The sequence below is a fragment of the Streptomyces sp. NPDC002446 genome, from assembly GCF_053595675.1.
The window spans coordinates 1-52,357 of sequence record NZ_JBSFYC010000055.1 but is presented as its reverse complement, the minus strand read 5'-3'; the positions used below and the strand labels follow the sequence as shown (position 1 = coordinate 52,357).

Annotated in this window: 48 protein-coding genes, 1 tRNA gene and 1 pseudogene; 19 read left to right on the top strand and 31 right to left on the bottom strand. The window is 71.2% G+C overall.

The features are described from left to right. Window positions 1-472, top strand: a pseudogene (locus ACWD6P_RS26760) (ABC transporter permease); the annotation flags it as partial. Window positions 473-490: 18 nt separating this feature from the next. Here ACWD6P_RS26760 and mltG read toward each other — a convergent pair. From mltG to ACWD6P_RS26735, 5 genes are all read right to left on the bottom strand, one after another. Beyond that, window positions 491-1,327, bottom strand: a complete 837-nt coding sequence (gene mltG, locus ACWD6P_RS26755) for an endolytic transglycosylase MltG (protein ID WP_451446706.1) — start codon at window positions 1,325-1,327, stop codon at window positions 491-493. Between the two features lie 245 nt (window positions 1,328-1,572). Continuing rightward, window positions 1,573-2,991: a CynX/NimT family MFS transporter gene (locus ACWD6P_RS26750; RefSeq protein WP_451446705.1), complete on the bottom strand. Its 1,419-nt coding sequence runs from the start codon at window positions 2,989-2,991 to the stop codon at window positions 1,573-1,575. 90 nt (window positions 2,992-3,081) lie between these two features. Next, complete coding sequence (locus ACWD6P_RS26745) at window positions 3,082-3,801, bottom strand: FadR/GntR family transcriptional regulator (RefSeq protein ID WP_451446704.1); 720 nt, start codon at window positions 3,799-3,801, stop codon at window positions 3,082-3,084. Window positions 3,802-4,045: 244 nt separating this feature from the next. Further along, window positions 4,046-5,572, bottom strand: a complete 1,527-nt coding sequence (gene lysA, locus ACWD6P_RS26740; protein ID WP_451446703.1) for a diaminopimelate decarboxylase — start codon at window positions 5,570-5,572, stop codon at window positions 4,046-4,048. Window positions 5,573-5,586: 14 nt separating this feature from the next. Then, the gene (locus ACWD6P_RS26735; RefSeq protein WP_451446702.1) at window positions 5,587-5,913 is read right to left on the bottom strand and encodes an SAV_915 family protein; all 327 of its coding nucleotides are present in this window, start codon (window positions 5,911-5,913) and stop codon (window positions 5,587-5,589) included. A 428-nt stretch (window positions 5,914-6,341) separates the two neighbouring features. Here ACWD6P_RS26735 and ACWD6P_RS26730 point away from each other — a divergent pair, with 428 nt between their 5' ends. After that, window positions 6,342-7,064, top strand: coding sequence for a rhomboid-like protein (locus tag ACWD6P_RS26730; protein ID WP_451446709.1), 723 nt, complete (start codon window positions 6,342-6,344; stop codon window positions 7,062-7,064). 222 nt (window positions 7,065-7,286) lie between these two features. Here the strand turns inward: ACWD6P_RS26730 and ACWD6P_RS26725 are convergent, their stop codons facing one another. The 9 genes from ACWD6P_RS26725 to ACWD6P_RS26685 all read right to left on the bottom strand — a co-directional run bounded on the left by ACWD6P_RS26725 (window position 7,287) and on the right by ACWD6P_RS26685 (window position 17,555). Next, on the bottom strand, window positions 7,287-8,114 hold the full coding sequence (locus tag ACWD6P_RS26725) for an HAD family hydrolase (RefSeq protein ID WP_451446701.1): 828 nt from the start codon (window positions 8,112-8,114) through the stop codon (window positions 7,287-7,289). Continuing rightward, window positions 8,111-9,400, bottom strand: a complete 1,290-nt coding sequence (serS, locus tag ACWD6P_RS26720) for a serine--tRNA ligase (protein WP_451446700.1) — start codon at window positions 9,398-9,400, stop codon at window positions 8,111-8,113. The genes ACWD6P_RS26725 and serS overlap by 4 nt, the downstream gene beginning before the upstream one ends. Window positions 9,401-10,039: 639 nt before the next feature. Then, window positions 10,040-10,966 (bottom strand): prephenate dehydratase, encoded by a 927-nt coding sequence (gene pheA, locus ACWD6P_RS26715; protein WP_451446699.1) that lies wholly within the window; start codon window positions 10,964-10,966, stop codon window positions 10,040-10,042. A 209-nt stretch (window positions 10,967-11,175) separates the two neighbouring features. Next, a complete protein-coding gene (gene efeB / locus ACWD6P_RS26710; RefSeq protein ID WP_451446698.1) occupies window positions 11,176-12,507 on the bottom strand; it encodes an iron uptake transporter deferrochelatase/peroxidase subunit in 1,332 nt (443 codons plus the stop codon). Then, window positions 12,507-14,573, bottom strand: coding sequence for a copper resistance CopC/CopD family protein (locus ACWD6P_RS26705; RefSeq protein ID WP_451446697.1), 2,067 nt, complete (start codon window positions 14,571-14,573; stop codon window positions 12,507-12,509). The genes efeB and ACWD6P_RS26705 overlap by 1 nt, the downstream gene beginning before the upstream one ends. A 60-nt stretch (window positions 14,574-14,633) precedes the next feature. Then, a complete protein-coding gene (locus ACWD6P_RS26700; protein ID WP_451446696.1) occupies window positions 14,634-15,080 on the bottom strand; it encodes a copper chaperone PCu(A)C in 447 nt (148 codons plus the stop codon). Beyond that, window positions 15,077-15,724: an SCO family protein gene (locus ACWD6P_RS26695; protein ID WP_451446695.1), complete on the bottom strand. Its 648-nt coding sequence runs from the start codon at window positions 15,722-15,724 to the stop codon at window positions 15,077-15,079. Before ACWD6P_RS26695 ends, ACWD6P_RS26700 begins: the two co-directional genes overlap by 4 nt. 70 nt (window positions 15,725-15,794) lie before the next feature. Further along, window positions 15,795-16,541, bottom strand: coding sequence for a YcnI family copper-binding membrane protein (locus ACWD6P_RS26690; protein WP_451446694.1), 747 nt, complete (start codon window positions 16,539-16,541; stop codon window positions 15,795-15,797). Between the two features lie 132 nt (window positions 16,542-16,673). Beyond that, on the bottom strand, window positions 16,674-17,555 hold the full coding sequence (locus tag ACWD6P_RS26685; protein ID WP_451446693.1) for a hypothetical protein: 882 nt from the start codon (window positions 17,553-17,555) through the stop codon (window positions 16,674-16,676). Between the two features lie 247 nt (window positions 17,556-17,802). On the opposite strand from ACWD6P_RS26685, the gene ACWD6P_RS26680 reads away from it, so the two are divergent. Then, window positions 17,803-18,300 (top strand): ATP-binding protein, encoded by a 498-nt coding sequence (locus tag ACWD6P_RS26680; protein ID WP_451446692.1) that lies wholly within the window; start codon window positions 17,803-17,805, stop codon window positions 18,298-18,300. 103 nt (window positions 18,301-18,403) lie between these two features. On the opposite strand, the gene ACWD6P_RS26675 is transcribed toward ACWD6P_RS26680, so the two are convergent. The 6 genes from ACWD6P_RS26675 to ACWD6P_RS26650 form a co-directional block, all read right to left on the bottom strand. Then, window positions 18,404-18,622: a ferredoxin gene (locus ACWD6P_RS26675; RefSeq protein ID WP_451446691.1), complete on the bottom strand. Its 219-nt coding sequence runs from the start codon at window positions 18,620-18,622 to the stop codon at window positions 18,404-18,406. Window positions 18,623-18,626: 4 nt separating this feature from the next. Then, window positions 18,627-19,868 (bottom strand): cytochrome P450, encoded by a 1,242-nt coding sequence (locus ACWD6P_RS26670; RefSeq protein ID WP_451446690.1) that lies wholly within the window; start codon window positions 19,866-19,868, stop codon window positions 18,627-18,629. Between the two features lie 94 nt (window positions 19,869-19,962). Continuing rightward, window positions 19,963-20,754, bottom strand: a complete 792-nt coding sequence (locus ACWD6P_RS26665) for an ABC transporter permease (RefSeq protein WP_451446689.1) — start codon at window positions 20,752-20,754, stop codon at window positions 19,963-19,965. Further along, entirely contained in the window at window positions 20,751-21,740 is a 990-nt protein-coding gene (locus tag ACWD6P_RS26660) for an ATP-binding cassette domain-containing protein (RefSeq protein ID WP_451446688.1), read from the bottom strand. Before ACWD6P_RS26660 ends, ACWD6P_RS26665 begins: the two co-directional genes overlap by 4 nt. A gap of 165 nt (window positions 21,741-21,905) precedes the next feature. Continuing rightward, window positions 21,906-22,742, bottom strand: coding sequence for a DUF4097 family beta strand repeat-containing protein (locus tag ACWD6P_RS26655; RefSeq protein ID WP_451446687.1), 837 nt, complete (start codon window positions 22,740-22,742; stop codon window positions 21,906-21,908). 173 nt (window positions 22,743-22,915) lie between these two features. After that, the gene (locus ACWD6P_RS26650; protein ID WP_451446686.1) at window positions 22,916-23,440 is read right to left on the bottom strand and encodes a hypothetical protein; all 525 of its coding nucleotides are present in this window, start codon (window positions 23,438-23,440) and stop codon (window positions 22,916-22,918) included. A gap of 547 nt (window positions 23,441-23,987) precedes the next feature. Between ACWD6P_RS26650 and ACWD6P_RS26645 the strand changes: the two genes are divergently transcribed. Next, entirely contained in the window at window positions 23,988-24,641 is a 654-nt protein-coding gene (locus ACWD6P_RS26645; RefSeq protein WP_451446685.1) for a TetR/AcrR family transcriptional regulator C-terminal ligand-binding domain-containing protein, read from the top strand. Between the two features lie 28 nt (window positions 24,642-24,669). On the opposite strand, the gene ACWD6P_RS26640 is transcribed toward ACWD6P_RS26645, so the two are convergent. Together ACWD6P_RS26640 and ACWD6P_RS26635 are read right to left on the bottom strand one after the other, a co-directional pair. Next, window positions 24,670-26,136: an aminopeptidase P family protein gene (locus tag ACWD6P_RS26640; protein WP_451446684.1), complete on the bottom strand. Its 1,467-nt coding sequence runs from the start codon at window positions 26,134-26,136 to the stop codon at window positions 24,670-24,672. 157 nt (window positions 26,137-26,293) lie between these two features. Beyond that, window positions 26,294-27,838 (bottom strand): PP2C family protein-serine/threonine phosphatase, encoded by a 1,545-nt coding sequence (locus ACWD6P_RS26635; protein ID WP_451446683.1) that lies wholly within the window; start codon window positions 27,836-27,838, stop codon window positions 26,294-26,296. 732 nt (window positions 27,839-28,570) lie between these two features. Here ACWD6P_RS26635 and ACWD6P_RS26630 point away from each other — a divergent pair. Further along, a complete protein-coding gene (locus ACWD6P_RS26630; RefSeq protein ID WP_451446682.1) occupies window positions 28,571-29,284 on the top strand; it encodes a bifunctional DNA primase/polymerase in 714 nt (237 codons plus the stop codon). Between the two features lie 162 nt (window positions 29,285-29,446). Beyond that, complete coding sequence (locus ACWD6P_RS26625; RefSeq protein WP_451446681.1) at window positions 29,447-30,082, top strand: hypothetical protein; 636 nt, start codon at window positions 29,447-29,449, stop codon at window positions 30,080-30,082. A gap of 243 nt (window positions 30,083-30,325) precedes the next feature. Here ACWD6P_RS26625 and ACWD6P_RS26620 read toward each other — a convergent pair whose 3' ends face one another. From ACWD6P_RS26620 to ACWD6P_RS26610, 3 genes are all read right to left on the bottom strand, one after another. Continuing rightward, entirely contained in the window at window positions 30,326-31,324 is a 999-nt protein-coding gene (locus ACWD6P_RS26620) for a DUF5926 family protein (RefSeq protein ID WP_451446680.1), read from the bottom strand. Between the two features lie 152 nt (window positions 31,325-31,476). Beyond that, window positions 31,477-32,184, bottom strand: coding sequence for an ATP-binding protein (locus ACWD6P_RS26615; protein ID WP_451446679.1), 708 nt, complete (start codon window positions 32,182-32,184; stop codon window positions 31,477-31,479). A 53-nt stretch (window positions 32,185-32,237) separates the two neighbouring features. Continuing rightward, on the bottom strand, window positions 32,238-33,083 hold the full coding sequence (locus tag ACWD6P_RS26610) for a glycerophosphodiester phosphodiesterase (RefSeq protein WP_451446678.1): 846 nt from the start codon (window positions 33,081-33,083) through the stop codon (window positions 32,238-32,240). 429 nt (window positions 33,084-33,512) lie between these two features. On the opposite strand from ACWD6P_RS26610, the gene ACWD6P_RS26605 reads away from it, so the two are divergent. Both ACWD6P_RS26605 and ACWD6P_RS26600 read left to right on the top strand, forming a co-directional pair. Next, on the top strand, window positions 33,513-35,027 hold the full coding sequence (locus ACWD6P_RS26605; RefSeq protein WP_451446677.1) for a trypsin-like peptidase domain-containing protein: 1,515 nt from the start codon (window positions 33,513-33,515) through the stop codon (window positions 35,025-35,027). Window positions 35,028-35,080: 53 nt separating this feature from the next. Continuing rightward, a tRNA-Ser gene (locus ACWD6P_RS26600) sits at window positions 35,081-35,167 on the top strand. 1,077 nt (window positions 35,168-36,244) lie between these two features. Here ACWD6P_RS26600 and ACWD6P_RS26595 read toward each other — a convergent pair. Then, entirely contained in the window at window positions 36,245-36,616 is a 372-nt protein-coding gene (locus tag ACWD6P_RS26595; protein ID WP_451446676.1) for a hypothetical protein, read from the bottom strand. 1,774 nt (window positions 36,617-38,390) lie between these two features. On the opposite strand from ACWD6P_RS26595, the gene ACWD6P_RS26590 reads away from it, so the two are divergent. The 3 genes from ACWD6P_RS26590 to ACWD6P_RS26580 all read left to right on the top strand — a co-directional run bounded on the left by ACWD6P_RS26590 (window position 38,391) and on the right by ACWD6P_RS26580 (window position 40,380). Then, on the top strand, window positions 38,391-38,882 hold the full coding sequence (locus ACWD6P_RS26590) for a LysM peptidoglycan-binding domain-containing protein (protein ID WP_451446675.1): 492 nt from the start codon (window positions 38,391-38,393) through the stop codon (window positions 38,880-38,882). Between the two features lie 263 nt (window positions 38,883-39,145). Further along, a complete protein-coding gene (locus ACWD6P_RS26585) occupies window positions 39,146-39,616 on the top strand; it encodes a GNAT family N-acetyltransferase (RefSeq protein ID WP_451446674.1) in 471 nt (156 codons plus the stop codon). Continuing rightward, window positions 39,613-40,380, top strand: coding sequence for a class I SAM-dependent methyltransferase (locus ACWD6P_RS26580; protein WP_451446673.1), 768 nt, complete (start codon window positions 39,613-39,615; stop codon window positions 40,378-40,380). Before ACWD6P_RS26585 ends, ACWD6P_RS26580 begins: the two co-directional genes overlap by 4 nt. A 104-nt stretch (window positions 40,381-40,484) precedes the next feature. Here ACWD6P_RS26580 and ACWD6P_RS26575 read toward each other — a convergent pair whose 3' ends face one another. Together ACWD6P_RS26575 and ACWD6P_RS26570 are read right to left on the bottom strand one after the other, a co-directional pair. After that, window positions 40,485-42,086, bottom strand: coding sequence for an ABC-F family ATP-binding cassette domain-containing protein (locus ACWD6P_RS26575; RefSeq protein WP_451446672.1), 1,602 nt, complete (start codon window positions 42,084-42,086; stop codon window positions 40,485-40,487). Window positions 42,087-42,393: 307 nt separating this feature from the next. Further along, window positions 42,394-43,464, bottom strand: a complete 1,071-nt coding sequence (locus tag ACWD6P_RS26570) for a bifunctional DNA primase/polymerase (RefSeq protein ID WP_451446671.1) — start codon at window positions 43,462-43,464, stop codon at window positions 42,394-42,396. A gap of 521 nt (window positions 43,465-43,985) precedes the next feature. On the opposite strand from ACWD6P_RS26570, the gene ACWD6P_RS26565 reads away from it, so the two are divergent. From ACWD6P_RS26565 to ACWD6P_RS26535, 7 genes are all read left to right on the top strand, one after another. Then, window positions 43,986-44,291, top strand: coding sequence for a hypothetical protein (locus ACWD6P_RS26565; RefSeq protein ID WP_451446670.1), 306 nt, complete (start codon window positions 43,986-43,988; stop codon window positions 44,289-44,291). A gap of 217 nt (window positions 44,292-44,508) precedes the next feature. Beyond that, window positions 44,509-45,705 carry an acyl-CoA dehydrogenase family protein gene (locus tag ACWD6P_RS26560; RefSeq protein WP_451446669.1) on the top strand — a complete coding sequence of 399 codons (1,197 nt, stop codon included), beginning with the start codon at window positions 44,509-44,511 and terminating at the stop codon, window positions 45,703-45,705. Window positions 45,706-45,848: 143 nt separating this feature from the next. Next, entirely contained in the window at window positions 45,849-46,817 is a 969-nt protein-coding gene (locus ACWD6P_RS26555) for a bifunctional MaoC family dehydratase N-terminal/OB-fold nucleic acid binding domain-containing protein (protein ID WP_451446708.1), read from the top strand. 1 nt (window position 46,818) lies between these two features. Further along, window positions 46,819-47,997 carry an acyl-CoA dehydrogenase family protein gene (locus ACWD6P_RS26550; RefSeq protein ID WP_451446668.1) on the top strand — a complete coding sequence of 393 codons (1,179 nt, stop codon included), beginning with the start codon at window positions 46,819-46,821 and terminating at the stop codon, window positions 47,995-47,997. Between the two features lie 16 nt (window positions 47,998-48,013). After that, on the top strand, window positions 48,014-48,457 hold the full coding sequence (locus ACWD6P_RS26545; RefSeq protein WP_451446667.1) for a MaoC family dehydratase: 444 nt from the start codon (window positions 48,014-48,016) through the stop codon (window positions 48,455-48,457). Further along, window positions 48,454-49,620: a lipid-transfer protein gene (locus tag ACWD6P_RS26540; protein ID WP_451446666.1), complete on the top strand. Its 1,167-nt coding sequence runs from the start codon at window positions 48,454-48,456 to the stop codon at window positions 49,618-49,620. The genes ACWD6P_RS26545 and ACWD6P_RS26540 overlap by 4 nt, the downstream gene beginning before the upstream one ends. 117 nt (window positions 49,621-49,737) lie before the next feature. After that, entirely contained in the window at window positions 49,738-50,271 is a 534-nt protein-coding gene (locus tag ACWD6P_RS26535; protein ID WP_451446665.1) for a SigE family RNA polymerase sigma factor, read from the top strand. A 19-nt stretch (window positions 50,272-50,290) separates the two neighbouring features. Here ACWD6P_RS26535 and ACWD6P_RS26530 read toward each other — a convergent pair whose 3' ends face one another. From ACWD6P_RS26530 to ACWD6P_RS26520, 3 genes are all read right to left on the bottom strand, one after another. Then, window positions 50,291-50,485 (bottom strand): hypothetical protein, encoded by a 195-nt coding sequence (locus tag ACWD6P_RS26530; protein WP_451446664.1) that lies wholly within the window; start codon window positions 50,483-50,485, stop codon window positions 50,291-50,293. Between the two features lie 132 nt (window positions 50,486-50,617). Continuing rightward, window positions 50,618-50,941 carry a DUF397 domain-containing protein gene (locus ACWD6P_RS26525; protein WP_451446663.1) on the bottom strand — a complete coding sequence of 108 codons (324 nt, stop codon included), beginning with the start codon at window positions 50,939-50,941 and terminating at the stop codon, window positions 50,618-50,620. Then, window positions 50,938-51,786, bottom strand: a complete 849-nt coding sequence (locus ACWD6P_RS26520; protein WP_451446662.1) for a helix-turn-helix domain-containing protein — start codon at window positions 51,784-51,786, stop codon at window positions 50,938-50,940. The genes ACWD6P_RS26525 and ACWD6P_RS26520 overlap by 4 nt, the downstream gene beginning before the upstream one ends. Before the next feature lie 112 nt (window positions 51,787-51,898). Between ACWD6P_RS26520 and ACWD6P_RS26515 the strand changes: the two genes are divergently transcribed. After that, window positions 51,899-52,309, top strand: a complete 411-nt coding sequence (locus ACWD6P_RS26515) for an ATP-binding protein (protein WP_451446707.1) — start codon at window positions 51,899-51,901, stop codon at window positions 52,307-52,309. Window positions 52,310-52,357 lie beyond the last annotated feature (48 nt).

Sequence of the window (52,357 nt, the reverse complement as noted above, 5' to 3'; positions counted from 1 at the left end):
CTACCTCCTGGCCAAGCCGGTGCCCCGGCCGACGATCATCTTCACCAAACTCCTGGTCGCGATAGGCGTCACCGTCGCCTTCTCCGCCCTCCCCGTCCTGCTCGCCGGCTTCCTCCTCAACGGCAACAGCCAGCAGATAGCGGTGGGGTACGCGGTGGCGGCGGCCGTCGCCTCGGTCGCCTACAGCGCCCTCTTCCTGCTCTTCGGCACGGTCACTCGGCACGCCGTGGTCTTCGGCCTGGTCTACGCCCTGGTCTGGGAGGCCCTCGTCGGCACCCTCGTCCCGGGCGCGAAGACCCTCAGCATCCAGCAGTGGGCGCTGGCGGTCGGCCAGAAGACGGCCGCAGCGGGCGCGATCACCTCCGACGTCCAACTGCCCCTCGCCATAGGCCTGTTGGTGGCCCTCACGGTCGCCGCGACCTGGTACGCGAGCCGTCGGCTCAAGGCGCTGACCCTGGCGGGCGAGGAGTAGGGAGGGCCCGACGCCGCCCTACGCGCCACCGCCACTACCGCCATTACCGCCACTACCGCCGTTCTTCTGCAGGGCGTTGAACTCCCGGACGTTCCGCAGATGCTCCTGGTAGTCGGCGGTGAAGCGGGTGTCGCCCGGCTTGACGGTGACGAAGTACAGCCAGTCGCCCGCGGGCGGCGCGCCGGCCGCCTTCAGCGCGTCCGCACCGGGGTTGTCGATCGGGGTGGGCGGCAGGCCCTCGTTCTTGTAGGTGTTGTACGGGCTGTCGGTCTTGGTGTCGGCGTGGCTGGTGTTGAGCGTGCTGCGGCCCAGCGCGTAGTTGATCGTCGAATCCATCTGCAGCGGCATGTGCCGGGCGAGCCGGTTGTCGATGACCCGGGCGACCTTGCCCATATCGGCCGGCCGGTCGGCCTCGGCCTGCACGATGCTGGCGATCACGACCGTACGGTAGGAGGTGATCTTGTCGGCGGCGAGCCGCTGATTGGCGGTCTTGACCATGTACGAGAGCAGCGATGCCGGTGTGGTGTCCGGGCGGATCGGATAGGTCGCCGGGAAGAGATAGCCCTCAGGATTGCCCTTGGCCTCGTCGGGCAGCGGGAGCCGGGCGCTCTTGGCGGCCTTCGCGGTGGAGCCGCTGGCTAGATGCAGCGCCTTGTCGGCGGCGGCGTAGATCTGGGCGGCCCGCTGCCCCTCCGGCACGGTCAGTTTCTCCTCGCCCCCCGGCCCGCGCAGCAACCGCGGCAGGATCAGCACGGCAAGGAGGACCAGGACGGCCAGGACGGCAACGACGATGAGCCAGCCGATGCGGGAGAACCGCGGTCCTGGCCGGCGAACGGTGGGCTGAACATCGCTCATGGGGGCACGGTAGGCCAAGACCGTACGGGCGCGGCGTGGGCACTCCCGGATCGTTGCCGACGGCGGAGATCGTTCACCGCCTCGTCATGCAGTACCCACATCGGTGCCGGTCAGCGGGCCCCGAGGCGGCGGAGCGACCATGCGCGCTGCCACCGGGCCTGTGCCCTGCCGACTGCGCCTACCGGGCCGGCGCCTTGTCGGCTGTGCCCACCGGGCCTGCGCCTCGTCGGCTGTGTCCGTCGGACCTACGCCCTGCCCGCTGTGCCCGCCGTGTCGGCCCCGTGCTCCTCGCCCGTCGTGTCGGCCTCGTGTCCGTCGTCCGCCGTGCCAGCCCCGTGCCCCGCGTAGCCCGTCGTACCGGTCCCGCTCGCATCGCCCGCATCGCCCGCGTCCCCGATGCGTCGGTCGCGCCCCGCGCCCATGCCCAGCAGGGCCAGCCCCGCGCAGACGCCGAGCAACAGCACCAGGGGGACCGTCCAGCCGCCCGTGACCTGGTGGACCGCGCCGAGAGCCAGCGGGCCGGCGGCGGCCAGGAGGTAGCCCCCGGTCTGGGCCATCCCGGAGAGCCGGGCGGCGGTGTGCGCGTCGCCGGAGCGCAGCACCATCATCGTCAGGGCCAGCCCCAGCGCGCCGCCCTGTCCGGTGCCCAGCAGCGCGGCCCACAGCCAGGCGCCCGCCACGGGTGCCAGCAGCAGACCGGTGACCCCACAGGCCATCAGCGCGGACACGGCCACACCCAGCAGCCGCTGCCGCCGCATCCGGCCCGCGAGCATCGGCACCACGAACGAACCGACCATCTGCACCAGCGTGCTGAAGGCGAAGACCAGGCCCGCCTCACCCCTGCCCATGCCGTGGTCGGTGAAGACGGTCGGCATCCAGGCGATGATCACGTACGCGATCAGCGACTGCGAGCCCATGAAGAGCGTGACCTGCCAGGCCAGCGGCGAGCGGCTGAGCCGCGGACCATCCTCGGCCGGGTGCACGGGAGTGGCCGCGGCCGCGCCGTGCCGGGTGCCACGGCGGGTCATGACCGCCTGCGGGAGCCAGACGGCCGCGGCGACGGCGGCCAGCAGCGACCAGGAGACCAGCGAGCCCTGCCAGCCGCCGAACGCGTTCTCCAACGGGACCGCGGAGGCGGCGGAGACCGTCGCGCCCAGGATCATCGCCGTCGAATACAGCGCCGTCATTCCAGCCGCCCGATCCGGGAAGTCCCGCTTGATCAGGCCCGGCATCAGTACGTTCAGCAGGGCTATGGAGGCGCCGACCACCGCACACCCGGCGAACAGCGCCGCCACGGGAGGCGCGATCCGCAGCACGATGCCGCCACACAGCGCCACCAGCGCCGCGCACAGCACCGCTTCGGTGCCCCAGCGTCGCGCCAGCTTCGGCGCGACGATCGAGCCCAGACCCATGAAGATCAGCGGGATGGTGGTCACCAGGCTGCTGGCGGTCGCGGCCAGATGGAAGTGCGCACCGATCTCACCGAGCAGCGGCGAGACCCCGGCCAGCGCCGCCCGCATGTTGAGCGCGGCGAGGACGATTCCGGCCAGGACCAGCGCCGGGTGAACCGTCCGCAGCCGTAGGCGGGCCGTGGCGACGGGCGGTGCCACGACCAGGTCCTGCTCGGCGTCGATCAAGGGTGCCTTGGACCTGGGCCCTGACATGCGTGCGTACCTCGCCAAGAGTCTGTTGCGCAAAGGGAAGGAAGGAGGAAAGGAAGGAGGGAAGGAAGGAGGATCTGCAGAGGAAGATCCTCAGAGGAGCGAGTCGTCGGCCAGCAGGGCCTCCACGGCCCGCTTCGGCCTCTCCAGCAGTTCGCGGGTGGCGCGCTCAGCGGCCTCCGGGTCGCCCGCCGCGATCGCCTCCATGACGGCGCGGTGGTCCCCGTGCGCGATCTTCGGCATCTCCTGGTCGCCGAGCCCGTTGACCAGCGCCTCCCGTACCGAGCTGCTGAACCAGCCGTAGGTGGCGGTCAGCGCGGCGTTGTGCGCGGCCTCGACGACGGCCGTGTGGAAGGCGACGTCATGATCGGCGTAGAGCTCCAGGCTGCCGGATTCGGGCTGGCCGTCCGCGTCCGACAACTCCGCCTGGGCGTCCAGGGCGGCCCGCATCCGCTCCAGGTCGGCCGGCCGGTGCCGCAGCGCGGCCAGCCGGGCGGCCTCCGCCTCCAGCGCGATCCGCAGCTCCAGGACGTCACGGATACCGGCCCGTTGGACGCTGCGCATGAGGTCGCCCGGATCGGTGGTGGAGACGACAAAGGTGCCCTCGCCCTGCCGTGAACGCAGCATTCCGGCGTGTACGAGCACCCGCACGGCCTCGCGGACGGTGTTACGGCCGACCTGGAGCTGCTCGGCGAGCGCGTGCTCGGTGGGGATACGGGCCCCGACCTGCCACTCCCCGGCCGTCAGCTGGGACCGCAGGGCCTCGACAACGGTGTCCACCAGGGATTGCCGCCCCGCTGCCTGCAGTGCCATGTCCGTCTGCCCGTTCCGTTCTGTTCTGTTCCGTTCGGTTGCCTGGGTTGCTTGGCCCGCCCGCGTTGCTCCAGTTGCTCCGGTTGCTCCGGTTGCTTCGCCCCACGGTTGCCCGGTCATCCTACAACTGATGGATTCATCATACATGGAAATGTGGGGTGGGGCTCTGGAGGGCGACCGCACACGGCCACCCCGAGGAGCCCCACCCCTGCCCCTTACAGGTGCACTGCACTTACAGCTGCAACTACAGCCCGATGTCCCGCCCCTGAATGTCCGCCAGGGATTCCCGCCGTACGAGAACGCGGGCGTGGCCGTCGGCGACCGCGATGACCGGTGGACGGCCGACGAGGTTGTAACCGGAGGCCATGGAGAGGTGGTACGCGCCGGCGACGGGCACCGCCAGCAGGTCGCCGGGGCGGATGTCGCCCGGGAGCTGGACGTCCGTGGCGAGCACATCGCCGGCTTCGCAGTGCCGGCCGACGACGGTGACCGGCTCCGGCGCGGCGAGCGAGCCGCGCCCGACCAGCCGGGGCGCATAGCGCACCCCGTACAGCGCGGGCCGCGGGTTGTCGCTCATCCCGCCGTCGACCGCCACGAACGTGTGCGTGCCGGTCCGTTTGACGGACAGCACCCGGTAGAGGACGACGCCGGCGGGACCCGCGATGGCGCGGCCGGGCTCGACGGCGAGCCGGGGCACCGGCAGCCCGGCCGCCGCGCAGCCTCCGGCCAGCTCCGCGCGGAGCTTGGCGCCCAGCGCCGCGGTGTCGAGCGCGGGCTCGCCGGGGCGGTAGGCGACGCCGTGGCCACCGCCGAGGTCCAGTTCGGGGAGGGTGATGTCGTGCTGCTCACGGATCCGCGCGAGCAGGCCGACCAGTCGCCGTACCGCCGACAGATACGGCTTGACGGTGGTGATCTGCGAGCCCAAGTGGCAGTGCAGCCCGACCAGTTGGAGGCGCGGCTGGCTGAGCACCCGGGTGATGGCGTGCAGTGCGGAACCGTCGGCGATCGACAGCCCGAACTTCTGGTCGTCGGTCCCGGTACGGATCTTGGCGTGGCCGCCCGCGGCGATCCCGGGCACGACCCTGATCAGCACCTTCTGCCGGGCGCCCGCCGGGACCGCGGCGGCCAGTCGGGCGATCTCCGACGTGGAGTCGATGACGATCCGCCCGACGCCGAGCCGCAGTGCGGCCTGCAGATCGGCCGGGCTCTTGGCGTTGCCGTGCAGCACGATCCGCTCGGGCGGGAAGCCGGTGGTGACGGCCAGTTCCAGCTCGCCGGCGGAGCAGACGTCCAGGCCGAGGCCCTCCTCGTGCACCCAGTGGACCATGGCGCGGCACAGGAACGCCTTGGCCGCGTAGTAGACGTCGGTGTCAGGGAAGTCCCGTAGGTAGGCGCGGCAGCGGTGGCGTACCTCGTCCTCGTCCAGGACGTAGGCGGGGGTGCCGAAGCGGTCGGCCAGCTCGGTGAGCGGGACGCCGCCCACGGCGAGGTCGTGCTGGCGCAGCGGTGCCGTGGACGCGGGCCAGATGGAGAGCGGCTCGTGGTCGTCCGTCGGCTGGTGGCCGGCCGATGGCTCGTCGTGCGGTGGCGTGCGCAGGGCGTTCGGCAGGGCGTCCGGCAGGGCGACGGCAGGCGGCGCGGGCGTCGCCGCCACGACTCCGGCCGACGACGGCACGGCGGTCGACGACGAGACGGCAGGCGACGACGGAACGGCGGTCGCCGACGGATCGGCGGCTTCGTGCGCGGTCCGGGGCAGTGTGCTGTGACTCATGTGGCGCCCCTCCCTCAGACGGCCCGTAGGTGGTGGTGCGTACGCGGCATACGGGAAACCTCAGGGGCGAGCCTGGGGTCGACGGTCAGCACGGTCGCACCGACGGGCTCGGCCAGCGCACGCAGCGCGGGCTCGGAGAGCCTGACCCAGGGCTGGCCGCCGCCCAGGGCCGCGGTCAGCCGCTGGGCGGAGGTGAAGCCGACGGCGGTACGGCCGCCGAGCGGGGTGCGGAACAGGCGGGCGGTGCAGCCCGCGGGGCCCGACCGGACGGGGACGAACAGAGGCCCGGCCGGGACGCGTTCAGAAGGCTCGGGATCTTCCGCGTACAGAAGGTGGGACACGGCGTTGCTCCTCGAACAGGACATCGGCGGCCCCGGACCAGTGGATGACGCATACGCCGGGGCTCGGCTCTGACGACGCTATGCCCGGGGAACGGACCCCTCCGCCAGTTGCTGACGCCTCATTGACGAGTTGTGGACACTGTTTGACGCGATGCTGCCGTCCAGTGGCCGATTGTGGTGCGTCGGTGACGCTGCGCCGTCACCCGCTGCGACCGCAATCACCGTGATCGGCTCTGCACGACCACCGTGATCGGCTCTGTACGGTCACCGTGATCAGCTCTGCATGACCACCGTGATCAGCTCTGTACGTCACCGTGATGGGCCCGCACGGTCACCGTCATCAGCCCCGCACGGCGCCCGTATAGCCCACCGCGCGCCCCGCCGCCGCGCCCCCGCACGCGCTAGCCTCACATGCGATGAGAGCGTTGATGGAGCCACCGCGGGACGGCCGCTCGTGGCGGTCCGGCCGCGACCCCGTGGCCTGGGTGCGGGCCTGGGTGCGGACGAGTCCCGGCACCCACATCTGGCTGCTGGTCATCGGCGTCACCAGCCTCGTGATCGCCTCCGCCTCCGAGGGGCTGGAGCAGTTCCTCGTCCACCGCACCAGCAGCAATATCCACGAGCTGAACGAGCATCCGCTGCCCTCGCTGCTCATCAGCGGCTTCTGGATCGAGCGGCCCGAGTCGTTCCTGCTCTACGCGGTGATGTTCGAGCTGCTGCACGCCAACGTGGAGCGGTGGGTGGGGACTTGGCGCTGGCTGCTGACCGTCGGCGGCGCGCATATCGCGGCCACCCTGGCCAGCCAGGAGCTCGTACTGCTGGCCATCGAGGGCCACCATCTGCCGCGCTCGATGACCCATGTCGTCGACATCGGCGTCTCCTACGGGCTGGCGGCGTCGGCCGGCGTGCTGACGTACCGGCTGTGCCCGCCCTGGCGCTACGTCTACCTGGTCGGGGTGCTGGTCTTCTTCGGCATTCCGCTGACGACCGGCGCGACCTTCACCGACTTCGGCCACGCCATCGCGCTGATCATGGGTTTCGCGGCCTGGCCGCTGACCCCGGCGGGGGCCGTACCCAAGGAGGACCCCGGGGAGGAGCCCGGGGAGGAGCCCGAAGCGAACCCCGAGGTCGACGCCGCGGGCGACCCCTAGGGCGTAAGCGAACACATCCCGTAGGGGACGCGAGGGCCCCCTGCGGGGCCACAACGTCGGGGCAGGGGGCGATATTCCGGGGGCCTCACAAGCCACGCCCGCGACTCTCCCTTGCGCCCCCGCGACCCCCTCGAGGCCCCCGCGCCCCCTTGAGGCCCCGCGACTCCCTTGAGCCCCGCGCCCCCTTGAAGCCCCGCAAGCCCCTCAAGCCCCAGCGCCCCCTCAACCCCCGTAAACCCGCTCCAACACCACCGCGATCCCGTCCTCCGCGTTGGAGGCCGTCACCTCGTCCGCGACGGCCTTCAGTTCGTCATGGGCGTTGGCCATTGCGACGCCGTGGGCGGCCCAGGCGAACATCGGGATGTCGTTGGGCATATCGCCGAAGGCCACGGTCTCCTTGGCAGTGATGCCCAGGCGGCGGGCGGCCAGTGAGAGGCCGGTGGCCTTGGACAGGCCCAGCGGCAGCAGTTCGACGATGCCCGCGCCGGCCATCGTCACGCCCACCAGATCACCGGCGACCTGGCGTGCGACGCCCGCCAGCGCATCGTCGTCCAGCGTGGGGTGCTGGAGGTAGACCTTGTTCAGCGGGGCGGCCCACAGCTCGCCGGGGTCGCTTATCGGGACGGCCGGCAGCGGGCCTCCCTGGATGCGGTAGCCGGGGCCGACCAGCACCTCGCCCTCCAGACCGTCCCGGCTCGCGGCCAGGTACAGCGGGCCGACCTCTGCCTCGATCTTGGACACCGCGAGACCGGCCAGCTGGCGGTCGAGGGTCACCGACGTCAGCAGCCGCTGCTCACCGGCGTGGTAGACCTGCCCGCCCTGGCCGCACACCGCGAGGCCGTGGTAGTCCAGGCCTTCGAGGATGTACCGGGTCCAGGGCACCGAACGGCCGGTGACGACGATATGCGCCGCGCCCGCCGCGGTGGCCGCGGCGAGCGCCCGGCGGGTGCGCCCGGAGATGGTCTCGTCCGGGCGCAGCAGCGTTCCGTCGAGGTCCGTCGCGATGAGCTTGTACGGCAGCGCGGAGCCGGCCGGAGCTGAGGGGCTCACTTGGCGACGGGCTCCAGGATCTCCCGTCCGCCCAGGTAGGGGCGGAGCACCTCGGGGACGCGCACGGAGCCGTCCGCCTGCTGGTGGTTCTCGAAGATCGCCACGATCGTGCGCGGTACGGCGCAGAGCGTGCCGTTGAGCGTCGCGAGCGGCTGGGTCTTCGGCTTGCCGTCGACGGTCTCGCGCATCCGGACCGACAGCCGGCGGGCCTGGAACTCGTCGCAGTTCGAGGCCGAGGTCAGCTCGCGGTACTTGCCCTGGGTCGGGATCCAGGCCTCGCAGTCGAACTTGCGGGAGGCCGAGGCGCCGAGGTCACCGGTGGCGACGTCGATGACCTGGAACGGCAGCTCCAGGGACGTCAGCCACTGCTTCTCCCAGTCCAGCAGCCGCTGGTGCTCGGCCTGCGCGTCCTGCGGCGCGACGTAGGAGAACATCTCCACCTTGTCGAACTGGTGGACCCGGAAGATGCCGCGGGTGTCCTTGCCGTACGTGCCGGCCTCGCGGCGGAAGCACGGGGAGAAACCGGCGTAGCGCAGCGGCAGCTTGGCCGCGTCCACGATCTCGTCCATGTGGTACGCGGCGAGCGGGACCTCGGAGGTGCCGACCAGGTAGTAGTCGTCCTTTTCGAGGTGGTAGACGTTCTCGGCGGCCTGGCCGAGGAAGCCCGTGCCCTCCATGGCGCGCGGGCGGACCAGGGCCGGGGTCAGCATCGGCGTGAAGCCGGCCGCGGTGGCCTGCGCGATGGCGGCGTTGACCAGGGCGAGCTCCAGCAGCGCGCCGACGCCCGTCAGGTAGTAGAAGCGGGAGCCGGACACCTTGGCGCCGCGCTCGACGTCGATGGCGCCGAGCAGCTCGCCGATCTCCAGGTGGTCCTTGGGCTCGAAGCCCTCGGCGGCGAAGTCGCGGATCGTGCCGTGCTTCTCCAGGATCGTGAAGTCCTCCTCGCCGCCGACGGGTACGTCGGGGTGGACGAGGTTGCCGAGCTTCAGCAGCAGCCGCTGGGTCTCTTCCTTGGCCTCGTCCTGGGCGGCGTCGGCGGCCTTGACGGCGGCGGCGAGCTCGCCGGCCTTCTTCAGCAGCTCGGCCTTCTCGTCGCCACTGGCCTTGGGAATGAGCTTGCCGAGCGACCTCTGCTCGGCACGCAGCTCGTCGAAGCGGGCGCTGGACGACCTGCGCCGCTCGTCGGCGGAGAGAAGCGCGTCGACGAGCTCGACGTCCTCTCCACGGGCGCGCTGGGAGGCGCGCACACGGTCGGGGTCCTCACGGAGCAGGCGAAGGTCAATCACACCCCCAGGCTACCGGGGCCGCGCGCCGCCACTCGACGCGATATTCTCCGGCAAATCACTTTGCCCGTTTTGGGGCATTTATTCCCTTAGGGGGTGGCGGTGACGGGAGGGGTGGGCGAAGGGGTGGCAGGTGAGCGGCGGGTAAGCGGAAGAAGGGCGTGACGGGGCGCGCGGCGGAATTCCCGATGTCCGCGAGGGGGATTTCCCGGGGGTCGCGCCGGGTGATCCACTATGTGGACGGCGGGAGTTGGGACCCTGGTTTTCCCCGGGGATCCCATGGTTGTCCACAGGTCCTGGGGGTTCTCGGATTCTTATCCACAGGCTGTGTGTGAGATCTGTGGAAGTCGGAGTTGATCATTCCGTTCTCGAAATGCCCGACTATGGATTCTCTGTCCAAACCCCCTTCACGCACTCTTTCGTGTGGGATTGCCTCGCTCTAAAGGATTGATCGCGTGAATTATGCTGACGGTGCCCGGGGTGGGCCGCTGTGGAGCGGTGTGATGTCAGTAGGCCGATTTGTCGACTCTGTCCGACTCTCATGTCGACTTACCCACAGGTCGAGAACCGAGCCTGTGGATAACTTTGTGGATAACCCACAGGCCCCTCAAAGCCGCAGGTCGTGCCGGATCCGCGGGCTGCTCAGCCCCGCCCGTCCAGGCAGCGCGCCAGCCAGTCCGACGCCTCGGTGAACGCCGAGTCCGTCATCTGCCGCCGCACGCTCGGCGTCATCTCGTCCGCCCGCGGATACGAGCCGAGGAACCGCACCTCGCGGCAGACCCGCTTGAGCCCCATCAGCACCTCGCTGACCCGGCGGTCGGTGATGTGCCCTTCGCAGTCCACCGAGAAGCAGTAGCGGCCGATGCCCTCGCCGGTCGGCCGGGACTCGATCCGCATCATGCTGACGCCGCGGACCGCGTACTCCTGGAGCAGTTCGAGCAGCGCACCGGGGTGGTCCTCGGCCAGCCACAGCACCACCGAGGTCTTGTCCGCGCCGGTGGGCGCCGCGGGCCGGGCCGGGCGGCCCACCAGGACGAAGCGGGTGGCCGCGTTCTGCGCGTCGTGGATGTCGGTGACCAGCGGCGTGAGCCCGTACGTCGCCGCCGCGAACTCGCCCGCGAACGCGCCGTCGTAGCGGCCCTCCTGCACCAGCCGCGCACCGTCGGCGTTGGAGGCCGCCGACTCCCACACCGCCTCGGGGAGTTGGGCCGCCAGCCACTTGCGCACCTGCGGCTGGGCGACCGGGTGCCCGGTCACCGTCTTGACGTCGCCGAGCGCCGTCCCGGGGCGTACGAGCAGCGCGAAGGCGATCGGCAGCAGCACCTCGCGGTAGATCATCAGCGGCTCGCCGGCGGCCAGTTCGTCGAGGGTGGTGGTCACCCCGCCCTCGACGGAGTTCTCGATCGGCACCAGGGCGGCCGCGGCCTCACCGGCGCGCACCGCGTCCAGGGCGGCCGGCACCGACACCATCGGCACCAGCTCGCGGGTCGCCGCCTCGGGAAGGCTGCGCAGCGCGGCCTCGGTGAAGGTGCCCGCGGGGCCGAGATACGTATAGCGGCTGGCCGACATCGTTGAGCACTCCCTCGCGTAACTGCGGGGGCACCCCGCCGATCTTCTCCCTGCCCTGCCACGATACCGAGCCGTTCCGGCCACCGGGCGGGCCATGGGAATACCGCCACCCCCCCACTACGTTGCGGCCCGCAAGGGGGCATCCCCACCCCTACGGGATCTGTTCGCCTCCCCCTTAAGGCCCCGCCCCAGGCCAAGCCCCCGGGAGGCTACCCCTCCAGCAGCGGCCGGCCCACGTAATCGCCCGGTTCCGGGGCCGGCGGCACCGCGAACAGCCCGCTCGCCTCGTGCCGCAGGAACGGCGACAGCGCGTCCCCGCGGTCCAGCTTCCGCTGGATCTGGGTGAAGGCGCGCAGCGGGTCGGCCTGCCAGCAGACGAACAGCAGCCCGGCGTCCGGGGCGCCGTCCGCGCGGTAGCCGTCGTGGAAGGAGAACGGGCGGCGCAGCATCGCCGCGCCCTGGTTGGACGCCGGCGCGGCGATCCGGGCATGCGCATTGGCCGGGATGACCGGCAGCCCGTCCGGGCCGGTCGCGTCCAGCTTCATCGGGGTGGTCTCGGAGCCGCCGGTCAGCGGCGCCCCGTCGGCCTTGCGGCGCCCGATGACCCGCTCCTGCTCGTGCCGGGAACGCTTCTCCCAGTCGTCCAGCAGCATCCGGATCCGGCGGACGACGGCGTACGACCCGCCGCGCATCCACGCCTGCCCGGCGTCCCGTCCCACGAAGATCCGCTGGTCGAAGTCCTCGTCCGACGGCTTGGGGTTGTTGGTGCCGTCCACCTGGCCCATCAGGTTGCGGGCGGTCATCGGATGCGCGGTGGCGCCCGGGGTGCGGTTGAACCCGTTCATCTGCCAGCGCACCCGGGCGGTGTCCCGGGCCTCCTTCTGGAGCGTGCGCAGCGCATGGAAGGCCACCAGGGCGTCATCGGCGCCTATCTGGATCCACAGATCGCCGTTGCTGCGCCGCGGGTCCAGCGCATCGGCGGAGAAGTCCGGCAGCGGGTCGAGCTGTACGGGGCGCTGCTTCGTCAGGCCCGTACGCCCGAAGAAGCTGTGGCCGAAACCGAAGGTGACGGTCAGCGAGGACGGCCCGGCGTCCAGGGCGACCCCGGTGTCGGCGTCCGGGGCGCGCCCGGCCATCAGCTCCTCGGCCGTCCGCGACCAGCGGCGCAGCAGCGCCGCCGCGGCCTTGCGGTCCGCGCCCGGAGCCAGGTCGAAGGCGACGAGGTGCCCATTGGCCTGCAAGGGCGTGGTGATCCCCGGCTGGTGCCTGGCGCGGGCCGCCCGGAACGGCACCTCGGTCGACCCGATGGTGGTCAGGGCCTTGGGCGCGTCGTCCTGGGTGGCGGACGCTCCTATGGCGCCCCCGGCCCCGCCCGCGACCAGCCCGGCCGCGCCGGCCGCGCCGACGGTGCCCAGCAGCCGTCGCCGGGAGAGCTCCACGGAGGTCTGCGGGCCGGCGGCCCGGCCACCGGAGCCCTGGGCGCCGGAGGTCTTCGGGGCGGCGGCCCGGGGGGCGGCGGCCTGGTCGGTTCGCTTGCTCATCAGCCGATCTTCACGTTCTTGGTCTCGGTCACCTGGTCGATGTCGGAGGTCCGTACGAGCAGCGAGAGCTGCCACTGCCCGGGGACCGGCAACTGGACGCCGCTCGCGCGCCAGTGGCCCTTGCCGATGTGCCGGGGGACGAAGGGCAGCGGCCCCAGCTTCTTGGCCTTCTGGGTGAAGGAGACCTTCACCTCGGGGACGTCCATGGTCCTGCCCGACGGGTCGGAGAGCCGCAGCCGCAGTTCGTTGGCGTTGCCGCTGCGCCCGGGGTCGAGGTCGACGCGGGCGGTGCCCTTGCCGCCCGGACCGCCGGTGTCGAACGGGATGGTCAGCACCTGCGGCTGGTTGGCCGCGGTGGACTGCCCGCCGGACGCGGCCTTGACCGCCGCTTCCGTACGGGCCGGCTCGGTGGAGGTCAGCAGCGTCGTCACCACCAGCACCACCACCGCCACCGACGCCTCGGCCAGGACCGACCGGCGCAGCCCCAGCCGCTCGGCGTCAGCGTCGCGCAGCCGCTTGGTCCGGGCGGTGCGCAACGCGGCCTGCTGACGGGCGAGTTGCGCGGCACGGGCGGGGTCGGCGGCCTCCTCGGAGGCCATGGCGGGGTCGGATGCGGGTGCCGGTTCCGCGTCTGGTCCGGGTGCCGGTTCCGCGTCGGGGCCGGGTGCCGGGGCTCCCTCGTGGACGAGGGCGCGCTCGGGCTCGGGCTCGCGCTCGGGCTCGCTGGCGGGCGCCTCACGGACCTCGCCCAGCCGCCCCGTCCACCGCCGCGACACCCCGGCGATCCCGACGAGGACCGCCACCAGGCCCGCCTTGAGCAGCAGCAGCTGCCCGTAGGTGGTGTCGACGAGCGCATGCCAGGTGCCGACCTGCCGCCAGGACTGGTAGACACCGGTGGCCACCAGCACCACCACGGAGCCGAACGCGATCCGCGAGAAGCGGCGCACGGCGGTCCGCTCGACCGGCGGCCCCCAGTACAGGGACACCACCAGCGCCGCCAGCCCGCCGAGCCAGGCGGCGACCGCGAGCAGATGCAGCACGTCGACCGGCATCGCGACGGCGGGCTGCAGACCGGTCGAGGCGTGCTCGGCCATCGCCCAGGTCGCGGCGAGCCCGGTCGCGACGATCACCCCGCCGATGCCCAGCCCGAAGGTGAGGTCCTTGCGCCGCTTGGCCTCCTCGGCGGGGTCCGCGGCGTGCTCGTCGGCGTCCGGGGACGCGTCCCGCCCGGGCCCCGTCCCCGGTACCTCGCCCGCCTCCTGCGCCCGCGCGTACGCCCCGAAGAGCACCGCCACGAACAGCGCCGCGGCCGCGAGCAGCAGCAGCCGGGAGACCAGCGCGGCGCCCGGCTTGGTGATCAGCACCTGCTGGAGGCCGCCGAGGTCGAAGACGTCGGCGAGCTCGCCGGACCCGGTGTACGGGGTGCGCAGCAGCAGCATCGCGACGGTGGTGGCGGTCAGCGCCGCCCAGCCGTAGACCACCAGCCTCTGCACGGACCGTACGAGGGCCGCGGCCGGCCGGCAGGCCACCACGAAGGCGGCGCCGCCGGCCAGCAGCACGAACCCGGCGTAGGCCAGATAGCGGGCGATGTCGTAGAGCACGCCCACCAGCCCGCCGCCGGCCTCCTGTTGGGGGACCGGGGCGGCGGACTTGGAGGGCGCGCCGACCGAGAAGGTGAAGGCGCCGGAGACCGGGTGGCTGTCGGCGGAGACCGCCTGCCAGGCGACGGTGTACGTACCGTCGCCGAGCCCCGGCGGCAGCCCCGTGCCGTATTTGACGGTGCTGCCGCTGCACAGATCGCGCAGCTTGCCGCGGTCCACCCGCTTGCCCCGCGGGTCCAGGACCCGGATGGAGTCGTCGCCCATCGCGACGCCCTCGGAGAAGGTGAGCGTCACCTGCTCGGGTGCGCGGTCCACCACCGAGCCCTGGGCCGGCGTGCTGCCGGTCAGCGCGGCGTGCGCGGACGCCGGGGCGGCGCCGCCGAACAGCGCGCCGGCCAGTGCCACCGCGACGATCAGCAGCCGCAGCGCGGCGGACCGTCGTGGCGGTAGCCCGGTGGTGACCATAGTGATCGCTCCCCTCAACTGCCGTGTGAGTGCTGTTGCCGTGATCTGCCGTGCCGCCCGCTACTTCTTCGGCGCGTAGGTGGCGTCCTTGACCTGGAGGTCCACGTTGACGGGCTCGCCGTGGGCGAACTGCAGCTGGATGCGGATGCCGTCGCCCTTGGCCGGCTTGTACTTGAGGCCCATGAGCATCAGGTGGTTGCCGCCGCGTTCGAGCCTGAGCTCACCGCCCGCCGGTATGGGCAGGGACTTGACCTGCTCCATCTTGTTGCCGACGGTCTTGTGGATCGTGACGTCCTTGGCCTGGTCGGTGGTGACCGCGGTGAGCTTGTCGGCCGCGCCGCTGTTCTTGATCGTGAGGTAACCGCCGGCCATGTCCTGGGTGACCGGCTGCGGCATATAGGCGCCGTCGACGGTGAACTGCGGGGCGGACTCCCCGGTGCCGCAGCCCGCCAGGGCGAGCGAGGCGGTCAGGGCGAGGGCGGCGGCGAGGGCGGTGCGGCGGTTCACGGGTTCTGTCCCTTGACGATCTTCGGAAGTGCGGAGGTGTAGTTGTCGGAGGTGGCGTCCTGCATGCCCATCCAATGGATCTTGTCGTCCTTGGAGGAGCTCAGCAGGACCTGCGCGCCATGGGTGGAGACGACATCGCCGTTCTTCTTCTTGACCGGCTTCTCGATCCCGATGTTCACGCTGCGCGCGCCCGCCTGGATGGTGTCGAACGCGCCGGTCAGCCCGACGAAGTCCTTGTTGATGCCGCCGAGCCACTTCTTGAGGGCGGCCGGGGTGTCGCGCTCCGGGTCGGAGGTCACGAACACGACCCGCAGATCCTTCTGCTCGGCCTTGGGCAGCTGCTTCACCGCGACCGCGATGTTGGCCATCGTCAGCGGGCAGACGTCCGGGCAGTTGGTGTAGCCGAAGTAGATCAGCGTCGGGTGGCCCTTGGTCTGCTCCAGCAGGTCGTACTTCTTGCCGTTGGAGTCGGTCAGGACCAGGTCCGGCTTCTCCAGCGGGTTGTCGAGCGTGACGATCGGCTTGGCGGTCGTCCCGCCGGAGACGGAGGCGGCGGGCTTGCCGCCGGCGTCGCTTTCGCAGGCGGTCAGGCTGAGGGCCGCGGCCGCCGCGAGGGCGGACGCGAGCAGGGTCCTTCTACGCATTGCAGATATATCCCATATGTTCTGAACGAGTGCCGGGCCGGCGCGGGTCGGGCGCCGGCCCGCAGGGTGGTCAGGCGCTCCGGCGGCGGCCGGCGAACACGCCGAAGCCGACTCCGGCGATGCCGACGACGATGCCGACGACACCCAGGACGCGCGCCGTGGTGTCACTGGTGGACGTCTCCGCGGCGGCCGTCGTCGTGTGGTCGCTCTTCGCGCCGGCCTGCTTCGCCCCGGAGGTGCCGTGGCCGTCACCCTCGGCCGCGGTGAGCTTGAGCACCGGAGCCGGGTTCTCCGGCTCCGCGGCGCCGTCCTTCGTCGGCTCGATCCAGCGCACGACCTCCTTGTCGTCGTACGTCTGAAGGGCCTTGAAGACGAGCTGGTCGGCGTCCTCGGGCAGCTGCCCGACGGAGACCGGGAACTGCTGGAACTGGCCGGTCTCGATGCCCTTGTCGTCGGCGGTCCAAGTGATCTTCGAGGGGGCCTCGTTGATCTTCTCGCCGTGCATCTCGATGGGCTTGGCGAGCTTGGACTTGGTGACCTTCACCGTCCAGCCGGGCACCGGCTGCGGCATGGCGGACGCCAGCGGGTGGTCGGTCGGCAGCGTGACCTCCAGCTTCACGGTATTGGCGTCATCCCGCTCATTGGGCACCTTGAAGTTGACGACCGCGTAGCCGCCCTTCGGTGCCTCGCCGGGCTGCACGCTGACGTGCGCGAAGGCCGGGCCGGCGAGCAGCAGCACGCTGCCCGCGGCGGCGCCGCCCACGACCGACAGCCGCGACACCGTGGACAGGCGAGAGAACCGGGACATCTTCGACATTGACAACACTCCACAGGAAGGAGAAGAGCACGGTGCTGTGTGCTCGGTACTGGTGACGGTGGTGGGGTGGCGCGCGTACGGCAGCGGCGCGCGAGCCCGTACCCGTCCTGTGGGAGCGTGCTTCGCGCGACGTCAGGCCGCGAGGGCCAGGGCGGCCAGGGAGGGGGGTCCTCGCCTGACGACACTGTGGTGGAGTGCGGGGTCCTCCGGGCCGGGTTTGTCATCCCCGTACGAAACGGAGGCGCGCAGCGCATCATCGTGCGCCGTGGCGAGGCCCGTGATCAGGGCGCGGACCAGCGCGAGCGCCGCGCGCACCGCACCGACCAGCGCCTCGACGGTGAGCGCGTAGGCCGCCGGGGCCGACAGCCGGACCAGCCGCCACAGGGCCGCCTCGCCCCGCCGCAGCAGCCAGCCGACGGCGAGCGCGGCGAGCAGATGCCACAGCAGCATGGGGAGCGAAGGCGTCAGACAGTGCGCCATGCCCAGGTCGCCGGCGGCCGTGCCGCCGGCCGTCGCGTGCCCGGCCGGTGTGGCGCCGGCGACGGAGGCGGCGTCGAAGCCGCCCGAGCCGAGAATCCGCCGCGCCTGGTCGCCGTCCATCCGGCCCGCGCCGAGCCCGCAGGTCATGTGCCGTACGAGGGCGATCGCCGCCGCGTCCGGCAGCCCGCCGGTACCGGCGCCGCCGCTACCGGTCGCCATACCCGCCATGTCTCCCATACGGGACGCGGCGGATACCGGCACCTGGCCCCACGCGAACAGCGAGTGCAGTGCGAGCTGGCCCACGGCGAGCCCCGCGGCGATCCCCGGCAGCGAGCGTTCCCGCCCGGCCAGCGGAGCCGCGACGGCGAAGACCAGCCCCGCGGCGATCCCCAGCGTCCACAGCGGCACGGTCGCGTACGACGCGATCATGTGCCCGGCCGCGGACAGCGCGACACAGACCGCGGTGAAGACCGCGGCCCTCAGCAGCCGCAGATCGGCGGCCGCGCGCGCTGCAGGGGTGGGCGGGGCAGGCATGGCCGCGCCATCATCCCACTGCCCTTACCCGCCGCCTACGGCAGGGCGGCGCGGAAAGGGCGCCTCCCGGGGCGTCAAGGGTGGCAAGCGGGGCGCGCGACGGCGCGTACGCGGCGCTTCACCTACACCGATGCGCTCAGTCTTCGCATCCGCCGAATGAGCGGTATCACGTCCCGGACATGCTTACGGACCATGTGGCACGGCAATAGGTATCGATATGTCGAGCCGCGGCCAGGAGGCTGGAGCGATGAGCATCTGGTGGTCACTCCACTTGCGGCGTGAGGCGGCAAGCGTGCCGCTCGCCCGTCGCCTGTTGCTGGGCACGATGGAGACCGCGGGCGTCGACCCGGACATCTGTTACGACCTGTCGGTGGCACTCTCCGAAGCCTGCGCCAACGCGGTCGAACACGGCGGTGACGCGGCCACCGAGGACTACCGCGTCACGGCCTTCCTCGACGGCGACACCTGCCGCATCGAAGTCGCCGACTCGGGCCCCGGCTTCCGCGACGGCCCCGTCCCCCCGGCCCCGCCCCATACCGCCGAGGACGACGCCCTCGCCCCGGCCCCCGTGCCCACCCCCGCGCAGGCCCCCGTGTTTGCCGAGGAAGGCCGGGGGCTCTTTCTGATCGAGGCCCTCACCGACCACGTCCGCTACCGCAACCGCACGGGCCGCCCCGGCGCGGTCGTCAGCTTCGACAAGATCCTCAAGTGGCGCGAGGGCGCGGCGCTTCTCATGGCGTCGTGAGCGCAGCGCGAGCCTGACGGGCGGGGCGCCGGCTGCCGCACGCCTCGGCTCAACGGGCAAGGCCCAGGTCCGGGGGACCTGGGCCTTGGGCTGTCGGAAACGATCAGGGGCGGTGCGCCGTCGGGTCGGTGACGGTGATCGCTTGGGCGGGGCAGAAGCCGGCGGCGCTGCGGGCCGCGCTGGTGCGGTCGGCCGGGGGATCAGCGGTCAGGAGCAGCACCCGGCCGTCCTCGTCGTCCTGGTCGAACACCCCGGGGGCGGTCAGTACGCACATCCCAGCGCCGACGCAGCGGTCGCGGTCGATGCTGACGGTGAGGGCCATCGGGCTACTCCTTGTCCCAGGTGACCGGGAGCTGGTGCACCCCGTAGATGTTCGAGAAGGTGCGCAGCGGAACCTCCTGCGCCGGCACGGCCAGGCGCAGGGTGGGGAAGCGGGCGATGAGCGCGGGGAGGGCGACGCGCATTTCGACGCGGGCCAGTTGCTGGCCCAGGCACTGGTGGATGCCGTGGCCGAAGCCCAGGTGCCCGGTGGCCTTGCGGTGCAGGTCGAGGCTGTCGGGATCGGGGAAGCGCTGCGGGTCGCGGTTGGCGGCCTCCATGGACAGGGTGACCGACTCACCGGCCTTGATCAGCTGACCGTCCAGCTCGACGTCCTCCAGTGCCGACTTGACGGTGGTGTGCGCGATGGTCAGGTAGCGCATCAGCTCCTCGACGGCCTGGTCGGCGAGGTCCGGGTCGTCGCGCAGGGCGGCGAACTGGTCCGGGTTGCTCAGCAGCGCGAAGGTGCCGTGCGCGATCATGTTGGCGGTGGTGTCGAGACCGGCGGCGAGCAGGAAGCTGCCCAGGCCGGTGAGTTCCTCATCGGTCAGATCGCTGGTGGTCAGATCGCTGAGCAGGTCGTCGGTGGGCTCGGCACGCTTGGCCAGCACCAGCGCGTGCAGGTACTCCCCCATCCCGGTCATGGCGGCGTACTTCTCTTCGTCGGTGGAGCTGCGGTCCATGATCGTGTGCGTCTGCCGCTGGAAGGTCTCCCGCTCGGAGGAGGGGACGCCGAGCAGTTCGCAGATCATCAGGGCCGGTATGGGCTGGGCGAACGCCGTCACCAGGTCCAGCGGGCCGCCTTGGCGTTCCATGGCGTCCAGGTGCGCCGCGGTGATCTCCTGTACGCGGTCGGTCAGTGCGCGCATCCGCCGGACCGTGAACTTGCCGGCGAGCAGCTTGCGGTAGCGGGTGTGCTCGGGGGCGTCCATGCCGGTCATGTCGCCGACCGGCGCCGGGGGCAGGCCGCCTTCGGGTACGCCGGGGAACGGGTAGTGCATCAGCTCGTAGCGTGAGCTGAAGCGGGGGTCGGCGAAGAGCGCGCGGACCGTGGAGTAGCCGGTGGCCAGCCAGCCCACATGGCCGTCGGGGTAGGTCATCCGGCGGAGCGGCTGCTCCTCGCGCAGCTGCGCCAGTCCGGCGGGCGGGTCGAAGGGGCAGCCCGTGGGGCGGTTGGTCGGCAGCTCGGAGACCGGCGCCGGGTCCCCGGCGGGCTTCCCGGACGTGTGCGTCGACGGCTCGTTGTGCATGGTGTCCTCCAGTACTCAGGTCAGCTGTGATGGGCTAAGGCGCGCTGCACGGTGCGGTGCGCGGCGGTGCGAAGTGGCTGGTGCGGTGGGGTGTTCACCGCTTGGCGTCCCGGTTGAAGGCGGAGCGCGCCCACAGGTAGCCGACCAGGGTGAGGCCGACGCACCAGCCGAGTGCGATGAGCCCGCTGTTGCCGATCTCCGTGCCCAGCAGCAGGCCGCGCAGCGTCTCGATGACGGGTGTGAAGGGCTGGTACTCGGCGAACCAGCGCAGCCCGGTGGGCATCGACTCCGGCGGGACGATGGCGCTGCCGAGGAAGGGCAGGAACGTCAGCGGCATGGGCATGTTGCTGGCCGTCTCGACGTTCTTGGCGATCAGGCCCATGGCGGCGGCCAGCCAGGTCAGCGCCAGGATGAGCAGGGCCAGGAGGCCGATGACGGCGAGCCACTCGACGGGGGTGGCGCTGGGGCGGAAGCCCATCAGCAGTGCGACGCCGACCACGAGCGCGATGCTGACCAGCGTCTGGATGATGCTGCCGACGACATGCCCGGTCAGGAACGAGGCGCGGGAGATCGACATCGTGCGGAACCGGTTGACGATGCCCTCGGTCATGTCCGAGCAGACGCTGATCGCGGTGGACAGGGCTCCGGAGGTCGCGGCCATCAGGATGATGCCGGGCGCGATGTAGTCGATGTACTCGCCGTCGCCGGTGGGCGTGGTGCCGATGCCGGTGCCCAGGGCGCCGCCGAAGACGTAGTTGAACAGCAGCAGCATCACCAGCGGCATCGCGACGACCGAGACCGTCATGCTCGGGTAGCGCAGCGCGTGCTTGAGGTTGCGCCGCAGCATCGTCAGGGAATCGCTGACGGCGTAGGACAGGGAGCTCATCGGACGCTCTCCTTCTGGGAGTTGGCCCCGGCGCCCGACTGGGTCTGGCCGGTGAGGGTGAGGAAGACATCGTCGAGATCGGGCGTGTGCACCGTGAGGGACTCCGCCTTGAGCGACGCGTCGTCCAGGGCGTCGAGGACGGCCCGCAGCGCGGGGATGCCGCCGTCGCTGGGAATGTGCAGGGTGAGCTCTTCGCTGTCGCGCGCGGCGGAGCCGAAGAGGGACGCGGCCGTTTCGAGGCCGTTCGCGTCGCCGAACCGGAGGCGGATGTGGCCGCCGGGGATCAGGCGCTTCAGCTCGTCCGCGGTGCCTTCGGCGACCAGCTTCCCCTGGTCCAGGACGGCGATGCGGTCGGCGAGCTGGTCGGCCTCCTCCAGGTACTGCGTGGTCAGGAAGATCGTGACGCCGTCGTCGGCGACCAGAGCGCGGATGATCTCCCACATGGTGCGGCGGCTGCGCGGGTCGAGGCCGGTGGTCGGCTCGTCGAGGAAGATGATGCGCGGATCGCCGACAAGGGTCATCGCGAGGTCGAGCTTGCGCCGCATACCGCCCGAGAAGGTGGAGACGGGCTTCTTGGCGGCGTCCGTCAGCTCGAAGCGGCGCAGCAGCTCGGTGGCGCGCCGTCGCCCTTCGCGGCGGCTCAGATGCTGCAGGTCCGCCATGAGCATGAGGTTCTCGTGGGCGGTCAGCAGGTTGTCCACGGCCGCGAACTGGCCGGTGACCCCGATCGCGGCGCGTACGGCGTCGACGTCGCCGGTCAGGTCATGGCCCGCGATCCGCGCCTGGCCGGCGTTCGCGGAGATGAGGGTGGAGAGGATCTGGACGGTGGTGGTCTTGCCGGCGCCGTTGGGTCCGAGCAGCGCGAAGATCGTGCCCTCGGGGATGTGCAGGTCGATGCCGTCGAGCACCACTTTGTCGCCGTAGGACTTGGACAGTCCGGTGGCGGTGATCGCCGGCGCGGCGGCGACCATATTGGTCATGGTCATGACACTCCTCTGAGAGTGCGGTGCGGTGTGGTGGTGAGCGGTGCGAGATGAGCGGTGAGCGGTGAGCGGTGAGCGGGGCGCGGGGCGTGGGGCGCGGTGGATCGCGGGACCGGGAGCCTCCCCCCATGGCCTGCGCGGGCATGGGAGGTGCCCCGGCTCAGGCGGTCAGGCGCGGCGGATGACGATGTCGCCGACGCCGGTGCGGCCGCGCACCTCGACCTTGTTGGCGGAGTCGCCGGGCCCCTCCGACTCGCCGAGGGAGTTGTGCATGCGGCCGACGCGGGTGCGTACGTCGAGCCAGGCGGCGGTGGACTCCCGGATGCCGACCTCCAGATCACCGGCGGCGGACTGCAGCGTGATCTGACCGCGCGTCACATCGCCGATCTTGACAGACCCGTTGGCGGTCTTGGCGTCGACCGAGGCGTGCGCGACGTCCACGAAGATGCCGCCGTTGGACGCGTTCGCCGTCAGATCGCCGGTGATCTCGCCGAGTACGGTGTCCCCGTTGCTGTTCTTGACCGACGCGGTGCCCCCGATCTCACCGACGTCGATCCGCCCCGCCCCGACCAGCTCGGCGTCCCCCGTCACCCGTTCCACGCTGATCGTGCCGTGGCCGGTCTTCAGGTTGGCGGCGGCCGCCTGCTCGACCTGGAGGGAGCCGAGCGAGGTCTTGAGCCGGCACTCGCCCAGCCGGCCTTCGCAGACGAAGTCCCCCATGGGCGCGTTGCCCAGGACGTCCGAGTCGGCCGGCAGCTCGACGGTCACGTCGAGCGAGCCGCTCTTGCCGAACACGGAGCGCTTCCTGGGGCCCTTGACCAGCAACTTGCCGCCCGAGCAGGTGATTTTGGTCTGCTCCGCCGCCCGGACGTCGACCTCCTCGGCCGGGTCGGTCGGCACCACCTCGACGACCGTGTCGGTGCGCTTGCTCGCGATGATCCGGACCGACGCGATGTCGAATTCGAGGGTGGCGGAGAGCGGTTCGGGAGTGTCGAAAATTGGCATGGCTGTCCCGTCCTCTTGACTGTGGTCTGCGTTCCCGCTGGTCTGGGGGAACCTCCCAGCGTGGGCTGGGGGAGGGTGAATGAGTGACTGAGCTGGTGCGCGTGCCGGTGGGGTGAGCGGTGGCGCCCGGGCCGCCCTAGGGCCTTTCCGATCCCTGACCCATAGGACAGGCCCTAGCGGACCCAGCCCGTGAAGCCCTGCTGGCTCCGGGGGCGGCGGGCGGCCGGCCGGGCCCGCTCGCCGGGCTGTTCCAGCGCCGTGGCGACGGCCCGTACCAGCCAGGCGTTGACCGAGAGCCCCTCGTGGCCGGCGGCTTCCTCGACCCGGGTCTTGAGATGGGCCGGGAGCCGGAAGTTGATGCGTGCGGTGCCGCCCTCGTCGTTGTCCGCGACCGGAACCGGCGGCGGCGCGGGGACACTCTCGGGCTCCCCGGCCTCCTCGAACGCCTCGTGTTCAAGCGGCAGCGTCACCACGAACTCCGGGTCGAGCCCGCGCAGCCGTACGTCGACCGAGCCCGGCGCCAGGTCACGGGTGACCTCACCCATGGCGGCGGACAGTGCGTTCAGCAGGGTCAGCCGGGCGGCCGACTCCAGGGGTGTGGTGAGCCGCTCGGCCAGAGCGCGGGCTTCGTCTCCGCCGGCGTCCGCGGCGATCGCGAGCTCGTGCCGGAGATTGTCGACGTAGGGCGTGAGGTCCATGGCTCCACTATGACACCATCGTGGCGCCATCGCAAGCCTCGGTGGCACCATCGTGGCGCGGGCGGTGCCACGGTGGTGTCATCGGGGGCGGATGCGACGCCACACGGGGATGCGATGCCACACGTGGATCCGGCCGCCGAACGAACAACGGCACGAGGGGCGTTGCGCCACACACTCCGACTGCCCGCGGCGCAACTGGCCCATGGCGCCGATGAGTTGAGTATCCGATGACCGCTGCCCGCCGCCCGATGACGGGCGCCCGCCGCATTCCCGGCATCTGGGCTGGCGTACCAAAGATGGCGTACCAAGGGTGGTGGCGTACCAAAGACGGCCTACCAAGGGTGTCAATCCGGGGCGAACATCGGCAGTCTGACGACTGACCGGAAATCACCCTGGGGCAGCGCGGTCTCGCGGTGGGAGGACCTCCCCCGCGGCGTCCCCTGTCCCTACGAGACCAGCGCGCACACCAGGACTAACACGAAGTGATTCGCATTAATCTTTCTCGGACAATACTTGGCGTGAACCCGCACTGCAATACGGAGCCGTCGTGACGACAGCGCACCATGCCCCGGGCGCGACCCGGCCCGGCGGGCGTACTGCCCGCACCCGGCAGGCCGTACTGGCCGCTGTCTTAGAAGAGTTGGACGACGCCGGCTTCGCCGGGCTCACCATGGAGAAGGTCGCGCAGCGCTCGGGAATCCACGTGGCGACGCTCTACCGGCGCTGGCGCTGCATCGAGGGACTGGCCTGCGAGCTGCTGACCGATCTGAGCTCCGATGTGCCGCTGCCGGACACCGGCACGCTGCCGGGGGATCTGCGGGCACTGGCCCGCTCGATAAGCGCGTTCTACGGGCAGCCGCGGATGAGCAGGCTGATCGAGGCGGTGGTCTCCGCCGCGGCCCGCGACCGGCAGGCGGCCGGGGTGCTGCGGTCCTTCTTCGACGAGCGGCTGGCCCTGGCCGGACTGATGGTGCGACGGGCCGTGGAACGCGGCGAGTTGCCCGCGGAGACGGACCCGGAGGAGGTGATGTCGGCCCTCGGCGCGCCCTTCTACTACCGGATCCTGATCGCCCGCCGCCCCGTCGACGACGCGCTCGCCGAATCGGCGGCCACCGCCGTATGGGCGGCGGCCCGCGTGGGCGCGTACGCGAGGCCGGCCGGCGGCCCGGAGCACGGTCGTCCGTCTCCCGGCGACGCCTGACGCCACCGGGAGACGGGGGAGCGCGGGGCTACTTCTTGAGCAGCCCCGCCATCCACGCCTCGACCTCGTCCGAGCGCCGCGGCAGCCCGTCCGACAGGTTCCGGTTGCCGTCCTCGGTGACGAGGATGTCGTCCTCGATCCGGACGCCGATGCCGCGGTACTCCTCGGGCACCGTCAGATCGTCCGCCTGGAAGTACAGGCCGGGTTCGACGGTCAGCACCATGCCGGGCTCCAGCGTGCCGTTGACATACGCCTCGGTGCGGGCCGCGGCGCAGTCGTGGACGTCCAAGCCAAGCATGTGGCCGGTGCCGTGCAGGGTCCAGCGGCGCTGCAGCCCCAGCTCCAGCACCCGCTCGACCGGGCCCTCGACCAGGCCCCACTCGATCAGCTTCTCGGCGAGCACCCGCTGCGCGGCGTCGTGGAAGTCGCGGAAGGCCGCGCCCGGCTTGACCGCCTCGATACCGGCCTCCTGGGCCTCGTACACCGCGTCGTAGATCTTGCGCTGGAGGTCGGTGTAGCGGCCGTTGATCGGGAGGGTGCGGGTGACGTCGGCGGTGTAGAGGGTGGTGGTCTCCACGCCGGCGTCCAGCAGGAGCAGGTCGCCGGAGCGGACCGCGCCGTCGTTGCGGACCCAGTGCAGGGTGGTGGCGTGCGGGCCGGCGGCGCAGATCGAGCCGTAGCCGACGTCGTTGCCCTCGACGCGGGCGCGCAGGAAGAAGGTGCCTTCGATGTAGCGCTCGGAGGTCGCCTCGGCCTTGTCCAGGACCTTCACGACGTCCTCGAAGCCGCGCACCGTCGAGTCGACGGCCTTCTGCAGCTCGCCGATCTCGAACTCGTCCTTGATCACCCGGGCCTCGGAGAGGTACACCCGCAGCTCTTCGTCGCGCTCGGCGGTGACCTTGTCGGTCAGCGCGGCCTCGATGCCGGCGTCGTGGCCGCGCACGGCGCGGACCGGTCCTGTGGCCTCCTTGAGCACGTCGGCCAGCTCGCGCACGTCCTTGCAGGGGACGCCGAGCAGCGCCTCGGCCTCGGTCAGGCTGTGGCGCCGGCCGACCCACAGCTCGCCCATGCCGTTCAGCCAGAACTCGCCGTTCTCGCGGTTGGAGCGGGGCAGCCGGTAGATCGTCGCGTCGTGGCCGTCCGCGTCCTTACGGGGCTCCAGCACCAGGACGCTGTCGTCGGTCTGGTCGCCGGTGAGGTAGACGTACTCCGTCGAGGCGCGGAAGCCGTACTCGGTGTCGTTGGAGCGGGTCTTCAGGTTGCCCGCCGGGATCACCAGGCGCTCACCGGGGAAGCGCGCGGAGAGCGCGGCCCGGCGGCGGGCGGCGTTCGGGGCCTGCTCGATCGGCTGCAGATCGCGCAGCTCGGTGTCGGCCCAGCCGCCCTTCATGTTCTCCGCGAGCTCATCCGAGAGGCCCGGGTAAAGGCCGTTCTTGCGCTGCTTGATCGGCTGCTCGTCCTCGTCCGGGGTCTCCGGCGTGAGCTCGTCGGTCACTATGCCTCCTTTTAAGACTGAACCGCATTCCATCGTATGTGCGGACAGACGGCGGTCCAGAGGGCGGAAGGTGTGACCTCTCAGGCATTACGGCCCTGCGGCCGTGGGACCTGCGGCGGCGGAGGCGTGCCGCCGGGGCCGGTCCCGCAGGCCGGTGCTACTCCTCGAAGTACGCGACCAGCAGCACCACGTCCTCCTCCGCCGCCTCGTCCTCCAGGCCCTGCGGCAGCATCGCGCGCACGATGTGGTCGGCCACCGCCTCCGGATCATGGCGGCTCGCCCGGGGGACGCCCGCGGCGGCCGCGTGCAGCCGGGCGAAGGCGCGGTCCATGGGCTCCCCGGTGCGGTGCAGCAGCCCGTCGCTGTAGAACAGCAGGGTCTCCCCGCCGGCCGGTTCGATCTCCACGCTCGGCGCTTCCCAGCAGGCCAGCATGCCCAGCGGCGCGGACAGCGAGGTCTCCACGAATTCGGTCCGCAGATCGCCGAGGATCAGCGGCGGGCAGTGGCCGGCCCCGGCGAGCACCACCTTGCGGGCGAAGGGGTCGGTGATCCCGCCCGGCATCGGCGGGGCGGGTGGGCCGCCCGGCGCGCCGGGAGTCGGTTCGGTGAACGCGAACAGCGCGGTGGCGCTGCGGGCCGGCTCGGTCAGCCGCAGCAGCAGTTCGAGGTCGGAGAGGACCGCGACCGGATCCTCGCCCTCCATGACCGCGTAGGCGCGCAGCGACGCCCGCAGCCGCCCCATGGCGGCCACCGCGCTCGGGCCGGAGCCGGTCACCGAGCCGACGGCCAGGCCCAGGGCGCCGTCGGGCAGCGGCAGCGCGTCGTACCAGTCGCCGCCGCCGAGCGGCCCGGTGCTGTGCCGTACCGCGAGGCGTACGCCGGGCACCCGCGGCAGCCGCCGCGGCAGCAGCTCCTCGCGCAGCGTCCGGGTGGCCTGCCGGCTGCGGTGGAGTTCGAGGAGGCGGGCGAGGTGCTCGGCGGCGTGCGCGCGGTAGAGGCCGACGAGGTGGCGCTGGCGCTCGGTGGGCTCGGCCGGTTCGTCGTAGAGCCAGACCGCGGCGCCGGTGCGGCCGATGGGGTCGGCGGTGAGCGGGACGGCGTAGCTGGCGGCGTATCCGAGGCGGGCGGCGACCTCACGGAGACGGGGGTCGAGGTCCTTCTCGCCGGGGATGTCGGGCTCGGCGATCTCGGGGGCCTCGCCGTCGGCGCCCGGCTCGGGCAGGCCGTCCAGTATCCGCGCGTACGACAGGGCGCGGCGCGGGATGGTTTCGATGTGGCCGATCTCGGCGTGGCCGAGGCCGAGGCCGACGGTGGTCTCCGGGCCGAGACCGTCGGCCGGTGCGAGGACGACCATGCCGCGGCGCGCGCCGACCAGGGAGGCGCCGGCCCGCAGCAGCTCATGGAGGGCGTCGTCCAGCGTGCGGGTGCGCGCGAGCCGTTCGGTCAGGTCGTGCAGGGTGCTGAGGTCGGAGATCCAGCCGGCCAGCCGGTCCTGGATCGCGGCGAGTTGGTCGATGGCGGAGGACTCGGGGCAGGCGCCGGAAGCGGCGCCGCCGGTGTCCTGGCGTGCGCCCGGAGGGGGACAGGACGCACCGTCGGAGGGGTCGGAGGGGGAGCCGGAAGCGGGGCCCGTGGGGGTCTGCGCCGCGTGCGGGTCCGTAGTGTGAGTGGGGCCAGGAAGAGCTGGTTCGATTCCAGCCACTTTCGGTACGTGTGGGGCGCTCATGGCCGGCGGCTATCGTTGCGCCAGGCATTACCCCAGGTCAGGCCGGAGATTGGTAGGGAGTGTGGCATTTCGTTGAGTGACGTTGTGCGGTGCGTTTGGCCGCGCAAATTCCTCAATAGCATCGCAAACCCCCATGTCATGCTGCTCCGCTATCAATGCCTCCACATGTACACGCACCAGCAATGCGATGTCCAGCATTGTCCCGATGGGGTTTGTGGTGTCAACGAGGTCTGTAGATTGGCCTGAAAACAGCCCCCCAAGCGTCAATTTGAGGTCGACTGACGGCGATCAGCAGCGCGTCATCACCACAGTGGCGGGTACGTAATCGGAAAGGTGCGGGGCCAGTTGGGGCCGCACCGGAACTCTCCGGCGGGCACCGGCGTCTCATACGGCGACCACCGCGACGCACTCCCAAGTGGCGGGGACTGCACTACGGAAGCGCAAGCGCCATGCGCGCGCCACCCCCCGCCACGTTTCCCGCTCGGCGTACGGCATGATGCGCTGCCTTGTACACGCGGTGACCGAGATCCACGTGGCGTGATCGATGCGCGATCGACCCCGGAACGCATGACCGGGCCGCAAGAAACGCCACACAACGGCATGAAGCGGCGCGGCGCGAAGCGCATGCGAACCGGCGAGCAGTGCCCTGTAGTGCCATGTAGTGCGATGGACGAAGCCCTCGGCGTTAACGGAAAGGAACGAGCGCTCATGCGCGAGATCCTCGGAAGGCGACGCAAGCTCCTGTTCCGGCGCGGCGGAAGGTCGGCGCTGCTCGGCGCGGCGCTCCACTGCGCCACCGAGTGGCAGTGGCCGGTACTTCCCGGCGTGGGACTCAGGTCCGGCGGCCGCCAGCCGGCCGGCGCCCGGCTGGGCCTCGGAGAGCGCCCCGCCCCTCAGTGCAACTGCCCCGACCCCGACTGTGCGGTACCCGGCGCGCACCCCTTCGACCCCGGGCTGCTGGCGGCCACCACCGACGCCCGGATGGTGCGTTGGTGGTGGACCAACCGCCCCGACGCCCCGATCGTGCTGGCCACCGGCGGCCGCGCGCCCTGCGCCGTGAGCCTGCCCGCCGTCGCCGGTGCCCGCGCCCTGGCGGCCCTGGACCACTTCGGCGTACGCCTCGGCCCCGTGGTGGCCACCCCCACCCGCTGGTCGCTGCTCGTATCCCCCTACGGCCTCCCGGAGTTGGGCGAGCTGCTGTACTCCCAGGACTGGGTGCCCAGCTCGCTGCGCTTCCACGGGGAGGGCGGCTATGTGGTGCTCCCGCCGTCCCAGATCGGCGTCGGCCGGGTGCGCTGGGAGCGGCCGCCGGCCTCCCCGCCGTCGGCGGCGCCCTGGCTGCCGAAGGTGGCCACGATCGTCGACGCCCTGGTCATGGCGAGCGCCAGCACCCCGGACGGCGGCAGCCGGCTCGCGTACTGAGCCGACGGCCCGCCCCGCGGCGGTTCACCCGTAAGGGTGCGACCCGCCCGGATCACTACGGGAAACGGGTGTCCGGGCGGTCGGGCGCACCCTGCTCTGCCGATAGGTTCGGCGCACCGTCAAGCCGCCGTCGGCGGCAACTCAATCTTGCAGGTGGGGCCCATGCAGCGTGCGCAGAAAGTCCGCGTGACCGGGCTCGCCGGGGCGGCGTTCCTCGCCATCGCCGTGCCACTGGGTGCCGCGATGGCCGGCCCGGCGGACACGGCGATGCCGGACAAGCCGGAGTCGGGCGCTGAATCCGGGGCGAGCGCCAAGGCCGAAAACAGCCCCTCGGGGAAAAAGAACATCAACGGAGAAGTAGGGGCCAAGCGGGGCAAGAGCCCTGCCGGCCCGGACCGCTCCACCGGTCCCCTCGACGGCCTCGATCTCTCGCTGCTCTCCGGGCGCACCACCCGCTGCGGCCCCGAAATCTCCTCCGCCCAGGGCATCGAGGCCCAGACCTGTGTGCTCGCCGAGCGCGGCCGGACCTGGGCCCGTACGTACTACCGCAACATCACCGGCGGCCCGCTGCGCGCCGTACTGACCCTGCTGCGGCCGGACGGCAGGACCGTCCAGGTGAACTGCGACGTGCCGGCCTCCGACGCGCCGGGCCTGTGCGAGACCCCGGCCGGGCTGACCGCGCCCGGGACCCGGGCGGCGTACGACGCGATGGCGGAGATCGCCGACGCGGCGGGGGAGCGGCTGCTGCTGCGCTCGGGCAGCAACTCGGCGGCGGGCGGCCGGGGTTCGGGGCGCTGAGGCGGCGCGCCGCGGGCGATCCGATCGGACGGCCTGGTTCCGGACATGGAAGCGCCCGGTCGCTGGCGACGGGGGATGCACCAGCGACCGGGCTTTTAGAACCGTAACAAGAGATCGGCGGTTAGCAAATTCGATCGTGGATTTCCGGACGCCTATTTACCCGTAGGCATGGGGAGTTGTGATCGGTGTCACGGGGGAGCCCCCAGAGGCGTACGATCCCCACGGCCGCCGTCGCGGTCGCCCTCAGCTCAGAGTGATCTGACGGTTGGTGAGACCACCGCGCGCCCGGCGCTCGTCGGCCGTGAGCGGAGCGTCGGCCGCGAGGGCCTCGGCCAGCCGCTCGGTGAACGCCAGGGCCGGCTTGGCGACCTCGTCGGCGTCCATCGACGACGGCAGGTCCCAGACCGGCACGACCAGCCCGTGGGCGCGGAACGAGCCCACCAGGCGGGTGCCTTCGCCCAGCGAGGAGGTGCCCGCGGCGTGCAGCCGGGCGAGCGCGTCCAGCAGCTGCTCCTCGGGGTGGGAGGTGACCCAGCGCAGATGGTTCTTCTCCGGCGCCTCGCACCAGTACGCGCCCTCCAGGCCGGGGATCCGGGCGGTCGGGATGGCGGCCGCGTTGGCCCGCTCCAGGGAGGCGGCGACCTCGCCGGCGGCGTTCTCGGCGTTCTCCACCCAGAACTCGAAACCGGTGTGGACGGTCGGCTCAAAAGCCGCGTCCAGGTCGAGCAGATCCTGCAGCCGGGGCGCGTCGGCGGCCGGCCGCGCGGCTGCGGCGACCGGAGTGCCCGGTTCGGCGACCAGTGCGCGCTGCAGGGTGTCCGCGAGGTCGCGGCTGAGGTCACCGGAGGCGGTGTCGTTCTGCAGGCCGAGCAGCACCGCGCCGTTGTCGCGGCGCAGCGCGGGCCAGGCCATCGGCAGTACGGTCGCGAGCGTCACGGAGGGCACGCCCTCGGGCAGTCCGCCCTTGAGCGTCAACTCGGCGGTGGCGGCGGGCACCAGCTCCCGCAGCGCCACCCAGTCGCACTCCCCGGGCAGGCCCTCGAAGGGGCGCTGCACCAGCTCGGTGACGGCGTGCGCGGCGCGCCGCCCGTGACATGCCTTGTAGCGGCGGCCGGAGCCGCACGGGCAGGGCTCCCGGGCGCCGACGACCGGATAGTTCTCATCAGCGGCTCCGCCGCGGGCCCCGTCCTTCGTGCGGGCGTGTGCTGCGGCCTGGGGCTGAGGGCGGCGCTTCTTGGCCATGGCGACGGTGTCTCCTGGTCGATCCTGGACGTACGGACGCGTTTCGGCGCGAGCCTAGAGGATCGCGTACGCGGTCGCGCTCGCCTGTGGACCCGGCCGTGTCCCGCACTGGTGTCACCCCGTGTCCTGACCCGCTGGAGGGAGCGCCGCGGCTACGTCAGGTCGTCGAGGTCGGCGAAGGCCGGCCCCAGCGGCCGCACCGGGCGGCCCTCGGCGGCGACCGACGGCGGCAGATCGGGCGTCAGGTCCACGCGCGTAGCGAAAGCGCCCTGGAGGGAGAGGACCGCCCAGACCGTCACCTCACCGGCGGCGGTGTCGCGCACGCCCCAGTCCTTGGCGAGCGACCGGATGATCGCCAGTCCGCGGCCGCCGTGTGCGGTGACCGAGGGAGTGGCCGGAAGTGGTCGGGTCGGACCGCCGCCGTCGGTGACCGCGACGGTCAGCCGGCCCTGCGCGTCGATGCGCCACGACGCCCGTACGGATGCGAACGGTGCGCCCGGCGACGCGTCCTTGGGAGCCTCGCGCGAGGTGTCCCGCGCCGCGGCTCTGATGGAACTGGGTGTTCCGTTTTCGTTTATCGGACGCGCATGGCGACACGAATTGCTCAACAGCTCCGAAAGGACAAGGACCGCATCATCGATGACGCTGTCCTGAACACCACTTGCCAACAGCTCTTCTCGCATGCGCCGCCTGGCCATGCCCACACCCACTGGACCATGGGGTACGGCCATGATCGACGACGTCGGCACCTCTTGTGCCACCACCAACGCCACCCCCGAGACCTCCTTTGCCCCACGCCACGGGATGAATGCCCCAATGGACTGGACCGGAAACCGGCCAGGCGGCACGCAGTGACGCACAAGACACGATCGAATACGAGCCGAATGCGCCGGTGCACACCCTGTGATGAGCTTTAGCCAAGGCCGAGTTGCATTCGCACCTGCTTGGGGCGATTTGTAATCACCGCATCCACGCCCAGCTCCTGGCACAGCTCGACATCGGCCGCGTCGTTGACGGTCCATACGTGGACCCGGTGGCCCGCGCGATGCGCCTTGTCGACGTACTCGGGGTGCGAGCGGAGGATCCGTATCCCGGGGCCCGCGATGCCGACGCCGGCCGGCAGCCGGCCGTCGCGGTGGCGGGGGGTGAGGAACTGCATCAGGTAGACGCCGGGGATGCCGGGGGCCGCGGCCCGTACGCGGTGCAGTGAGCGCGCCGAGAAGCTCATGACGCGTACCGGGGAGGTCCAGTCGGCGTTCATGGCCGGTTTTGCATACCCGAACCGGTCGAGCAGCTCGACCAGCCGCTCCTCCACCTGTCCGGCCCAGCGCGTCGGGTGCTTGGTCTCGATCGCCAGCTCCACCCGGCGGTCCGCGTCGGCGACCAGCTCCAGCAGCCGCTCCAGGGTCAGCACGGAGGTCCGCTCCGGGTCCTCGTGCTGCCGGTCCGGTGCCTCGTTCCCGTACGCCTCCTCCTTCCACGACCCGAAGTCGAGGGTGGAGAGATCGGCGAGCTCCAGGGCCGAGACCGCGCCGCGCCCGTTGGAGGTGCGGTTCACCCGGCGGTCGTGGACGCACACCAGGTGGCCGTCCGCGGTGAGCCGGACATCGCACTCCAGGGCGTCCGCGCCGTCCTCGATCGCCTTGCGGTAGGCGGCCAGGGTGTGTTCCGGGGCGTCCTCGGAGGCGCCGCGGTGGGCGATGACGGAGATCGCGGGACGGTCCGGGCGGGCGTTCTGGGAGGGGCGTGCAGGGGTCACCGAGTTATCGTGCCATCCCACCGGCGGCCCGCCGCCGGTGCGTACCCCCCCGGGGCGCGGAACAAGGGATGCGCCGGAATTGTCCGAGATAAAGGATGAGGGGACAGTCACAGCCTCGGCTTACACCGCTCTGACGCGCGGTGGGAAAAGCTGGGACGGAGACTCGTGGCAAACGCTGGGGAAGGCCGGGTCGGAGGCCGGGAAGAAGATCTTCCCGTGCCGCCCGTCACCGGCCCCACCGGCCCCGGACCGGCCCACCGGGACTCGCCCGGACCATCCGGATCCTTGATCCTGGATGCTGGACGACGGGGTACGGGTCCCCGGCGGCCCCGCAGCGAGGAGCTGCGGCCGCACCACCCGCAAGTCCCCGTACGGGCGCCGTCGCCCCGTACGGAACCGCAAGGCCCGCGTGAAGCTGAGGAGAGAGCTGTGAGCACCGAGAACGAGGGAGCCGCCGTCCCGTCGGAGGCCATGCCGCCGACCGGGCCGCAGCCGGACCGCGCCCCCGCGTCCGCCTCCGGCGCCCAGGCTCCCGACGCGCCGCCCGCCGCGCCCCCGCCGCCGGCCTTCGCCCCGACCGTCGCCGGTCCCGCCCACGGCGGCCCCGGCGACCAGACGCCTACGCAGGCGTCTCCCGGGCACCCCCAGCAGCCCGCCCACCCCGGTGGCGACGCCCCGACCGGAGCCGAACAGACCGCCCAGATCCCCGCCTACGCGCAGGCCGGCCACGGCGCGTCCGCCGGCGGCTGGGGCCAGCCCCCCTACGGCGGTGCCGGCGACGGCGGAAGCCTCTGGGCCGCGCCGCCCGGCAGCCCCGCCCCCAAGCGGCGCAGCGGCGGCCTGATCGCGGCCGTCCTGGCGGCCGCGCTGGTGGCCGGCGGCATCGGCGGCGGCATCGGCTTCTGGGCCGCCGGCCAGAACGACAGCGCCTCGACGACGGTCTCGGCGACCGGCGACGCCGGCGCGCTGAACCGCAAGCCCACCTCGGTGGCGGGCATAGCGCAGAAGGCGCTGCCGAGCGTCGTGACGATCGAGGCGCAGGGTGCCACCGGCGAGGGCGGCACGGGCACCGGCTTCATCTACGACAAGCAGGGCCACATCCTCACCAACAACCACGTCGTCGCCTCCGCGGCCGGGGGCGGCAAGCTCACCGCGACGTTCTCCGACGGCAAGAAGTACGACGCCGAGGTCATCGGCAACGCCCAGGGCTACGACGTCGCCGTGCTCAAGCTCAAGAACGCCTCCGACGCCACCCTCAACCCGCTCCCCCTCGGCAGGTCCGCCCACGTCCAGGTCGGCGACGCCACCATCGCGATCGGCGCCCCCTTCGGCCTCTCCGGCACGGTCACCACCGGCATCATCAGCGCCAAGGACCGCCCGGTGGCCTCCAGTGACGGCGGCGGCACCAGCGCCTCGTACATGAGCGCCCTGCAGACGGACGCCTCGATAAACCCCGGTAACTCCGGCGGCCCCCTGCTGGACGCCGCCGGCAACGTCATCGGCATCAACTCCGCCATCCAGTCCGCCGGTAACGGCGGCGGACTGGGCGAGTCCAGCCAGTCCGGCAGCATCGGCCTCGGCTTCGCGATCCCCATCGACCAGGCCAAGCGCGTCGCCCAGGACCTGATCAGGACCGGCAAGCCGGTCTACCCGCAGATCGGCGTCCAGGTCGGCATGCGGGACACCGGCGACGGCGCGACCATCGCCCAGACCGGCAACAACGGCTCCGACGCGGTCACCCCGAACGGCCCGGCCGACAAGGCGGGCCTCCAGCCCGGCGACACCATCACCAAGCTCGACGACACGGTCATCGACAGCGGCCCCACCCTGATCAGCGAGATCTGGCAGCACAAGCCCGGCGACCAGGTCACCCTGACCTACAAGCGCGCCGGCAAGGAGCACACCGCCAAAGTCACCCTGGGCCAGCGCACGGGCGACAAGTGACGCGCTAGTCTGATCCCCGCGGCACCCGCGCCCACCACGCACCGGCGCCGCGGGGAGGCTTGCCCGAGCGGCCTAAGGGAACAGTCTTGAAAACTGTCGTGGCGGCAACGTCACCGTGGGTTCAAATCCCACAGCCTCCGCAGGTGAAGCACTAAGAACGGCCCCTGACCAGGGAACTCCCGGTCAGGGGCCGTGTCTTGTCCCGTCGCCATTGATCCGTTGCTGACGGCTCTTGGCCGCGTTTGGCCGACGTCGCCGGAGCGTCATGGGGCTGGTCGGCCCACCGGCCCGGGGCACTCGATCCACGCTTGGGCCGTTCGGCTCGCTCGCCGAACCGGCACTCGGGCGGTGATGAATTTGCAGATGAGATCTCATCCGGCCCGAGGCCCGTTCTGCCGGACAGGCCCCAGGAGCCTTGCCCCGAGAAGATGACTGCGATGCGCAAGCTCTCTTATGCGCAGCGGCTGGCAGTGGGCAGCGTATCGGCCGCCCTCGCCGCCGGAGGCGTACTGGTACCGGCGAGCACCGCAGACGCTGTGGTCTCGCACCCAGTGACGACGACAATCTCCGTCAACGAACCGAACCCGCCAGCGCCGGGCGGGCACGGCTCCACCAACGTCAACGAACCGAACCCACCGGCCCCCGGTGGGCGCGACTCCACCCGCGTCAAACCGCGCACCACTGACCGTGACGTGCCCAAGATGAGGCAAGCGACAGGGGGGAGTGCAGGCGGGATTGGTACAAGAAGAACGCACCGAAGTACGAGCGGAGCCGGTAGGACGTCTGCAAGGGCTTGATGACTTACTTCCTGCCCCACGACAAAAAGGGACGGAGCGTCACCTGCGGCACCAGGCAGTGATGACCTGCGCCTTGCCTCTACGACGTTGACGATCTGACGAGTCTGACGCCGGTCAGCCCCCCATCACCGGATGGTGTTCGAGAGGCTGGTGCATGGCTGTCTGCTGGGTCGACGTACGGGGCGCCGTTGTTCTTTATCCGGCTGAACTCCTGCTGCCCGGCAGGGTTATTGCCGGACCATGGGAACCACGTTGGAGCAAGCCTCCGCAGAGGTACAAATCATGCAGGTCGGAGCGGGTCCGGAGTCATCGGGGCCCGCTCCGACTGCGTGTGCTGTCTCATCTCGTGCGCCCGGATCTCAGCCATGGCCAGCGGGTGTGGTCAGCCTGCGGCCAAGCGCGCAAATCGAGAGAGGCCGGTCACGCCTTGGCTGTAGCCCACTCACCGCACTTCAAGGTCTGGCCAAACTGCGCACAGGCCCGGAATGTGACCCTCGTACCCTCCGGGTAGGAGCTGTCGACGGTCTTGCTTTGGTTGGCCCCTCCTCGGTTGTAGTGGGTCCAGCCGTAAGGCGAACTTGTCTGCACTGCTACGGGGTGACCGTCCGCGCATTTGTCGGTGATCGTCCAGATTTCTCCGTCGCTTTTGAAGGAGACATCGGCCCGATGGCAGGTTCTGTCGAAATAGGACGCGACGTAGGTATCCCCTGCGGCGCTTGCTTGACCGATCCCGCCGATCGTGGCTGCCACCGCCATACTGGCGGCCAGCACTCCCCTGAATCGCTTGCGCAAGCTTCATCCCCCATTAGTCGTACTGCTCCGGTGACATGCGTCGCTCGGATATGCGGGACTCTACAACGACTTTCAACGACTCGAAGTTCGGGCTCCGCTGCATGGATAGGTGGACAGGGGGGACAGGTAGACGGCCAACCATTGGCTGCGATCGGAAGGTTGCGGGCTTTGGCTAGTTACAGAATGCGCAGTGCGCTGAAATCCTCCCTGGATAGTTGAACGATTGAGTGCACCGACACAGCGACCGCTGATGTGGTGCTCGCCGGATGCAGCTCACCGCGGCCTGGCCGCTCGAACCGTCAGTCCCCTGTATGGGAGTTGGCCTCGCTGGGTGCGTCGCCGTCTGTGCGGGCTGGCGTCGGTGCGGGGCTTGGGTGCAGGCGTAGCATGGTTTTGCGGGGGACGGGGGACGGGGGAATGGGGGAATAGGTCGTAACTGGCCGAACTTACACAGTCACCCAGATGAGTCAATCGAGGTGAGGGCGTATGGCCATGGCCCTCTCCCAGCGATTCGGCAGAATCGCTGCGCTCACAGCGTTTTCGGCGGTCACCGTTTTCGGCGGCGCCGCCCCCACAATCGCCGCCGACCCGCCGCCGCCCCCGACGCACAGTCAGCCATCGAGCCCGGTCACACCCCATGGCACTCCGGACGGAAACGACTCCACGGGAAGCAAGAGCGGCAAGGATCGCAGCTGGGACAGGAGCGGTCGTTGGGTTAAGCCCGGCGCGCCCACTAATCCCGGATTCATATGCGACAAGGAAAAATGCAGGAAGACTCGGCCGCATGCTCACCTGCCTGATAGAAAGTTCAACTGCAAGGGCTTTATAAACTTCTGGATGCCGCAGCACAAATACGGCCGTGACGTCACGTGTCCCCGCGGCTGAGCAAGGACGAGCGTGAGGATTCTCGTGCGCTGGCAGTGAGGCCTGCCTGCGCGTCGTGGTTTTCCCGTGCCAAAGTTCCCACTCTCCTCGTTGAGAGGAGGAGACTATGCGCCGCAAGCGTTTTCTCGCGTTGCTTGCCCCGGTGTTCTTCGGGGCTCTCGTGCTGCCGCCGGCCGTTGCTTCTCAAGCTTCGGCTGCGACGGCCCCAGGGAATGTGGCCATGGCCCCGTCGCAAGACGACCGTGGTTACGGATATAACGACGGCTATTACGTCGGAAAGCTATGCGGTAACCAGCGGCACCCCGCGCCGCCCGACCTCCAGGGAGTTGTGCTGGCCAGGTACGAAGCAAATTGGAGCCGCGGATACGCTGACGGTAAGAGCGAAGCCAAGTGCGGCGAGAGGGGCAGGTACGTAGATCCGCCACGTTCCGTGCCCTCGGTGCCCAGTAAGCCGCCGGCGACCCACGGTGAGACTCCGCGGCACACGCCGCCGGCCGGGCAAGGCACCACAGGAATGCAGCCGGGTACCACCACGCACACCCCGAGCACTCCCAGTCCTGCACCGCACACGCCCTGAGGCTCGCTCTCGTAATCTGCGGCACGACGACGGATGACGGGCGCCTGTTCCGTGGAGAAGGGGAACGGGCGCCCGGGGCCCCTCTTCGCGCTTCCTCGCGCTTTCTCCTTGGTGAGTTCAGCTTCTCCTGGGTGAATACGGCGGGGCCGGTGGGCATTTAAGGGCCGGTGGATATTTAAGGGTCAATCAATTCGGGCTGCGGCGAGGGTGGATGGGCGTTAGAATACTTCCCGGCGGATTTACGGGACTTGATTCTGTTGCGGTGTTCGTCTGAACGTGCGGGGTCGGGTGAACGCTTCTAGCGTGAGACTCATGGGTACGAAACAGAGAACGCGAGACACGATCTATACGGTGGTGTCGGGCGACACGCTGAGCGGTATCGCCGTGCGCTTCAAGACCACCGTGAAGCAGCTTCAGATCTGGAATAACATTCCCGACCCCGACAAAATCAAAGTGGGCCAGCGGCTCATCGTCGCCAAGGCGTCGGCAGGAGGGCCCCAGCCCACGCCCGCAGGTCCGGGGCTGGTGCCGTTCCCGGGTGCGGACTTCTTCACCAGCCAGCCGCCCACGGAGAGCCCCATCATCCTGAATATGGGGCTGCGACTCGTCGATGAAGGCTGCGGGGAGCCCTACGGGTTCAGCGGTCCTGGGCCCAGGTGGAACGAGCGGCACCGGCAGTCTTACGCGCTCTGGCAGGAGCTGTTGGGATTCTCGGGGCCCGACGCGGATGGAATTCCGGGAAAAACGTCCTGGGACCGGCTCAGCGTTCCGAGCCCGTCGCCTGAGGAGTGGGGCTCTGACTGACGGAAGACCGAAGTTGTCGAACGTCCCCGAACTTCCCGCTGTGCATAGTCGGAGCAGAGTACAGCGGGAAGTTCAATTCTCTGTTGGTATTGATTCTCTGTTGGTATTGTGGGGGTGGGGCAGGTAATTTTCTCTTGCTGTTTGCTGTTGGCTGCCTTCTGTTGGTGGCGTCTCTTTGTTGTTGTCGGGGTCGGGCGGGAAGTGGGTAGGTCGCCGTGGGTGTTCGGAGGGCGGGGGCGGTCGACGAAGCCGGGTGCGGGGATGTGGTGATCCGGCGGGCCGAGCGGGGGGATGCCCGGCGGCTTACGCGGCTGGTGCAGCGGTCGGGGGCCTATACGGGTCGGTACTCCGCGATGGTCGAGGGGTATCGGGTAGGGCCGGACTACATCGAGGCGCATCGGGTGTTCGTCGCCGTGCGCGAGGGCGCTGCCGGTGGGGAGACCGGCGAGCGAATTCTGGGGTTCTACTCGCTCGTCGTCGAGCCGGCGGAGCTTGATCTGATGTTTGTGGCCGATGAGGCGCAGGGGTACGGAATGGGGCGTCGGCTGATCGAGCATATGCGGGGGGAGGCGCGGCGCCTCGGGATCGAGAGCGTGCGGGTGGTCTCGCATCCGCCCGCCGAGGGCTTCTATCGCAGTATGGGCGCCCGGCCCAGCGGAACGGTGCGGGCGAATCCGCCGGCGGTGATGTGGGACCGGCCGGAGCTGACCTTCCTGGTCGGTGACGGCCGGTGAGCGGGGCGCGGTCGTTCGAGGAGCTGGTGGCCGAGGCGGCGGAGGTGTCCGTCGAGGGGTGGGATTTCTCGTGGCTGGAGGGGCGGGCCACGGAGGAGCGTCCCTCGTGGCGGTACCAGCGGGCGATGAGCGACCGGTTGGCGCGGGCGTCGGCGGCGCTGGACATCCAGACCGGCGGCGGGGAGGTGCTCGCCGGGGCGGTGAAGCTGCCGCCGGTGATGGTCGCCACGGAGTCCTGGCCGCCGAACGTCGCCAAGGCAACGGCGCTGCTGCATCCGCTCGGCGCGGTCGTGGTGGCCGATGCGGACGAGCCGCCGCTGCCGTTCGGCGACGCGGCCTTCGATCTTGTGACGAGCCGTCACCCGGTGACCGTGTGGTGGGCGGAGATCGCCCGGGTGCTGCGGCCCGGTGGCACGTACTTCTCCCAACAGGTGGGCCCGGCCAGCGTGTTCGAGCTGGTCGAGTACTTCCTTGGGCCGCAGCCCGCGGACGTACGGCGGGCCCGTCATCCCGAGGACGCGTGCCGGGAGGCGGAGGAGGCCGGGCTGCAGGTGGTGGATCTGCGTGCGGAGTCGCTGCGGACCGAGTTCTTCGACATCGGTGCGGTCGTTTACTTCCTGCGGAAGGTGGTGTGGATGGTTCCCAGGTTCACCGTCGGCCGGTATCGGGACCGGTTGCGGGAGTTGGACGGGTTGATCCGCAAGGAGGGGCCGTTCGTGGCGCATACGACGCGGTTTTTGATCGAGGCGCGTAAGGCCGGGTGAGGGGGAGGGGGAGGCGTGGGCCCACGCGTACGGGCGTACGGGCCTACGGGCGTGCGCGCGTGAGCCCGCCCCCTCCTCACGACAGCCCGATCAGCTCCCCCTCCTCACGACAGCCCGATCAGCTCCGCGTGTTGCGCGCTCCACAGGTCCTCGGTGCCGTCCGGCAGCAGCAGGACGCGGTCCGGGCGTAGGGCCTCGACGGCACCGGGGTCGTGGGTGACCATCACGATGGCGCCCGGATAGCCGTCGACTGCCGCCAGCACCTCGTCGCGGGAGGCGGGATCGAGGTTGTTGGTGGGCTCGTCCAGGAGGAGCACGTTCGCGCCCGAGTGGACCAGGCCCGCCAGCGCCAGCCGGGTCTTCTCGCCGCCGGAGAGCACTCGGGCGGGCTTGTCGGCGTCGTCGCCGGTGAAGAGGAACGACCCCAGGACGTGGCGTGCCTCGCCGTCGGTGAGCTGCGGCGCGGCGGCGGCCAGGTTCTGCCGGACGCTGGATGCCGGGTCGAGGGTGTCGTGTTCCTGGGCGAAGTAGCCGAGCCGCAGCCCGTGGCCGGGTACGACACGGCCGCTGTCGGGTGTCTCGTGACCGGCGAGGATGCGCAGCAGGGTGGTCTTGCCCGCGCCGTTGAGACCGAGCACGACCAGCCGGCTGCCCCGGTCGACGGCCAGGTCCACCCCGCGCAGCACCTGGTTTTGGCCGTACGCCTTGGTGAGGCTGATCGCGCCCAGCGGCGTACGGCCGCACGGCGCCGGCTCCGGCAGCCGGATCCGGGCGGTCCGCTCCGTCCGCCGGGCCGGTTCCAGGCCGGCCAGCAGGCGGTCCGCGCGGCGCACCATGTTCTTCGCCGCGACGGCGGTGGAGACATGGGAGCGCATCTTCTCGGCCTGGGTGCGCAGTGCGGCGGCCTTGCGCTCGGCGTTGGCCCGCTCGCGGGTACGGCGGCGTTCGTCGGCCGCGCGCTGGGTGAGGTAGGCGCGCCAGGTGGTGTTGTGGACGTCGATCGTGGCGCGCGCGGGGTCGAGGTGGAAGACCCGGTTGACGATCCCCTCCAGGAGGCCGGTGTCATGGCTGATGACCACCAGGCCGCCACGGTGGGACGACAGGAAGGTGCGCAGCCAGGTGATCGAGTCGGTGTCCAGGTGGTTGGTGGGCTCGTCGAGGAGCAGGGTGTCGTGGTCGGCGGCCAGGATCCGGGCCAGTTCGACGCGGCGCCGCTGACCGCCGGAGAGGGTGCCGACCGGCTGCTCCATGACCTGCGGCGGCAGCCCGACACCCGCGGCGATCCGGGCCGCCTCGGCCTCGGCCGCATAGCCGCCGCACGCCTGAAAGCCGGCCTCGGCACGGGCGTACGCGGCCATCGCCGCCCGCTCCTGGGACCCGTCACCGGCCTGGACCATCGCGTCCTCGGCGGCCCGCAGCGCCCGTACGGCACGGTCCAGGCCGCGGGCGGAGAGGATCCGGTCGGTGACGGTGGTGGCCGGGTCGGCCGTACGGGAGTCCTGCGCGAGGTGGCCCAGGGAGCCGGTGCGGGTGATGTCGCCGGCCGCCGGGCGGTGCTGCCCGGTCAGGGTGTGCATCAGGGTGGTCTTGCCGGCGCCGTTGCGGCCGACGAGGCCGATGCGGTCGCCGGGGGCGATGTGGAAGGTGAGATCGGACAGCAGAAGCCGGGCGCCGACGCGTACGTCGACACCGCGCACGGTGATCACGGAAAACGCTCCGGAAGGGAGGAGAGGAGAGGATGTCTTGGAAGCTCGGTTGGCGCGTGGCGCGTGGCGCGTGGCGTATGGCGCACGCCGGTGCGCGGGTTCAACGCCTGTGTTCAACGCCTGTCTTCAACGCCTGTGTGCGGACACACGGGTGGCGTGGAAGCGGGTTTCCGAGCTAAGAGATCCGGGGCGTAGACATGGTGGGGAGGGTAGCTGCGCGGGGGACCGGGCGCAGCCGATTTTCTTCTCCGCTCCTCTCCTATCTGCTTCCGCTCCTACGCGCTTCCCCTCCCACCGGCCTCCCCTCCTACCGGTGTCGCCCCGCCGAGGCGATCGTCGCCCGTGCCTCCTCTTCGGGCAGGCCGGTGTGGCAGGCGGCCTCCGTGAGGCGCTCGGTGAGCTCCTGGCCCAGACCGGACTCGTAGGCGCGGCAGGCGGCCCAGAAGAGGCGGGCGTTGCGCTGGCCGACCGGTGAGGTGCGGACGAAGCGTACGAGCGCGGCGGCGGGCTGGGGCGGGGCGCCGGGCGGGGGCTCGCGGTGGGCGGTGGGCGGCGGGGCCGTGAGGAGGGCGAGCAGGGCGCGTGGTGCGGGGGCGGGGCGGAGCGGGGTGTCCGGCGCGAGGACGTACCGCCCGTGGGTGGTGAGCGAACCGGGGCCGACCAGATAGCCGCCCGCCCCGCGGACGTCGATGCCCGGGGCGAGCCGGCCGACCGAGTTCGGGACGGGCGGGGCCGGCGGGCCCGTGAACCAGAGATGGCGGCCGCCGCTGGGGGTGCGGACGATGACGGTCGGCGGGACCGGGAAGCCGTGTGCCTCGGCGAGGTACCGCAGGGCGGTGAGGCCGTCGGCGCCGTTCTTGGTGTCGAGGTCGATGCCGATGAGGTGGTGCGGCGGCCGTCCGCAGGCGATGCCGTACCCCGTGGCCCAGGGGGCGGCCGCGAACAGGCGGCGGACCAGCAGCGGGTCGCTGGTCGCGTCGTGTACGCCGTGCCCGATGCGGCCGCACCGGCCGCGGCAGGGCGGGTCCTCGGGGTGGCCGCGGTGCGGGGAGCGCAGGGCGGGGAGTTTGCTGCGGGTCAGCGGGATGACGGGGTAGCCGCGCTCGGCGGCGAGCAGGGCATGGGCGAGCGCGGCGGCGTGCGCGTCGGCGGGGAAGTCGGCGGCGTGCGCGTCGGCGGGGAAGTCGGCGGCGTGCGCGTCGGCGGGGGAGCCGGAGGGGGAGTCGGGCCGCGGATACGAGGGATCTGGCTCGGAGTCGGGCCGCGGATACGAGGGTTCCGGCTCGGGGGTGGGCCGCGGATACGAGGGATCTGGCTCGGAGTCGGGCCCGGAGCGGAGGGGGGTGGGCGGTTCGGCATGGCGTCGGTGCGTGGCCATGGCTCTATTTTCGTACGAATGTTCGATAAAGGGAAGGGGGGCGTGCGCGAGGTGGTCCGTGCGCCGGGGCGGTGGGCCGGTCGGGTGAGGTCCGCACCCCTTGCGGGGGAAGGGCTCCGGTGGGCCGTGACCTTGTGGCGGGGGGTGCGTGCGGGGTGATGTGGTGCGGCTGGGTTTACCGGAGGTTCCTCATGCTTGCGAGGGAATCGCCCCTTCGCGGCGGGTTCGCCGGGGATTCGGTGGGCAATCCTGAGTTCGCGACGTCGAGGCAAGCATCGTGGTGGACGGCCAACTACCCGATGAACAAGCGGAGTTCATGCAGTCCGGATCCAGATCGGGTGGGGTCGGGCGAGATCGAGCGAGGTCGAGCGGGATCGCGTGAGGTCGAGCGAGCGGGGTCGGCGGGTCCGGTGGGGCCGGCAGGTCCAGCAACGTCCAGCAGATCGGATCCAGCAGGTCAGGCCCATCAGGTCGGTCCAGCAGGGCAGATCCAGAAGTTGTGTTCCGTAGGAGGAATAGACATGGCAAGCACCCGTACCGCCCGCGTCATCGCCGTAGCCGCCGCACTGCCCTTCGCGGTGGCGCTGCTGTCCGGCGTGGCGCAGGCCGACAACGGCGGCTTTGCGAACAACGGGTCGAGCGCGGCGGCGACGAGCCAGGCGGGGACTGGCGTCGGCGACGACAACAACGGCAACTCGACCACCGGCCAGCAGGTCGCCAACGGTGCCGGCGCCTCCAACCAGAACAACACCGCGAGCGTGAACGGTTCCGGTTTCACGCACATCGACCAGGACAACACCACCGTCAACTTCACCGAGCTCTGGTGAGCCGGTCCGCCGCCAAGGGGAGTGGGCGGCCGACCGAAGGGTGAGGTGATGTGTCGGGGTCGGTGCGGAGAGCGGTCGGACCGCTCTGGGGTTCACCGCACCGACCTTGACAGCGAGCGGGTTTCTGACGGACAGTCAGAAACCCGCTCGCTCGTTCGTACGTCCGGAATCCTCCTGCGCGCCGGACGTACGGCCACCAGAAGGGGAGGCCGCCGACGTGCACCTCGCCCCCACCGCGCGCCAGGAACAACTCCGCGCCGAACTGCGTGCGTACTTCCGCAGGTTGCTGCCCGACGGCCCGAAGGGGATCGCCGAGGACCCCGCGGCGCAGCGCGCGCTGCTGCGCCGGATCGGCGCCGACGGCATGCTGGGGCTGGGCTGGCCGACCGAGTTCGGCGGAGCGGGCCGCGGCCCCGACGAGCAGTTCGTCTTCTTCGACGAGGCGTACCGCGCCGGCGCCCCGGTCTCGATGGTCACCCTCAATACCGTCGGCCCGACCCTCATGAAGTACGGCACCCAGCGGCAGAAGGACTACTTCCTGCCGCGGATCCTCAGCGGCGAGATCGTCTTCGCGATCGGCTACACGGAGCCGGAGGCCGGCACCGACCTCGCCGCGCTCCGTACCCGCGCGGTGAAGCGCACGGCCGCCGCGGGGGAGGGGCGCGGCGACCCGGCGCACTGGCTGATCGACGGCGCCAAGTCCTTCACCAGCAACGCCCACCAGGCCGACTGGATCTGGCTCGCCTGCCGCACCGACCCCGACGCGCCCAAGCACAAGGGCATTTCGATCATCCTCGTGCCCACCGACGCGCGCGGGTTCTCCTGGACGCCGATCGAGACGGTCGGCGGGCTGACGACCACCGCCACGTATTACGACGGCGTCCGCGTGCCGGCCGGCAACCTGGTCGGCGAGGAGAACGCCGGCTGGCAGCTGATCACCCATCAGCTCAATCATGAACGCGTCGCACTGGCCGCCCTCGGCATGCAGGCCGAGGACGCCTTCGACGCGGCGCTGGCCCACGCCCGTACGCCGGATCCGGAGACCGGCGAGCGCCCGGCGGACCGGCCATGGGTACGTTCCCGGCTCGCCGAGGCACACGCCCGGCTGGCCGCCACCCGCCTGCTGAACTGGCGGCTGGTCGGCGAAGTGGGCGCCGGGACGCTCGGTCCCGGCGACGCCAGCGGCGTCAAATTCGCGGGGACGGAGTCCACCGTCGAGGTCTACCGGATGTGCCAGGAGGTGGTCGGCGACGCCGCCCTGGTGCGGGCCGGTTCGCCGGGCGTCTTCCGGGACGGCGAACTGGAGCGGATGAACCGCGCGGCGCAGATCAACACCTTCGGGGGCGGTGTGAGCGAGGTCCAGCGGGAGATCGTCGCGACGATGCGGTTGGGGATGCGGAGGGGGCGTCGGTGAGCGGTCCGAACGATCCGGAGAGGGTGAGTGGTCCGGAGAGGGCGAGCGGTCCGGAGAGGGCGAGCGGTCCGGCCGTTCTGGGCGGACCGATCGGTCCGGGCGGCCCGATCGGTCCGGGTGATGCGGCTGACCCGGACGACGGCCTGAGTGACGCCGACGCCCTGTACGCGCGGCTGAAGGTCTACGAGGGGTGTGCGACGTCCGCCGCGGGGACCGGAAAGGACCTGGTCAACGCGCCGATGATCAGGCACTGGTGCGAGGCGATGGGCGATGCGAACCCGGCGTACGACGGGCCGGACGCCATCGCTCCGCCGACCATGCTCCAGGCCTGGACGATGGGCGGGCTGTCGGGCCACAGCGACCGCTCGGCGGCGTACGACGAGCTGTCCGGGCTGCTGGACCGGGCCGGGTACACCTCGATCGTCGCGACGGACTGCGAGCAGGAGTATCTGCGACCGCTGCGGCCGGGCGACCGGATCACCTTCGACGCGGTGATCGAGTCGGTCTCCGAGCGCAAGACGACCAAGCTGGGGGCCGGGTTCTTCGTCACCACGCGGATGGAGCTCCGGGCGGACGGCGAGCTCGCGGGGACGCACCGCTTCCGGGTCCTCAAGTACGCCCCGGCGCCACGGAGTCGGACGCCGCAGGGGCAGGCCCGGCGGGAGCAGGCCCGGCCGAAGCCCGAGGCCCGGCCGAAGCCCGAGGCCCGGCGCCCCCGTCCGGTGATCAACCGCGACAACGCCGGTTTCTGGGCCGGTGTCGCCGAGCACCGGCTGCTGATCCAGCGCTGCGGCGGCTGCGGTGAGCTGCGCTTTCCCTGGCTGCCGGGCTGCCGCGGCTGCGGTTCGCCCGAGTGGGACACGGTCGAGGCGAGCGGTGCCGGCACGGTCTATTCGTACGTCGTGATGCACCACCCGCCCTTCCCGGCCTTCGACCCTCCCTATGCCGTCGGGCTCATCGAACTGGCGGAGGGCGTGCGCATGGTCAGCAATGTGGTCGGGGTGCCGTACGGCACGGTGCGGATCGGGATGCCGGTACGGCTGGACTTCCTGCGGGTCGACGAGGAGCTGGAGTTGCCGGTGTTCCGGCCCGACGGCGAGGTGGCGGGCTGAGATGGACTTCACGCCTACGGAGGAGCAGCGGGCCGCGAGCGGACTGGCCGCCGAGATCTTCGGCGATCTGTCCACGCCCGAGCGGCTCGCCGGGCTGGGTACCGCCGCCGACGCCGACCTGTGGAAGGCGCTGTGCGCGGCCGGTCTGCCGGGTGCGGCCGAGGACACCGGGCTGCTGGGGCTCGCCCTCCTGCTGGAGGAGCAGGGGCGTACGACGGCCCAGGTGCCGTTCGCCGCGACCTGTGTGTACGGCCTGCTGGCGATCGGCGCGTACGGGAGCGCGGAGCAGCGGGCGCGGCTGCTGCCCGGGCTGCGGGCGGGCGAGGCGGTGGCGACCGGGGCCTTCTCGGCACGGCGCGGCGGCGTACGGGCCGAGGGGCGGACGGAGGGGCGGGCACGGACGGAGGGGCGGGCGCGGGGGACGGCGCGGACGGAGGGGCGGGCGCAGGGGACGGCGCGGCTGACCGGTTCGGTGCCGGTGGTGCCGTGGCTGCGCGAGGCCACGCACGTCCTCGTGCCGGACGACGTCTCGCGCACGCTGTGGCTCGTGCGCACCGGTGACACCGGTGTGCGGCGGGAGCCGGTCGAGACCACCGCCCCGTGGTCGGCGGCCCGACTCACCCTGGACGGCGCGCCCGGCGAGCGGCTGGCCGGGGCGACCGGCGGGCCCGAGGCGTACGCCGGCACGCTGGCCGCCGCCCGCACCGCCTTCGCCGCCCTCCAGGCCGGGGTCTGCGCGGGCTCCCTGGCCCGCGCCGTGTCCCACGCCACCACCCGCGAGCAGTTCGGGCGCCCCCTCTCCACCAACCAGGGTGTCCTCCTGCGGGCCGCCGACGCGTACATGGACACCGAGGCGATACGGGTCACCGCCTACGAGGCGGCCTGGCGCCACGACGAGGGGCTGCCCTGTGCCGAGCACGCGCTGACCGCCGCCTGGTGGGCGTCCGAGGCGGGCAAGCGCGTGGTGCACACCGGCCAGCATCTGCACGGCGGGATCGGTGCCGACGTCGACCATCCGGTCCACCGGCACTTCCTCTGGGGACGGCAGCTCGATGCCTACCTCGGATCGGGGCCCCGACTCCTGGAAGAACTCGGCGAGGTGTTGGCCGACGGTCCCGGCGGGACCGGCGCGGCGGAACCTGCCTGTGAGCCCACGGCAGTCAAGGAGGACCACGTATGAAGGCCGGTGACGACGTATGAAGGCCGGTGACGAGCTGCCGCCCCTGGAGATCCCCATCACCCGCACGCTGATCGTCGCCGGAGCGGTCGCCTCCCGCGACTACCAGGACGTGCACCACGACAGCGAGGCCGCCAGGGACCGCGGTTCCCCGGACATCTTCATGAACATCCTCACCACCAACGGGCTGGTCGGCCGCTACATCACCGACCACTTCGGGCCCACGGCCCGCCTGTGCACCGTCGCGATACGGCTCGGTGTCCCCAACTACCCGGGCGACACCATGACGTTGACGGGCACGGTCACCGGCGTCGACGGCGACACCGCCCGTGTACGGGTCGTCGGCGCCAACGCCCTCGGCAACCACGTCACCGGAACCGTCACGGTCACTGCCACGGCCAAGGCCAAGGCCACCGCAAGCGCCCCGGAGGCCACCGCAAGCGCCCCGGAGGGCACCGTATGAGCCTGCACCGCGCCGACTCGCTCTCCGGACGCGCCGCCATAGCCGGCATCGGCGCGACCGAGTTCTCCAAGGACTCCGGCCGCAGTGAGCTCAAGCTCGCCGTCGAAGCGGTACACGCCGCCCTCGACGACGCCGGGCTGACCCCGGCCGACGTCGATGGCCTGGTCACCTTCACCATGGACACCAACCCCGAGATCACCGTCGCCCAGGCGGCCGGGATCGGTGAGCTGTCGTTCTTCTCCCGCATCCACTACGGCGGCGGCGCGGCCTGCTCCACCGTTCAGCAGGCGGCCCTGGCCGTCGCCACCGGGATCGCCGAAGTCGTCGTCTGCTACCGGGCGTTCAACGAGCGCTCCGGCCGCCGCTTCGGCTCCGGAGTGCAGGAACGGCAGCCCTCCGCCGAAGGCGCGGCGCTCGGCTGGAACCTCCCCTTCGGCCTGCTCACGCCCGCCTCCTGGGTCGCGATGGCCGCCCAGCGCTACCTCCACACCCACGGCCTGACCCCGGAGGCCTTCGGCCACGTCGCCGTCACCGACCGCCGGCACGCCGCCCGCAATCCGGCCGCGCACTTCTACGGCAAGCCCATCACCCTCGCCGATCACGCCGCCTCCCGCTGGATCGTCGAGCCGCTGCGGCTGCTGGACTGCTGCCAGGAGACGGACGGCGGCCAGGCGATCGTGGTGACCACCCCCGAGCGGGCCCGCGATCTACGGCAGCCCGCCGCCCTGATCACCGCCGCGGCACAGGGCGCCGGGCGCGCCCAGGAACAGATGACCAGCTTCTACCGCGACGACCTGACCGGCCTGCCCGAGATGAACGTGGTCGCCCGCCAGCTGTGGCGCACGGCGGGCCTCACCCCCGCCGACATCTCCGTCGCCATCCTCTACGACCACTTCACCCCCTTCGTGCTGATGCAGCTGGAGGAGTTCGGCTTCTGCGCCCCCGGTGAGGCCGCCGACCTCGTCGCCGCGGACACCCTCCCCCTGAACACCCACGGCGGCCAGCTCGGCGAGGCCTACCTGCACGGCATGAACGGCATCGCCGAGGCCGTACGCCAGCTCCGCGGCACCTCGCCGAACCAGACCCCGGACGCCTCCCACGTACTGGTCACGGCGGGCACCGGGGTGCCCACGTCGGGGCTGATCCTGGGCCGGGACGTATGAGGGTCCCGTCCCCCCAAAGGAGGTGGGGCAGACCCGACCCGTACAACTTGAGACGGAGGGCGCTTCGGCACCTGGGGCCGATCCCCTGCACCTGCCCTCGCTTCTAGCGTGGAGCACATGACCACGCCAGTGTGCACCAGCGCTTCGACCGCCGCTGTGTTCCCGTCGTTCTCGTCCTATGTACGGGCCCGGGGGCCGGTCCTGCTGCGCGCCGCGCGGTCGCTGTCCGCCAACCCGAACGACGCCGAGGACCTCCTCCAGACGGCGCTCACCAAGACCTACGTGGCCTGGGAGCGCATCGAGGACCACCGCGCCCTGGACGGCTACGTCCGCCGCGCGCTGATCAACACCCGCACCTCCCAGTGGCGCAAGCGCAAGGTCGAGGAGTTCGCCGTCGACGAGCTCCCCGAGCCGGACCCGCTGCCGGCCCCCGACCCGGCCGAGCTGGAGGGCCTGCGCGACGCGATGTGGCGGGCGGTGATGCGGCTGCCCCCGCGCCAGCGCGCCATGGTCGTCCTCAGGTATTACGAGGACCTGAGCGAGGCCCAGACCGCCGAGGTCATGGAGGTCTCGATCGGCACGGTCAAGAGCGCCGTCTCCCGCGCCCTGGCCAAACTCCGGGAGGACCCGGAGCTGGCCGTGATCGCGTAACCCGATGCCCGATGCGGGGTCAGCCCGTAGATGCGTCGTCGGCGTCCGATGCCGTGGCCGCGGCGGTCGCCGCCTCGGCCGGTACGGGCGCCTGGGCCGCCTCGTCGTCACCGGCCGCTGCCAGCTGCTCGCGACGCTTCTCGGCCAGTTCCGCCGCGAACTGCTCGGACCGCAGCCGCATTTCCGCTTCTGCCCTGAGGTCGAAGTTCCGCACCGTGACTCCCCCTTCTGCCGTTGCTGACAGCGTGCCCGCCACACCCACCCTGACCCGGCCGGAACGGCGACGGAAACCGTCAGTTGTTGCACGCAGGGGGAACTACGCGCCGTTGTGCACTCCCCGGCGCGGTCAGCGCACAGAGCCCGCCGCGTACGTGACGAAGTCGGCCCAGGCCCCCGGCGCGAGACGCAGCCGCGGCCCGTCGGGGTTCTTGGAGTCGCGGATGTGAATGGTGGAGGGGGTGGTGGCGACCTCGACGCAGTCGGGCCCGTCGTCGGTGCTGTAGCTGCTCTTGGTCCAGCCGACTTCGACGCAGTCGTGACCGTTACTGCTGTCGCTGTAGCTGCTCTTGGTCCAGGCAACCTCGACGCAGTCGTTGTTATTGCTGCCGCTGTAGCTGCTCTTGATCCACGTCAGCGCGGAACCGGACCCGACAGAAGGCCTGAGCGTCATGTCTCTCCCCGCAGTTTCTCGATAAAGGCCAGTGACTCCCGTGGCGTGAGAGCCTGGGATCGGATGATCCCATATCGCAGTTCGAGGACCTGCACCTCTTTCGGCTGCACGACCACGCGGCTGGTGAGCTGCGCCTCCGAGTACCCCACGGTCGATCCATCCCTGAGCTTCAGCAGCTGGACCTCGCCACTCATCCCGGCATGGTCCTCGCGTTCCGTCGGCATCACCTGGATCTCGACGTGCCTCAACTTGCCGACTTCCAGGATGTGTTCGAGCTGGCGGCGCAGCACCATTTTGCCCCCGATGGGCCGCCGCAGCGTGACCTCTTCTTGGACGAATGTCAGCGTGGTGAGCGGTCGTCGGGCGAAGATCTTCTGGCGTGCCATCCGAGCCGCGACGTGCCGCTCAAGGTCGTCCTCGGTGAGGGCGGGGCGCCGCACGTTGAACAACGCCCGCGCGTACTCCTCGGTCTGCAGCAGACCAGAGATGTTGTGATTGCCGTACGCGCCGAACTCGACCGCCTCGGCCTCCAGCTTCGCCAGGTCCCGCACCTTCTTCGGGTACCTGGCCTGTTCCACGTCCTTCTTCATCGCGGCGATCTTCCCGCCCGCGCCGAGCACCTCATCGGCCTTGTCGAGGAATTCCGGGCGGGGGATACGCGCGCCGCGCTCGATCTTGTAGATCAGGTTCTCCCCGTACCCCATGGCCGCCCCGAACTCGGAAGGCCGCAGGTTCGCTGCCTCCCGCCATAGTTTGAGCTGGCGCCCGACCGTCTCGACGACGGCTTGCGTCTCGTCCTCCGGGTCGACGTCCCAACCCGCCTCGTTCTCCCCGTCAACGCTCATCCGTATCCACCTCCTGGACAGCGGGGACATGCCTGGACAACGCCAGGACAGTCACCGTGCGTACCTGCGAGCTCCCTTTGCAGGGTAGATACGCATGGCCACGCTGAGTGACATGAATCAGCAAATTGCCCAGCCGCTGCTGCAGTTCAAGGTCCAGCTCTCCGCCACCCGCCGGGGCGCCCGCCTTGCCCGTCTGCTTGCCAGCGAGCAACTCCGCGTGTGGGGCCTGCCGTTCGAACGGCCCGCGCAGGTCGTCGCCGAGCTGGCCGCGAACGCCGCCTCGCACGGGCGCGTACGGGGGCGTGACTTCAGGATCGTGCTCTCCTTCGACGCGGATACGCTCCGTGTCGAGTTGGTGGATGCGCGGCCTGACCGGATCCCGGTCCAACAGACCCCTGGCGTACGGGAATCCGGGCACGGGTTGATCCTCGTCGATGCGTTGGCCGACCGCTGGGGGACCGTGCGGGGGCCGTTTCCCTGCAAGACGGTCTGGGCGGAGTTCGATCTGCCGCTGTGGAGCTGACGGCCGGAAAGCGGGCTGACCAGGATGGCGATTGCCAGCTCCCGGTGC

Coding starts and splice junctions, on each gene's coding strand:
- ACWD6P_RS26670 (WP_451446690.1), bottom strand. CDS start 19,868: ATGCACAACGAGCCGTCGACGCACACGTCCGGGAAGCCCGCCGGGGAC.
- ACWD6P_RS26630 (WP_451446682.1), top strand. CDS start 28,571: ATGCGCGAGATCCTCGGAAGGCGACGCAAGCTCCTGTTCCGGCGCGGC.
- ACWD6P_RS26730 (WP_451446709.1), top strand. CDS start 6,342: ATGGAGCCACCGCGGGACGGCCGCTCGTGGCGGTCCGGCCGCGACCCC.
- pheA (WP_451446699.1), bottom strand. CDS start 10,966: ATGTCGGCCAGCCGCTATACGTATCTCGGCCCCGCGGGCACCTTCACC.
- ACWD6P_RS26545 (WP_451446667.1), top strand. CDS start 48,014: ATGAAGGCCGGTGACGAGCTGCCGCCCCTGGAGATCCCCATCACCCGC.
- efeB (WP_451446698.1), bottom strand. CDS start 12,507: ATGAGCAAGCGAACCGACCAGGCCGCCGCCCCCCGGGCCGCCGCCCCG.
- ACWD6P_RS26695 (WP_451446695.1), bottom strand. CDS start 15,724: ATGCGTAGAAGGACCCTGCTCGCGTCCGCCCTCGCGGCGGCCGCGGCC.
- lysA (WP_451446703.1), bottom strand. CDS start 5,572: ATGAGTCACAGCACACTGCCCCGGACCGCGCACGAAGCCGCCGATCCG.
- ACWD6P_RS26515 (WP_451446707.1), top strand. CDS start 51,899: ATGAATCAGCAAATTGCCCAGCCGCTGCTGCAGTTCAAGGTCCAGCTC.
- ACWD6P_RS26675 (WP_451446691.1), bottom strand. CDS start 18,622: ATGGCCCTCACCGTCAGCATCGACCGCGACCGCTGCGTCGGCGCTGGG.
- ACWD6P_RS26625 (WP_451446681.1), top strand. CDS start 29,447: ATGCAGCGTGCGCAGAAAGTCCGCGTGACCGGGCTCGCCGGGGCGGCG.
- ACWD6P_RS26690 (WP_451446694.1), bottom strand. CDS start 16,541: ATGTCGAAGATGTCCCGGTTCTCTCGCCTGTCCACGGTGTCGCGGCTG.
- ACWD6P_RS26655 (WP_451446687.1), bottom strand. CDS start 22,742: ATGCCAATTTTCGACACTCCCGAACCGCTCTCCGCCACCCTCGAATTC.
- ACWD6P_RS26540 (WP_451446666.1), top strand. CDS start 48,454: ATGAGCCTGCACCGCGCCGACTCGCTCTCCGGACGCGCCGCCATAGCC.
- ACWD6P_RS26665 (WP_451446689.1), bottom strand. CDS start 20,754: ATGAGCTCCCTGTCCTACGCCGTCAGCGATTCCCTGACGATGCTGCGG.
- ACWD6P_RS26650 (WP_451446686.1), bottom strand. CDS start 23,440: ATGGACCTCACGCCCTACGTCGACAATCTCCGGCACGAGCTCGCGATC.
- ACWD6P_RS26620 (WP_451446680.1), bottom strand. CDS start 31,324: ATGGCCAAGAAGCGCCGCCCTCAGCCCCAGGCCGCAGCACACGCCCGC.
- ACWD6P_RS26590 (WP_451446675.1), top strand. CDS start 38,391: ATGGGTACGAAACAGAGAACGCGAGACACGATCTATACGGTGGTGTCG.
- mltG (WP_451446706.1), bottom strand. CDS start 1,327: ATGAGCGATGTTCAGCCCACCGTTCGCCGGCCAGGACCGCGGTTCTCC.
- ACWD6P_RS26525 (WP_451446663.1), bottom strand. CDS start 50,941: ATGACGCTCAGGCCTTCTGTCGGGTCCGGTTCCGCGCTGACGTGGATC.
- ACWD6P_RS26750 (WP_451446705.1), bottom strand. CDS start 2,991: ATGTCAGGGCCCAGGTCCAAGGCACCCTTGATCGACGCCGAGCAGGAC.
- ACWD6P_RS26685 (WP_451446693.1), bottom strand. CDS start 17,555: ATGCCTGCCCCGCCCACCCCTGCAGCGCGCGCGGCCGCCGATCTGCGG.
- ACWD6P_RS26535 (WP_451446665.1), top strand. CDS start 49,738: ATGACCACGCCAGTGTGCACCAGCGCTTCGACCGCCGCTGTGTTCCCG.
- ACWD6P_RS26550 (WP_451446668.1), top strand. CDS start 46,819: ATGGACTTCACGCCTACGGAGGAGCAGCGGGCCGCGAGCGGACTGGCC.
- ACWD6P_RS26565 (WP_451446670.1), top strand. CDS start 43,986: ATGGCAAGCACCCGTACCGCCCGCGTCATCGCCGTAGCCGCCGCACTG.
- ACWD6P_RS26705 (WP_451446697.1), bottom strand. CDS start 14,573: ATGGTCACCACCGGGCTACCGCCACGACGGTCCGCCGCGCTGCGGCTG.
- ACWD6P_RS26570 (WP_451446671.1), bottom strand. CDS start 43,464: ATGGCCACGCACCGACGCCATGCCGAACCGCCCACCCCCCTCCGCTCC.
- ACWD6P_RS26520 (WP_451446662.1), bottom strand. CDS start 51,786: ATGAGCGTTGACGGGGAGAACGAGGCGGGTTGGGACGTCGACCCGGAG.
- ACWD6P_RS26745 (WP_451446704.1), bottom strand. CDS start 3,801: ATGGCACTGCAGGCAGCGGGGCGGCAATCCCTGGTGGACACCGTTGTC.
- ACWD6P_RS26680 (WP_451446692.1), top strand. CDS start 17,803: ATGAGCATCTGGTGGTCACTCCACTTGCGGCGTGAGGCGGCAAGCGTG.
- ACWD6P_RS26660 (WP_451446688.1), bottom strand. CDS start 21,740: ATGACCATGACCAATATGGTCGCCGCCGCGCCGGCGATCACCGCCACC.